This window comes from Psychrobacter sp. BI730, from assembly GCF_013414195.1.
In the GTDB taxonomy this organism is placed as follows: Bacteria; Pseudomonadota; Gammaproteobacteria; order Pseudomonadales; family Moraxellaceae; genus Psychrobacter.
Genome location: NZ_JAATTV010000018.1, coordinates 1 through 57,671, shown reverse-complemented (window position 1 = coordinate 57,671; position 57,671 = coordinate 1). Strand labels below are relative to the sequence as shown.

The 57,671-nt window shown below is 43.6% G+C and carries 45 protein-coding genes, 1 tRNA gene and 1 pseudogene (1 of these 47 running past the window's edge); 21 read left to right on the top strand and 26 right to left on the bottom strand.

The genetic code is table 11. From position 1 onward, the window contains the following. The 3 genes from trpA to HCZ91_RS12580 all read right to left on the bottom strand — a co-directional run. Positions 1-562 carry the 5' portion of a tryptophan synthase subunit alpha gene (gene trpA, locus HCZ91_RS12590; protein ID WP_102091139.1) on the bottom strand. The gene continues 263 nt to the left of window position 1, outside the view, so only the first 562 of its 825 coding nucleotides appear in the window; its start codon is at positions 560-562; its stop codon lies beyond the left edge, outside the window. Between the two features lie 142 nt (positions 563-704). Beyond that, the gene (gene trpB / locus HCZ91_RS12585; protein ID WP_057758619.1) at positions 705-1,979 is read right to left on the bottom strand and encodes a tryptophan synthase subunit beta; all 1,275 of its coding nucleotides are present in this window, start codon (positions 1,977-1,979) and stop codon (positions 705-707) included. A gap of 160 nt (positions 1,980-2,139) precedes the next feature. Next, the gene (locus HCZ91_RS12580) at positions 2,140-2,841 is read right to left on the bottom strand and encodes a phosphoribosylanthranilate isomerase (RefSeq protein WP_346342198.1); all 702 of its coding nucleotides are present in this window, start codon (positions 2,839-2,841) and stop codon (positions 2,140-2,142) included. Positions 2,842-3,012: 171 nt separating this feature from the next. Between HCZ91_RS12580 and HCZ91_RS12575 the strand changes: the two genes are divergently transcribed. Continuing rightward, positions 3,013-4,629, top strand: coding sequence for an FAD-binding domain-containing protein (locus tag HCZ91_RS12575; RefSeq protein ID WP_179799643.1), 1,617 nt, complete (start codon positions 3,013-3,015; stop codon positions 4,627-4,629). Positions 4,630-4,650: 21 nt separating this feature from the next. On the opposite strand, the gene HCZ91_RS12570 is transcribed toward HCZ91_RS12575, so the two are convergent. Next, on the bottom strand, positions 4,651-5,391 hold the full coding sequence (locus tag HCZ91_RS12570) for a DUF4230 domain-containing protein (protein ID WP_179799642.1): 741 nt from the start codon (positions 5,389-5,391) through the stop codon (positions 4,651-4,653). A 593-nt stretch (positions 5,392-5,984) separates the two neighbouring features. On the opposite strand from HCZ91_RS12570, the gene HCZ91_RS12565 reads away from it, so the two are divergent. Further along, positions 5,985-7,703: a proline--tRNA ligase gene (locus tag HCZ91_RS12565; RefSeq protein ID WP_179799641.1), complete on the top strand. Its 1,719-nt coding sequence runs from the start codon at positions 5,985-5,987 to the stop codon at positions 7,701-7,703. Between the two features lie 123 nt (positions 7,704-7,826). On the opposite strand, the gene queF is transcribed toward HCZ91_RS12565, so the two are convergent. The 4 genes from queF to HCZ91_RS12545 all read right to left on the bottom strand — a co-directional run bounded on the left by queF (position 7,827) and on the right by HCZ91_RS12545 (position 11,519). After that, complete coding sequence (gene queF / locus HCZ91_RS12560) at positions 7,827-8,711, bottom strand: NADPH-dependent 7-cyano-7-deazaguanine reductase QueF (protein WP_179799640.1); 885 nt, start codon at positions 8,709-8,711, stop codon at positions 7,827-7,829. Between the two features lie 68 nt (positions 8,712-8,779). Then, positions 8,780-9,553: an ABC transporter permease gene (locus tag HCZ91_RS12555; RefSeq protein WP_057762348.1), complete on the bottom strand. Its 774-nt coding sequence runs from the start codon at positions 9,551-9,553 to the stop codon at positions 8,780-8,782. A gap of 29 nt (positions 9,554-9,582) precedes the next feature. Further along, positions 9,583-10,545, bottom strand: coding sequence for an ABC transporter ATP-binding protein (locus HCZ91_RS12550; protein WP_179799639.1), 963 nt, complete (start codon positions 10,543-10,545; stop codon positions 9,583-9,585). Between the two features lie 317 nt (positions 10,546-10,862). Beyond that, the gene (locus HCZ91_RS12545) at positions 10,863-11,519 is read right to left on the bottom strand and encodes a c-type cytochrome (protein WP_179799638.1); all 657 of its coding nucleotides are present in this window, start codon (positions 11,517-11,519) and stop codon (positions 10,863-10,865) included. A gap of 352 nt (positions 11,520-11,871) precedes the next feature. On the opposite strand from HCZ91_RS12545, the gene HCZ91_RS12540 reads away from it, so the two are divergent. Continuing rightward, a tRNA-Arg gene (locus HCZ91_RS12540) sits at positions 11,872-11,948 on the top strand. Positions 11,949-12,190: 242 nt separating this feature from the next. On the opposite strand, the gene HCZ91_RS12535 is transcribed toward HCZ91_RS12540, so the two are convergent. Next, a complete protein-coding gene (locus tag HCZ91_RS12535) occupies positions 12,191-12,553 on the bottom strand; it encodes a hypothetical protein (protein WP_102091131.1) in 363 nt (120 codons plus the stop codon). A gap of 35 nt (positions 12,554-12,588) precedes the next feature. Here HCZ91_RS12535 and HCZ91_RS12530 point away from each other — a divergent pair, with 35 nt between their 5' ends. Then, positions 12,589-13,389: an NAD-dependent deacylase gene (locus HCZ91_RS12530; protein ID WP_179799637.1), complete on the top strand. Its 801-nt coding sequence runs from the start codon at positions 12,589-12,591 to the stop codon at positions 13,387-13,389. 102 nt (positions 13,390-13,491) lie between these two features. On the opposite strand, the gene HCZ91_RS12525 is transcribed toward HCZ91_RS12530, so the two are convergent. The 4 genes from HCZ91_RS12525 to HCZ91_RS12510 all read right to left on the bottom strand — a co-directional run bounded on the left by HCZ91_RS12525 (position 13,492) and on the right by HCZ91_RS12510 (position 17,233). Further along, on the bottom strand, positions 13,492-14,490 hold the full coding sequence (locus HCZ91_RS12525) for an adenosine deaminase (protein WP_179799636.1): 999 nt from the start codon (positions 14,488-14,490) through the stop codon (positions 13,492-13,494). Positions 14,491-14,690: 200 nt separating this feature from the next. Beyond that, positions 14,691-15,215 carry a TPM domain-containing protein gene (locus tag HCZ91_RS12520; protein WP_101204947.1) on the bottom strand — a complete coding sequence of 175 codons (525 nt, stop codon included), beginning with the start codon at positions 15,213-15,215 and terminating at the stop codon, positions 14,691-14,693. Positions 15,216-15,286: 71 nt separating this feature from the next. Beyond that, a complete protein-coding gene (locus tag HCZ91_RS12515; RefSeq protein ID WP_179799635.1) occupies positions 15,287-16,471 on the bottom strand; it encodes a TPM domain-containing protein in 1,185 nt (394 codons plus the stop codon). A gap of 129 nt (positions 16,472-16,600) precedes the next feature. Continuing rightward, complete coding sequence (locus HCZ91_RS12510) at positions 16,601-17,233, bottom strand: LemA family protein (protein ID WP_057758539.1); 633 nt, start codon at positions 17,231-17,233, stop codon at positions 16,601-16,603. A gap of 955 nt (positions 17,234-18,188) precedes the next feature. Between HCZ91_RS12510 and HCZ91_RS12505 the strand changes: the two genes are divergently transcribed. Further along, the gene (locus HCZ91_RS12505; protein ID WP_179799634.1) at positions 18,189-19,736 is read left to right on the top strand and encodes an alanine/glycine:cation symporter family protein; all 1,548 of its coding nucleotides are present in this window, start codon (positions 18,189-18,191) and stop codon (positions 19,734-19,736) included. A 458-nt stretch (positions 19,737-20,194) separates the two neighbouring features. On the opposite strand, the gene HCZ91_RS12500 is transcribed toward HCZ91_RS12505, so the two are convergent. Beyond that, on the bottom strand, positions 20,195-20,800 hold the full coding sequence (locus HCZ91_RS12500) for a fasciclin domain-containing protein (protein ID WP_057758535.1): 606 nt from the start codon (positions 20,798-20,800) through the stop codon (positions 20,195-20,197). Between the two features lie 422 nt (positions 20,801-21,222). Further along, positions 21,223-21,777 (bottom strand): fasciclin domain-containing protein, encoded by a 555-nt coding sequence (locus tag HCZ91_RS12495; protein WP_179799633.1) that lies wholly within the window; start codon positions 21,775-21,777, stop codon positions 21,223-21,225. A gap of 572 nt (positions 21,778-22,349) precedes the next feature. Between HCZ91_RS12495 and metH the strand changes: the two genes are divergently transcribed. The 3 genes from metH (at position 22,350) to HCZ91_RS12480 (ending at position 29,421) form a co-directional block, all read left to right on the top strand. Next, positions 22,350-26,141 carry a methionine synthase gene (gene metH, locus HCZ91_RS12490; RefSeq protein ID WP_179799632.1) on the top strand — a complete coding sequence of 1,264 codons (3,792 nt, stop codon included), beginning with the start codon at positions 22,350-22,352 and terminating at the stop codon, positions 26,139-26,141. Between the two features lie 198 nt (positions 26,142-26,339). After that, complete coding sequence (locus tag HCZ91_RS12485; RefSeq protein ID WP_101204954.1) at positions 26,340-27,269, top strand: bile acid:sodium symporter family protein; 930 nt, start codon at positions 26,340-26,342, stop codon at positions 27,267-27,269. Between the two features lie 613 nt (positions 27,270-27,882). Beyond that, positions 27,883-29,421, top strand: a complete 1,539-nt coding sequence (locus tag HCZ91_RS12480) for a hypothetical protein (RefSeq protein ID WP_179799631.1) — start codon at positions 27,883-27,885, stop codon at positions 29,419-29,421. Positions 29,422-29,488: 67 nt separating this feature from the next. On the opposite strand, the gene HCZ91_RS12475 is transcribed toward HCZ91_RS12480, so the two are convergent. The 6 genes from HCZ91_RS12475 to HCZ91_RS12450 form a co-directional block, all read right to left on the bottom strand. Further along, on the bottom strand, positions 29,489-29,635 hold the full coding sequence (locus HCZ91_RS12475) for a DUF2256 domain-containing protein (RefSeq protein WP_179799630.1): 147 nt from the start codon (positions 29,633-29,635) through the stop codon (positions 29,489-29,491). 45 nt (positions 29,636-29,680) lie between these two features. Continuing rightward, positions 29,681-29,842, bottom strand: coding sequence for a DUF2256 domain-containing protein (locus HCZ91_RS12470; RefSeq protein WP_179799629.1), 162 nt, complete (start codon positions 29,840-29,842; stop codon positions 29,681-29,683). 68 nt (positions 29,843-29,910) lie between these two features. Next, positions 29,911-30,882, bottom strand: coding sequence for a PD40 domain-containing protein (locus tag HCZ91_RS12465; RefSeq protein WP_179799628.1), 972 nt, complete (start codon positions 30,880-30,882; stop codon positions 29,911-29,913). A 318-nt stretch (positions 30,883-31,200) separates the two neighbouring features. Next, positions 31,201-31,686 carry an META domain-containing protein gene (locus HCZ91_RS12460; RefSeq protein WP_179799627.1) on the bottom strand — a complete coding sequence of 162 codons (486 nt, stop codon included), beginning with the start codon at positions 31,684-31,686 and terminating at the stop codon, positions 31,201-31,203. Positions 31,687-32,076: 390 nt separating this feature from the next. Further along, the gene (locus HCZ91_RS12455; RefSeq protein WP_179799626.1) at positions 32,077-33,183 is read right to left on the bottom strand and encodes a lipase secretion chaperone; all 1,107 of its coding nucleotides are present in this window, start codon (positions 33,181-33,183) and stop codon (positions 32,077-32,079) included. 46 nt (positions 33,184-33,229) lie between these two features. Further along, positions 33,230-34,306 carry a triacylglycerol lipase gene (locus tag HCZ91_RS12450; protein ID WP_179799625.1) on the bottom strand — a complete coding sequence of 359 codons (1,077 nt, stop codon included), beginning with the start codon at positions 34,304-34,306 and terminating at the stop codon, positions 33,230-33,232. Between the two features lie 295 nt (positions 34,307-34,601). Between HCZ91_RS12450 and map the strand changes: the two genes are divergently transcribed. Both map and glnD read left to right on the top strand, forming a co-directional pair. Continuing rightward, complete coding sequence (gene map, locus HCZ91_RS12445; RefSeq protein WP_179799624.1) at positions 34,602-35,396, top strand: type I methionyl aminopeptidase; 795 nt, start codon at positions 34,602-34,604, stop codon at positions 35,394-35,396. A gap of 518 nt (positions 35,397-35,914) precedes the next feature. After that, positions 35,915-38,671 (top strand): [protein-PII] uridylyltransferase, encoded by a 2,757-nt coding sequence (gene glnD / locus HCZ91_RS12440; RefSeq protein WP_179799623.1) that lies wholly within the window; start codon positions 35,915-35,917, stop codon positions 38,669-38,671. 81 nt (positions 38,672-38,752) lie between these two features. On the opposite strand, the gene HCZ91_RS12435 is transcribed toward glnD, so the two are convergent. Beyond that, the gene (locus HCZ91_RS12435; RefSeq protein WP_179799622.1) at positions 38,753-39,424 is read right to left on the bottom strand and encodes a hypothetical protein; all 672 of its coding nucleotides are present in this window, start codon (positions 39,422-39,424) and stop codon (positions 38,753-38,755) included. 261 nt (positions 39,425-39,685) lie between these two features. On the opposite strand from HCZ91_RS12435, the gene dapC reads away from it, so the two are divergent. From dapC to HCZ91_RS12395, 8 genes are all read left to right on the top strand, one after another. Beyond that, entirely contained in the window at positions 39,686-40,915 is a 1,230-nt protein-coding gene (gene dapC / locus HCZ91_RS12430; protein ID WP_179799621.1) for a succinyldiaminopimelate transaminase, read from the top strand. A 153-nt stretch (positions 40,916-41,068) separates the two neighbouring features. Then, a complete protein-coding gene (locus HCZ91_RS12425; protein WP_179799620.1) occupies positions 41,069-43,018 on the top strand; it encodes a DUF294 nucleotidyltransferase-like domain-containing protein in 1,950 nt (649 codons plus the stop codon). Between the two features lie 82 nt (positions 43,019-43,100). After that, positions 43,101-43,706, top strand: coding sequence for a 3'-5' exonuclease (locus HCZ91_RS12420; RefSeq protein WP_179799619.1), 606 nt, complete (start codon positions 43,101-43,103; stop codon positions 43,704-43,706). A 151-nt stretch (positions 43,707-43,857) separates the two neighbouring features. After that, positions 43,858-45,900, top strand: a complete 2,043-nt coding sequence (locus tag HCZ91_RS12415; RefSeq protein ID WP_179799618.1) for a D-alanyl-D-alanine carboxypeptidase — start codon at positions 43,858-43,860, stop codon at positions 45,898-45,900. 63 nt (positions 45,901-45,963) lie between these two features. Next, positions 45,964-46,449, top strand: coding sequence for an ABZJ_00895 family protein (locus HCZ91_RS12410; protein ID WP_179799617.1), 486 nt, complete (start codon positions 45,964-45,966; stop codon positions 46,447-46,449). A gap of 185 nt (positions 46,450-46,634) precedes the next feature. Further along, entirely contained in the window at positions 46,635-47,171 is a 537-nt protein-coding gene (locus HCZ91_RS12405; protein WP_179799616.1) for a YetF domain-containing protein, read from the top strand. Positions 47,172-47,256: 85 nt separating this feature from the next. Continuing rightward, positions 47,257-47,745, top strand: coding sequence for a 23S rRNA (pseudouridine(1915)-N(3))-methyltransferase RlmH (gene rlmH / locus HCZ91_RS12400; protein ID WP_179799615.1), 489 nt, complete (start codon positions 47,257-47,259; stop codon positions 47,743-47,745). Between the two features lie 83 nt (positions 47,746-47,828). Further along, complete coding sequence (locus HCZ91_RS12395) at positions 47,829-48,719, top strand: class III extradiol ring-cleavage dioxygenase (protein WP_179799614.1); 891 nt, start codon at positions 47,829-47,831, stop codon at positions 48,717-48,719. Positions 48,720-48,750: 31 nt separating this feature from the next. Here HCZ91_RS12395 and HCZ91_RS12390 read toward each other — a convergent pair whose 3' ends face one another. Continuing rightward, on the bottom strand, positions 48,751-50,244 hold the full coding sequence (locus HCZ91_RS12390; RefSeq protein ID WP_179799613.1) for an amidase: 1,494 nt from the start codon (positions 50,242-50,244) through the stop codon (positions 48,751-48,753). Between the two features lie 340 nt (positions 50,245-50,584). Beyond that, entirely contained in the window at positions 50,585-53,917 is a 3,333-nt protein-coding gene (locus tag HCZ91_RS12385; RefSeq protein ID WP_218870188.1) for a DNA translocase FtsK, read from the bottom strand. 586 nt (positions 53,918-54,503) lie between these two features. On the opposite strand from HCZ91_RS12385, the gene trxB reads away from it, so the two are divergent. The 3 genes from trxB to HCZ91_RS12370 are packed head-to-tail and all read left to right on the top strand — an operon-like array spanning position 54,504 to position 56,798. After that, positions 54,504-55,526 (top strand): thioredoxin-disulfide reductase, encoded by a 1,023-nt coding sequence (gene trxB / locus HCZ91_RS12380; RefSeq protein WP_057758497.1) that lies wholly within the window; start codon positions 54,504-54,506, stop codon positions 55,524-55,526. Then, entirely contained in the window at positions 55,527-56,333 is an 807-nt protein-coding gene (aat, locus tag HCZ91_RS12375; RefSeq protein ID WP_179799611.1) for a leucyl/phenylalanyl-tRNA--protein transferase, read from the top strand. It begins immediately after the preceding gene. A gap of 30 nt (positions 56,334-56,363) precedes the next feature. Further along, on the top strand, positions 56,364-56,798 hold the full coding sequence (locus HCZ91_RS12370; protein WP_179799610.1) for a MerR family transcriptional regulator: 435 nt from the start codon (positions 56,364-56,366) through the stop codon (positions 56,796-56,798). An 87-nt stretch (positions 56,799-56,885) separates the two neighbouring features. Here HCZ91_RS12370 and rimI read toward each other — a convergent pair whose 3' ends face one another. After that, positions 56,886-57,380: a ribosomal protein S18-alanine N-acetyltransferase gene (rimI, locus tag HCZ91_RS12365; protein WP_179799609.1), complete on the bottom strand. Its 495-nt coding sequence runs from the start codon at positions 57,378-57,380 to the stop codon at positions 56,886-56,888. Positions 57,381-57,536: 156 nt separating this feature from the next. Further along, a pseudogene (tuf, locus tag HCZ91_RS12360) lies at positions 57,537-57,671 on the bottom strand (elongation factor Tu); the annotation flags it as partial.

Genomic DNA, 57,671 nt, shown 5'->3' with positions numbered 1-57,671 from the left:
GCGTGGCTGAACCAGTCACACCTTTTAGTGATACATAATAAATATAGCCGCCACAATGAGTCAATACTTGCTCACGACGCTCAGGCAACGTCGTTGGCGACAGTAAGAAAATCTCATTCATCGAATGATCAGTTAAATGCTGAGTGAAGCTACCTGCTTCTGCTGGTGGCAAATCTACCATCAATAGACCATCAACGCCTGACTGCTCACATAGCGCCACAAAATTATCATAGCCGATGATTTCAACAGGATTTAGATAGCCCATTAGGATAATTGGCGTTTGCGTATCTGTTTGACGGAACTCTGCGACCATTTTTAGCGCATCACGAGTACTTGTACCTGCTGCTAATGCACGCTCGCCAGCTAAGGCAACGGTTGGACCATCTGCCATTGGGTCAGAGAACGGCAGACCGACTTCGATCATATCGGCGCCGTGTTTCACTAAGTCGTGCAACAGACCTACGGTGGTGGTCGGATTAGGATCGCCTGCCATTACATAAGGAATCAAGGCTTTTTTATTTTGTGATTTTAAGGTTTCAAAGGTACTTTCAATTCTGGTCATAGTGGTCTCTTAATTGTTATAAACTGGCTTGTTCGACCCTTTATCTAATAGTGTATATTGAACAATAAAAGGTCAAACAATTTTTCTTATAAAGAAGAATCTGGTAACTTATAAATTTGATAACTTATAAAGATACTCGTTACTACAACTCAATCCCTTCTGCCTTCATCACTGAATGCAGATCCTTGTCACCGCGTCCTGACATATTAACGATAATCGTCTGATCAGGAGTCATGGTTTTAGCCAGTTTCAATGCATAAGCGACAGCATGAGCAGTTTCAAGCGCAGGGATAATGCCTTCCTTGCGAGTTGCTTCATGGAAGCCTTCCAACGCTTCTTTGTCAGTACAGCCAACATATTCAACGCGCTTCATGTCTTTTAGGAAGCTATGCTCTGGGCCGACACCAGGATAGTCAAGACCCGCTGAGATAGAATGCGTCTCTTGAATCTGACCATCATCATCTGCCATGAGGTAAGTACGGTTACCATGCAGCACGCCGATACGACCAGCAGCCAATGGTGCTGAATGACGACCTGATTCAATACCATCACCTGTTGCCTCGACACCATACATCTTCACTTCAGTATCGTTTAGGAAGTCAAAGAACAAACCAATCGCGTTTGAGCCACCACCGACACACGCAACCAATGCATCAGGCATCTTGCCTGTTTTTTCTAGATGCTGAATGCGCGCTTCTTTACCAATGATTGCTTGGAAGTCACGAACCAATAGCGGATAAGGATGCGGGCCTGCCACAGTACCGATAATGTAATAGGTGCTATCGACATTGGTCACCCAGTCACGCATAGCTTCGTTCATGGCGTCTTTGAGCGTGCGTGAGCCAGAAGTGACTGGCACAACTGTTGCGCCAAGCAAGCGCATACGATAGACGTTCATCTTTTGACGCTCGACATCGTCAGCACCCATATAGACGATACATTCTAGCCCTAAGCGTGCCGCAATGGTTGCCGTCGCTACGCCATGCTGTCCTGCACCAGTCTCAGCGATGATACGTTTTTTACCACACATTTTAGCAAGCAGTGCCTGACCAATGGTGTTATTTACTTTATGCGCGCCTGTATGGTTTAGGTCTTCACGCTTAAAGTAAATTTGCGCACCGCCGATTTCATCGCTCAAACGCTTAGCATGATACAACGGCGTTGGACGACCGACATAATTGACCAAATCGTTATGATACTCTTCCCAGAACGCTGGATCTGCTTTTACTTTGGTATAAAGCGTTTCTAACTCTTCTAGAGCAGCCATTAGCGTCTCAGAGACAAAACGCCCCCCATGTACACCGAAATGACCGCGCGCATCAGGATACTGGTTGAAGTCCTGTACATTTTCAGGATTGGTAAAAGTATTAACCGATTGTGCGGTAGCAGATAAATCTTTGTTCTCGACATGACTCATGATAATTCCTACTGTAATAAGTGGTATTTTTTGGATAACTTTAGATAAATAGAGAAAAAATAATAAAAGGGATAACAATCTAATAAGATTTAAGCAGAAAAATCGGAATAACGATCAACTAAGCAGATTATGTATAGCAAACAACTTGATACAAACACACTTAGATAACGCCAGTGACCGTAGCGTTTTGCCATCGATCGCGCTTGACTGATTTCATAAAGGCACGCATTTTGGCAGCGTCCTTTTTACCTTTATCAACTTCAATACCACCGCTCACATCGACGCCATAGATAGGCAAATCTAACGTAGCGGCAACATTATCGGCATCGAGACCACCTGCCAATATGATCGGCAGTGCACTGTCATGAGGAATGAGACTCCAGTCAAAACGCTGCCCTGTACCGCCGTATGCATCTTGATGATAGGCATCAAGTAAAATACTACTGGCACCTGCAGTCGCAAATTGAGCAATTTGGGCACGAACGCTATCGAGGGTGTCTTGCTCTGTATTGATACGCAATGCTTTGATCCAGCGCTTATTGACCATACCTGCCAGCTGCTGGCACTGCTCAGGCGTCTCGTCACCATGGAACTGGATAATATCAAAAGAGACATTGTTTGCTAATTTGCTCAGCTCATCTTCAGGCATATTGACCACCAACGCCACCACGCTGACAAAAGCAGGTACGGCATCGCTCAGAGTTTGCGCCTGCTCTATCGTGACCGCACGTGGACTTGGTGGATAAAACACCAAACCCACTGCATCTGCACCTAGCTGTGCCGCAGTCTGTATATCACTAAGCTGAGTAAACCCGCAAAACTTAACGTGCATTTTGTGACCTTGCGTTTCATGGTACTGAATATGACACCGATTATAGCGGCATCAGATAAGTTCAAGCTAAAGATAAATCGTTAGATGTGATGAGGTTTTGTTAACCTAACGGCAAAGCCATTGCATCCAAAAACTTATCCTAGCATACTTTTATCCTTAGTTTTGTTTATGATTGCGATTGATTAATATAGGGATACTTTGATGTCTAAGACTGCACAGACAGCCGCTACTGATACTGGCGACAATGCTACTAGCAAAAATCCACCGCATTACTTGATGTGGTTTCGTCGTGACCTACGTATCCATGACAATACCGCTTTAGCAGCGCTTTGTGAACGTGCAAAAGAAGACGACGCTTCAGTGTCTGCCATATTCTTTTTAACCCCTGAGCAGTGGCAAGCGCATGATACGTCCCTTGTACAAGTTGATCATATTGCTCGCACGCTACCTATTCTAGCAAAGGAGTTGCAATCGCAACTGAACATCACTTTAACAGTACAGCTCTGCCCAAGCTTTACTGACTGTATAGAGGCGCTCACGACTTTTTGCAATGACAATGAAATCAGCTGCGTCATGGCCAATCACGAGTATGAAGGAAATGAGATTGATCGTGATGAACAATTAAGCAAACAACTTGCAAAAGGCGATATCGAGTTCGTCCGCTGGCATGACCAATGCATTTTGCCACCAAAAACTATCACGACCAATGATGGCGATAGTATGTATAAGGTTTTTACGCCGTTTTATAAAAAATGGCGACATACATTGGACGTCAGCACCATTCAAATGCATGAAGCACCCGCAGTGAATAGCGATTATAAAATCAAACTACCATCATCGCAAACGTTTGCCAATACAATCGACGATATCAAAGCACTAAATGAAAAAATGCTGAGTGACTATCAGCAGACATTAGAAAAGAACGAGTCATTGCAACATATCAATATAATAGCTCAGCTTGACCAAGCAAGAGACGCTTATCCTGCAGGTGAGTCTTCCGCCTGCCAGCGTCTAGAGGCATTCGTCGATGATGATATCAATGATTATGATGTAAGCCGTGATGTCCCCCATCTGCATGCAACCAGTCAGCTATCGGCTTACCTCACCATAGGCTCTATCAGTCCTAGATTATGCTATCTACAGGCGAGCAAAGCACAAGAAAATCTACACGGTAATGACGGTGATAATGAAGACATCAATCGCTGGATAAGTGAGCTTGCGTGGCGAGACTTTTATCGCCATGTACTGGTCGAAAAACCAAATCTGATTCGTCATAAGGCTTATAAAGAAGAGACTGACACTAAGATTCATTGGTCATATGACAATGATGATTTTGAGACATGGTGTACTGGTAAGACAGGCGTGCCATTAGTCGATGCAGCGATGCGCTGTCTTAATGCTACTGGGTTTATGCACAATCGATTGCGGATGGTTACAGCGATGTTTTTGACCAAAGACTTATTGATTGATTGGCGCTTGGGTGAGCGCTACTTTATGCAACAGCTGATCGATGGGGACTTTGCGTCCAACAATGGCGGCTGGCAATGGAGCGCGTCGACAGGTACTGACTCAGCGCCCTACTTCCGTATTATGAACCCCTTTAGCCAAGCCAATACGCATGATCCTAAAGCTCTGTTTATTAAAACTTGGCTACCAGAGTTAAAGGACATTCCTAACAGTATCTTGCACAACGAAGATAAGATGCGTAAAGAGCTGGCAAAAGGTGGTAAGTTTGCCGATGTCGACTATCCTGCGCCAATGGTCGAGCATAAATCGGCACGCAAGCTAGCTATTGCTGAGTTTAAAAAAGAGGCTTAATTTTAGAAAATAACTAGCAGACTAGCCATTGGTAGTGACTGGCAATTGACACGCGCCTGCACCCTGAGTGGTAACCGTCACTACTGCTCCCGTGAGTGCAAATAGCTGCTGCAACTGCGTTTGCGCATTTTGCAGTGCCATATTCATGACATCACCTCGGCAGGCACGCTCAAGCACTTCTTTTTTTGCCATGGTCTGTGCTTGTGCCAATATCTTAGGATCGACTTGCATCATGCCAAAAGCCCCTGTCTGCCAGTCATAAATCTCGATATCATCCAGATATACTGAAAATATCTCTGTAGGCGGCAAAGTAATATTGATTTGCGGCATAGTGGCAGCTAGTGAGTTGGCATCAGCTACTTGCTCTTCGTCTGCATTAGCTTGAGCAGGTTGCACCACTTGTACCATCTCAGGTGTCAACGCACTCAGATCAACGCCTGCCTCTACGCGACCATGAGCGATAAACAAGGCCTTTTGCTCGTCTTGCCACAGTTTCATCCAGCTCCCGGGTCGCTCGCTCGTAATCACTGTATCGACACTGAATGCGACGGTATGTAAGCGATTTAACTGCTGAATTTGCGTAACCACCCCTTCGCGAGTAATAGTTTCTATTGGCGCTTCTTCTGGTTTGTTTTGCGCGCTATAAATAGCAAAGACAATCGCTACTAAGCCAATGAGTAATATCACCCACGACATTGTCGCAATAGGACGTTTCTCAGGTTTTTGAGTGGCTTTAGCGTTATTCATATCAGGATTATCCATAGAAGCTACCTTTATAATGTTGCATCGTTTGGTAAGGCTAAAAGCGTTGTAAAAACGGAACAGATGCTTATTCTATAGATGCGACTATTGTGCAGTAACTTCAAGTAATAGCTACCATTCCTCTACATAACTTTATGCATAAACCTCTACGCAATCATCTTAATAAACTGTCGCCAAAATAAGCAGTGCTTTCGCTATAAAATCATATGAATAGCTCAATTATTTATCCCTTATTGAAGCCTTTGTGTCACGTTCGGTCTGAAAAGACAAAAAGTCATTGCGTCTTAGGCGAACTTTACCTAACATAGTCAGATTGTATGAATAAAATGTCAGTCTTGAAGCATTTATCAGGGTTTTGACCTGAATATATTGCGTTTTTGGCATATTGATACATCAAATCAAATTTGCCTCTCTTTTCTGAGAGTGGTTTTTACTGATGTGCTTTGTATATAAGCAGATTGGTAACTAGGAAATACCCTAGATTATTGCTAAGTGATAAAGGTAAGCTTGCGGCGGCAATGAAACGATTAGCCATACGCTCAACATCCTACTATTTCTTATTTTTTTATCGTTGATAAGGTTACGCTTTATTTATGAAAGCCAGTCAATTTTTATTTGCCACACTAAAAGAAACCCCAAGTGATGCCGACATCGCCTCAAGCCAATTGATGGTCCGTGCTGGTCTTATCCGCAAGATTGCTTCTGGATTGTATATTTGGTTGCCTATGGGTCTGCGCGTCTTACAAAAGGTCGAACGTATTGTTCGTGAAGAGATGCAAAACGTCGGCGCACAAGAAGTGCTTATGCCAATGACTCAGCCTGCTGAACTTTGGCAAACGACCGGACGTTTTGATGATTATGGTCCTGAGTTATTGCGCTTCAAAGACCGTCATGATCGCGACTTTGTGCTTGGTCCAACGCACGAAGAAGTCATCACCAATCTAGCACAAGGCGAGCTACGTAGTTATAAACAACTACCGATTACTTTCTTTCAGATTCAAGGTAAATTCCGTGACGAGATTCGTCCACGCTTCGGTGTGATGCGCGCCCGTGAATTCACCATGAAAGATGCTTACTCTTTCCATGTGGATCAAGCCTCATTGGCCAAGACTTACCATGATATGTATGACGCTTATACACGCATCTTTACCCGCTTGGGCTTAGATTTCCGTGCGGTACAAGCAGATACAGGCTCTATCGGTGGCTTTGCTTCACATGAGTTCCATGTATTGGCAGATAGCGGTGAAGACGATATTGCGTTTTCGGACTCATCTGACTATGCAGCCAACGTTGAGCTAGCAGAATCTGTCAGCACCGCTGAGCGTCAACCGCCAAAAATGGAGCGTGAAGACGTTCTGACCGAAGGCATGACCAGCTGTAAAATGGTTGCTGAACACTTGGACATCCCGTTAGAAACGACGGTTAAAACCTTGATCGTTCATGGTCATACTGAGAATGATGAGCCACAACTGATTGCTATCGTGTTGCGAGGCGATCATCAGCTCAATACTATCAAAGCGGAGAAAATTGAAGAAGCCAACGTACCATTGACGTTAGCGTCTGACGAAGAGCTAAAAGCGGCAGGTCTGCACAAAGGCTATATCGGCGTTAATTTAGATATGCCTGTATTCGTTGATCGTTCAGCAGCTGCGTTGTCAGATTTTGTTTGCGGTGCCAATGAAGTGAATAAACATACTATCGGTATGAACTGGGCACGTGATACTCGCATTACTCGCATCGTTGATGTGCGCAATGTACAAGAAGGCGACCCGTCTCCTGATGGTAAAGGCAGCCTAAAAATCAAACGCGGTATCGAAGTCGGTCATATATTCCAGTTGGGTGATAAATACTCACAAGCGATGAACTGTACGGTTTCTGGTGAAGATGGCAAACCTGTCACCTTGATGATGGGCTGTTATGGTATTGGCGTTAGCCGTATCATTGCCGCTGCTATTGAGCAGAACAATGATGAAAACGGCATCATGTGGCCAAAAACACCAACGGTTGATGATTCAATCGCTCCTTTTGAAGTCGCCATCATCCCGATGAAATCTAAAGAAGAGACGGTCATGCAGACGGCAACCGCCCTGTATGAAGAGTTAAAATCTCAAGGCATCAACGTACTACTGGACGATCGTAACGAGCGCCCAGGCGTTAAGTTTGCTGATCTTGAGTTGATTGGTATACCGCATCGTATTGTAGTTTCAGACCGTAACTTGGCTGAAGACAAGTATGAGTACGTCAATCGTCGTGAAGCCGAAAAGCAAATGCTAAGCCGTGAAGAAGTCATGGCAAAAGTAAGCGGTAAATAGTTTTACGAGTAAAGACTATATAACAAAAAGCGCCTATCTCACATGATGAGATAGGCGCTTTTTTATGGGCTTAAAAACTATTTAACATTGTATTTTTATTAACATTGTATTTTTAGCGAGAACTTACTGACGGATTAAACGGCTTGGCTTAGGCAATAGACTGATATCACTAACACGACAAGGATTGATATCGATACCACCGCGGCGCGTATACCATGCCCGTACCATTAGCACGCTTGGCTGATAGTATTGGCTCAAATCAGCAAATATCTGCTCAACACACTGCTCATGAAAACCATTGTGCTGACGGAAGCTCAATATATAGCGCAGCATATTTGCATTATTAAAAGGCTTATCAGTCGTAATCGATACGGCCAACGTGCCCCAATCTGGTTGATTGGTCACTGGGCAATTACTACGCAGTAGATTGGAATAAAAGGTATACGGCTGCGTACCATCACTTGCCACACTTTCGTCGCTCGTCTCTATTTCGTTTTGACTCAGCAATGACGCATCAGGATGTTCCGTTAACGCAACTTTATCCGTGCTATCTGCTAATGCCTCATCAATACAAACACCCTCAGGCTGAGCGATCAATAACGCTGTTTCGTTACCATTTAAATCATCATTCAAGCCAAATAATGCTACCTGTACGTCTGTTTGCAAACAAGCTGACAAGTCTTTCGCAATCAACGCTTGTACGTCATTCCAACTGGCAAACTCGGTAAAGTTAATACTATTCAAATATAACTTAAGCGATTTTGATTCTACGATAAACGGTGAGCTAGCAGGGATACTAAAGCGTGCAATCGCTACTTGCGAGATACCTTGCGAGTTTAACCAAGAGATCTCAAAAGCCTGCCACCAATCGACACCAACAGCTAGCTTGTCGTCTTGCCAACCAATCGCATCACGTCCCATGCTACGCGCAATCGGATATAGCGTCTCTGGGCTATACTCAGTTAGATAGTCTGTAGTTTGCTCACCCAAGATACCGTGAATACTCATCTGTCTTCCTAATATTAAACCGTTTAAAATTTGCTCTAAATAATAATATGCTTAGCGAATCATATACACTATAAACGCACGCGCGATCCGTTACTTAGCAAGCGATAAGCGATGGTATAAAATATCGCACAGAACACAAAAATAGCCGCCATTGAATACCAAACATTGACATCAGAGTAGCCAAGAATACCGTAACGGAATGAGTTGACCATATAGACGATAGGGTTCAGTAGTGAGATATTCTGCCAAAATGGCGATAAATTCTCCATCGAATAAAACACACCGCCAAGATAGGTCAATGGCGTCAATACAAAGCTTGGGATGATAGAGATATCATCAAATGAGCGTGCAAATACCGCATTGATAAAGCCGCCTAATGAAAACAAGATAGACGTGCCAAGTACCGTAAATACAGTCACAAATAAATGCTCGATACCAAGATCGGTAAAGAACAGCGCCACTATCGAGACAATCACACCGATAGCCAGTCCACGGAAGATACCACCACTGATATAACCCATCAAAATAGCATGCTTAGATACGGGTGAGACCAAAAGCTCTTCGATACTAGACGTAAATTTGGCACTAAAAAAGCTTGAGACCACGTTAGAGTAACTGTTGGTGATGATCGACATCATGATCAAACCAGGCACGATAAACTGCATATAAGGTACGCCGCCCATCTCACCCACGCGCGAGCCAATCATTTTACCGAAGATGACAAAATACAGACTCATTGTGATAACTGGTGGTAGTAATGTCTGCGGCCAGATACGTAAAATACGGCGCACTTCTTTGAACCAAATAGTACGAAACGCAATCCACTTCTTACTTAATGACATTGTTTTATTATGATCGATTAGTTCCTGACTCATAATCCCGCCTCCTTCATGCTATCTGCACTCTGAATATTTTTGTCTACTAAGCGCATAAACAACTCTTCTAGTCGGTTAGCTTTATTGCGCATACTCGCCACACTGATACCTTTATTAGACAACTGATCAAAGACACCGTTTAGTGACTCACCTTCTGTCAAGGTAACTTCTAGCGTTTGCTCATCTGGCTGCGAGACCCCTGTCACTCCCGTCAAAGCCAACTGCTCAGTGAGCGGCGTATCCAAATCAAATACAAACGTCTCTACCGACAACTGCGCCAGTAGCTCCTTCATTTCTGTATTGATTCGAATCTCACCATGATCCAAGATCGCAATGCGTTTACATAATTGTTCAGCTTCTTCGAGATAATGAGTCGTCAGAATAATAGTGGTGTTTTCTTCGATATTAATCTGCTGCATAAACTCCCACATCGAGCGGCGAAGCTCGATATCGACACCCGCCGTTGGCTCATCTAGAATCAATAGTTTTGGTTTGTGAATTAAGGCACGGGCAATCATCAAGCGGCGTTTCATACCACCAGATAGTTCACGTGATTTGCTATCACGCTTATCCCACAGTCCCAATGCTGTAAGTAACCTTTTTGCCCTTGGTTTGGCTTCTTTTGCCGGAATACCAAAATAACCCGCTTGTGTAATTAGGATATCTTCGACTTTTTCGAACATATTAAAGTTAAATTCTTGCGGTACAACGCCAAGGTATTGCTTGGCAATCGAAGGGTTCTCTAATAGATCTGTACCAAAAATATGGACGCTACCGGTGGTTGGCTTAAACAATGAGCTGATAATACCAATCATAGTAGATTTACCTGCGCCGTTTGGCCCAAGTAACGCAAAGAATCCACCTTGTGGTACCGTTAAATCAACCCCTTTTAATGCCGAAAACCCATTGTCGTAGGTTTTGGATAGGTTTTTTATGGAGAGTGCTGGTGCATCAGACATGAAGACCTCTTTATTTGTTATCAATTTATATAAAATGCGATTTTAGAATAATAGGCCGTGTTGAACATTCGACTATCACTATCATATAGGCAGAAGCCGTATAAGAATGTTCAACACACTCTACTCTCTAAAGGTGACAATGTACGGTAATAAACGAACTAATCTCATAAAATGAGGCTACTCATAACGAATTTCAACTGCCTTATATTCGAAGTACCATATTAATAATACTCATCATGAAAAAGCGCCTATCTCATCGCTGAAATAGGCGCTTTATAGATAACTATCGTAAAAGCTTGGAAGGTAATCAACGAAGATTAGCTTGCTTCTGCGACCATATAATCTACGGCATTTTGAACTTCTTCATCAGGAATGTCCGCGCCACCTTTGGCAGGCATCGCATTGAAACCATTGATAGCATGGGTATATAGCGTATCTTTACCTTTTGCGATACGTGGGCCCCAAGCGCCAGCATCACCAAAGATAGGAGAGCCTAGCAAGCCTGCTGTATGACAAGTATGGCATACGGCGTTATATACCGCTTTACCGTCACGAGGACCGTCGCCAGCAGCTGGGCCAGATGAGCGTGCCGTTACGTCACAAGCTTCACCATCTTCAAAACAGATATTGGCAACAGGCTGGATACGCGCAATCAGATTAGGATACAAAGCAATTAGCTTCTGTACTTGCGGCGTATCTTGTGGAATTGGCTCTTCATCAGCGGCAGGCGCTGCAGCAGCAGTTTCTTCACCTTCTGCTGGATCGGCTTCGTCAGTGGACGCAGCACCATCTGTCGTATCTGCAGCAGCTTGGGTATCGTCACCTAGCGTTTCAGGAGCAGCTTCTACGACCTCTTGGCCTTCTGCTACGTCTGACGCAGTTACAGGAGTGTCTACAACATCTTCAGCTTGGCTCACCGCGATACTAGCGATTCCTAGAATGGCAGCTGCCGATAACATAACTACTTTTCTCATTCGTCACGTTCTCTTATTACGTATACAAGGACTAGCACGGCTCGGACATTCTGTCTGTCCTCCTTTGACGACCTCTAAGTCTTCAATAGCAGACAGCCATCCCGCGTGCCAGCGCACTTGCAATCGGTGATTATAAATATGAATTCTCCCCAACATTATAAGGGAAAAGGCAGGTAAATTGCCATGCTTGTTTAATGACTTGGCTGTTTTTTCTTAAAAAACCTCAATCGCGACTGTCATTTATTGGCTTTATGCTTTTTATTTGTTAGACTAAGCGGTCTTTATTTCTAGACACCTTATGCTAATTATCATGCGCATCTAAGCGTGACAGTCAGACATATCGTTATCGTATGCGCTCGTAGCTCAGTTGGATAGAGTATCGGTCTCCGAAGCCGAGGGTCGTGGGTTCGATTCCCGCCGAGCGCACCAATCATATTGTTTATAACCTCGCTCTACCCTTCCCTTAGTACTATCTTAAACTACCTATAATAATTAAACCTACATATCAAAATGTTTGCGGTTTTTCTGTGCTTGTATACTTCTAATGCTCTCACCTATAGTCGATTCAGCATAATCTGGATACAAGGAAGCCGAGTGAAAGTACTACAAGTAGTAGACTGAGCAAGACTGACACCGTAGCCAATTTATAGAGGATTGACTATATAGCAAAATTACTCTGCATCTTGCAAATTGGCAGTCAATTGAGCACGGCTAGGTATACGGTGATAATTAATCACTGGCACATCACCCAAACGGCGCTGACCCTCAGCAATCTTTTTATCAATCGTAATCATCGCAATTTTTTTATCTTGTTTGCTAACGAGCAAATGATTTGCCTTACGTGTGACTCGATAATCAGCAAAATGCTGTTTTAATATCGCTGATGTTTTTTGCAGCGCATCATTCGGTGTTGCATTTTTTGATTTTGCGCCGCTATGCTTTTCGCCTGCTTTTGCACCGCGCGATTTTGCCACAAACCATAAAACTGCGATGACAGCGAACAATATGACAAGCCACCAAATTCCGTCTATCATAAGTAAAAATATCCATTATTAGCAAGGGTTGGCTCATGTTAGCAGAATTATCACCAGCGTTAATAGCAGAAGTAAAACTTGCAGCACAACTACTGGCATCGAAACAGCGTATTTGTATTTTGACTGGGGCTGGTATTTCAGCAGAAAGCGGCATCCCAACGTTTCGAGATAAGCAAACAGGACTGTGGGAAAACTACGGAGTCGAAGACTTAGCCACCCCTGAAGCGTTCACACGTGATCCAAGGCTAGTGTGGTCATGGTATCAATGGCGTCGGCAAATGGTCGCAGACAAAGCGCCAAATCCAGCCCATCATGCGTTGGCTCAGTGGCAGTATCATGCGCAAACCTCCGATCAGCAGGTGACACTTATCACCCAAAATGTCGATGATTTGCACGAGCAAGCTGGTAGCGCGGTGACTCACCTGCATGGTCATCTGTGGCGTAACCGCTGTGGTCAGTGTGAGATACCCTATCAAGATCAATCGAGAGCATCGTACGATAATCAAGGCACTATGAGCTTTGATGAATCACTGCTTAACTGTCCGCATTGCGACGGTTATATTAGACCAGATATTGTTTGGTTTGGCGAAGCTCTACCTGTACAGGCATGGCAGACTGCCGAAGAAGCTGCAGCTAATTGCGAGGTGTTTATCAGTATCGGTACCTCAAGCTTGGTTTATCCTGCTGCTGGATTGGCACAATCAGCCAAACAGAATGGCGCGCAAGTTATTGAGATAAACCCTGATCCAACACCAAATACCATCGTCGATATCACATTAGCAGAAAAGGCTGGAGTAATACTACCACTGCTTATAGCAGAGATTACTACTTTATAAACGCTACTACTTATAAACATTGCTGCATGACAGACAATAAAAAAGGCTTAACGATTTATATAAACCGTTAGGCCTTTGCTATTAAAAACAAGCTCGTTAAAGTTATTTCAATGCAAGATCAACTCTCGCTAAGTAAGCTTCTTTTAACTCATCACTGATAAATGCCGATTTAAACGAGTTTTTTACCAAAGTAATAACATCGTCTTCCGTAATCGGTAAATTTTCATATAGATTGATAAAGTTTTGATTCACGTAGCCTTTGAAATACGCTGGATCATCTGAGTTAACGCTGATATTTAGACCATAGTCTAAAAGCTCTTTAATATTGTGCTCTTTATAAGTCTCAAAGACTTTTAGCTCGATATTTGAGTTCGGGCAAACCGTCAGTGGCATCTGCTCATCTTTAAGTCTTTGCATCAACTCTGGGCTTTTTATAGACTGCACACCATGATCGATTCTATTGATATTCAATAGGTCTAATGCTTCGTAGATATATGAAAAGTCTGCTTCTTCGCCTGCATGAGCGACCAACTTAAAGCCTTCTTCTTTGGCTTTTTGGAAGACTTCTTTGAATTTCGATGGTGGGTTACCCAATTCTGATGAATCAAGACCAACACCGATGATGTCATCTTTATAATCCAGTGCTTGATCTAATGTCTCAAACGCTTCTTCTTGCGATAGATGACGCAAGAAACACATGATGATGCATGATGTAATACCGTATTTTGCTTTGGCATCGGCGAGTGCTTCTTTGATACCTGTGATGACCGCTTCAAAAGGTACGCCGCGTTCGGTATGCGTCTGCGGATCAAAGAATATTTCTGTGTGGATGACATTGTCTTCAACACATCTAAGAATATATTCCCACGTCAAATCATAGAAATCATCCTTTGTAAGCAGGACGTTGGCACCCGTATAGTAAATATCTAAAAAGGTCTGTAGATTGGTGAAGTTATAAGCACTGCGTACATCTTCGATATCTTTATAAGGTATCTCTACGTTGTTCTTTTTGGCCAGTCTAAACATCAGCTCAGGCTCTAACGAACCTTCAATGTGTAGATGAAGTTCAGCTTTCGGTAGTTTTTTTATTAATTCAATCATAGTATTCCAATAATGATGGTATCGAGACGAGCCCTAGTAGATATTGCACAGTAGGATAATCAAACTGTATATAAGGCATTATCTGTCCCAGAAGAGTTATTTTAACACTAAAAGCATATCGCCTAAAACAAACCCCTTTGACCGTATAGATAAGCTACTTATAAAAGCAACCTTCTTAATACAACCATATAAGGCGCAAACTACTTTAAAAATACCACTGTATCGGACAGCTCATTGCCTTCTGGATCATGCTCTAGATGATAGTATTGACGTAACACCTGCCCCACTTCGTCTAGCAGTTCAGCCAAGCTCTCTTCTGTCTTTTGAGTAGCAATACCAGATACTGCCTTTTCGCACATTGCATTCCATACTGTTGGACTCACATGAGCGCTGATACCTCGGTCTGCGACAATCTCTAGTTTACGCTCGCATACATTGACATAGATCAAGACGCCCGTATTTTCTTCCGTGTCCCAGACGCGATATTCGCTAAACAAATCAATCGCACGCTCACGGCAGTTCATGCGATAAGCTTCTTGGATAGGCAGATGGTTTTCTACAATTAAGAACACCTCACCACGATGCCCACGTTCGGCTCGTGTCACAGCATCTGTTAAACGCGCCTTAGATTCTGTTGTTAGCCACTTACTATGTAATAAAGGGACGAACAAAACTTGACGCCACCAGCGGGCAAAACTGGGGTTTGAAGCGTTGTCTTCTACCATTATATTATTTCCTCAAGTACGCCGTTTTCGATGGTTATGTAGAGTTTATTTTGTTTGCGTGTGTGGAATACTTACCACGAGCCACCTGCGCCGCCGCCGCCGAAACCACCGCCGCCGCCGCCAAAGCCCCCGCCTCCGAAACCACCACCGCCAAAGCCGCCTCCACTGCCGCCGCCCATACCGGGCAAGAAAATCATGCCGCCTCTGCGCCCACCTTTACCGCCGCCGCCTTTTCCACCGCCACCGCCGCGTGAGATCAAAAACATCCAGATAAAGATTGCCATAATCAGCGTCATGAAGAAGCCGCCGCCTAAGGCTATCGAACCTGCAAAAAACCCGCCAGCGGTAATGATAGAACCAAATACTCGGCCCAATATATTCGTAATAAAGCTACCAAAAATCATCGCCATGATAAATAAGAAAATAGGTGACGGCAGCTCGTCTGAGCTTTGCTGAGCAGTACGTTCTGCGGCTTGTGCATCAGCACGGGCTAAGACTTCAGGATCAGCAGTTAGGCGTGTTTTGAGCGCTTCAACGCCAGCGATTATCCCCGCACCATAGTTATTTTGCTTAAATAACGGTGTGATATCTTCGCGAATGACACGATTGACTGCCGCATCGGGCAAGACGCCTTCTAGTCCATAACCCGTTAGAATATACATATCACGGTCATTGACAGCAACGACAATCAGCAGGCCATCATCGATAGCTTCATCACCCAGTTCCCACTTCTCAGCAACTTGCAAGGCATAATCAAATATTGGTACGCCATTGGTAGTTGGTACGATAACCACCGCTGCTTGTGCTAACCCCTGCTGATAAATACTTCTAAGCTGCGCCTCTAGACGTAGCTTTTCTTGAGGATTTAAAATATTGGCTTGATCAACGACTGGTTCATTGAGTATCAACTTATCAGCGTCAATACCCTCGGCACTGGAGCGTACAGGTGGCTGAGCGGTTGTTTGAGCATTGGTTGTATCATTTGCTGTGCTTTGGTTATCTGCGTTTTGATTGATAGCGTCGTTGCCGAGCACCGCTTCATTGATGGCATCATTATTTAATACAGCATCATTGATTGCTTCGTTAGACTCTCCTGCTTTAGCAACGGCCACCAACTCTTCGACACTACGGTTTTGCAGATTCGAGGTGCTATCTGTCGCCACCGCTGTATCATTGGGTGCAGCGTGCAATGCAGGCACGCTGACGACACCTAACGTAAACAGTAATGCTGATAAGATTGCTTTTGAATTATTCATCTAATCTATACCACCTCAGATAACATCTTTACCAATTGATAGACTCTAACTAATCATCATTGAACCATTAGCTAAATAAACAGAGCTGCCTATGCCGCTCTATTGCTATTGTCACATTAATTCTAAATTTTATTCAGCAGACTTTTCTGTAGAGTCGCCAAAATCAACACTTGGTGCGGTTGAAATCGCTTCCTCATTAGCCACACTAAAGTTGGGCTTAGTATCCATCCCAAATACTTTTGCAGTGATGTTGGTTGGGAACTGACGCACCGTTGTATTGTATCCCTGCACTTCTTGTATATAACGGTTACGAGCCACAGCAATACGGTTCTCAGTACCTTCTAACTGCGCTTGCAGGTCCTGAAACAGTGCATCTGATTTTAGATCTGGATAACGCTCAGACACTGCCATCAAACGTGACAATGCCCCTGTCATCTGCTCTTGCGCTGCTGCATAACGCTCCATCGCTTCTGGATCATTGAGTACTTCTGGCGTTACCGTGATACCGCCCGCACGTGAGCGAGCTTCTGCCACTTGGGTGAAGACCTCTTGCTCTTGCTCAGCATACTGCTGTACGACTTTGACTAAGTTTGGCACCAAATCAGAACGACGCTGATACTGGTTGACCACTTCTGACCATGAAGCAGTGACCTGCTCATCTTGTGCTTGCAGGTTGTTATAGCCACAGCCACTTAGACCGACTGTAGAGGTTGTCAATAAAGCGGCTAGCAACATCGGCTTCATAATAGATTTACGCGTCATTGTTGATTCTCCTAATAATGATAAATAACAAATATCCAGTACCACGTTTTTAATATTTTTAAGTTTCTTAGTATTCATACGGCAGTCATGCGCTCTATATATTGTATATCTGCGCATCACTCTATCAGCATGATATCAAAAGAAGTTGTCCTAATGATGGCGTTATATACGGCTTTTTACAATTGACCGTTACCAAAACACAACCGCATAGCGTCAACGATAACGCGTTTTTATCATGATAGATATAGAGCAAAAATCTAGCAGTCTAGAGTAATCAGACTAAATGTTATGAAAGTACAAACAATTATTTATATATTATGCAAATCTTGCTAATGTATCAGCCAAATAAAATACGAATATATCTACCGTCTACAAAGAAATTTCTAGTAATTAGTACAAAAATATGGCAAATTGCAGTTACGTAGCCGTACGGTTTGAATACATTTGGTAGTGGACTTATAGTTTGATTAGTATTAGCGAGTTGTTAATTTCTTAATAAAAACATCAATTAACTGTCAAATTATCGCTAAATACTGTCAATTCGCCATACCAGTCATGTATTTATTCAAGACAGCTCATAGTAAGTTGAATGCCATCATGGTGATGGATATTTAATTATATAACCGCCTGTTTTATCCGCCGGTCAACTTATGACTCATCTGATGTATAACATGATGATAGAAGACCGCAGTAGTTGAGGTTGTAGAATAATAGTAAACGCAGCTGATATTTATATTGTCAGTGATAAGCGCTATGCAAATAGTCCGTATTACTGATGAGATACGCGGGTAAATACAGACAACTACAGTCCATCCTTGGTGGCCAAGCACATGAGACTTAGACAACAAATAAGTCGATGCAGAGACTTTAACTGCTTAACTTAAATAAGTAAGTTAACCAGTTAGTTTACTCCTAGCAAACAGTGCCACCTTGAGACAGTACTAGGAACATAAATATGGAAGGTTTAGTTAACTTAGTAAATGGAATTATTTGGAGCCCAGCGCTGATTTATCTCTGCTTGGGTGCCGGTCTGTTCTATTCCATTATGACGCGCTTTGTACAAGTACGTCTATTCGGTGAGATGATCAAACTCCTATTCACTGGTAAATCTAGTGCACAGGGTATCTCATCATTTCAGGCACTTGCCGTCTCACTCGCCGGTCGTGTGGGTATGGGTAACATCGCTGGGGTAGCTGCTGCTATCGGCTTCGGTGGCCCAGGTGCCGTTTTCTGGATGTGGATCGTAGCCTTCCTAGGCGCATCTACAGCCTATGTCGAATCTACTCTTGCTCAGATTTACAAAGAAAAAGATGTGGTAACTGGCGAATATCGCGGTGGCCCAGCTTATTACTTTGAACGTGCCCTTGGTCAAAAATGGTACGGTATCCTCTTCGCAATCGCTTCTATTTTATCATGTGGTATGTTCTTACCTGGTGTACAGGCGAACGGTGTTATCAGTGCATTTGCACAGGTAATGGGCGAAGGTACGATCATGAACGTTGCAGGCCTAGAAGTTGGCTCTATGCGTTTGGTCGGCTTGGCTATCATCTTAGTCGTGCTAGGTATCATCATTTTCGGTGGTATTAAGCGTATTGCAACCTTTACTGAGTTTGCAGTACCTTTCATGGCATTAGGTTATATTGCCCTAGCGCTAATCATCATGTTCAGCAACTTCAGCTTGATTCCAGATGTGTTTGGTATGATCGTTGGTGATGCATTCACTGCACAAGCAGGTTTTGGTGCTGCTATCGGTTGGGGTGTGAAACGTGGTATCTACTCCAACGAAGCTGGTCAGGGTACAGGTCCTCACGCTGCTGCTGCTGCTGAAGTTGAGCATCCATCACAGCAGGGTCTCGTTCAGGCATTCTCAGTATATGTTGATACATTACTAGTATGTTCTGCTACTGCATTCATGATCTTGTCTACTGGTATGTATAACATTCAAGGTACGCTACCAGATGGTCAGTTCATCGTACAGAACGTCGCCGCTGCTACTGAAATCAATGCTCCTGCTTTCACGCAAATGGCAATGGAATCTGTATACGGTACGTTTGGTAATGTCTTTATCGCAATCGCTGTATTCTTCTTTGCCTTTACAACAATTCTGGCTTACTACTACATCGCTGAAGTCAACGTCGCTTACTTAACACGCTTCCTTGGTCGTAGTGCGAACAGAACTGGTCTATTCCTAGTGAAAATTCTTATCATGGCGATGGTTGCTTATGGTGGTCTAAACTCAGCTGGTTATATCTGGGCAATCGGTGATATCGGTGTTGGTCTTATGGCTTGGCTTAACATTGTTGGTATTCTTGTCATCTTCATCGTGGCTCGTCCAACACTTACTATGCTTAAAGACTATGAAGCTCAGCGTAAAGCTGGCGTCACTCGCTATAGTTTTGATCCTGCTAAATTCGGTATCAAAAACGCACCGTATTGGGAAGAGCGTCATCTAGCACAGCAAAAAAGCATGAACGCTGATCCATTACGTAAAGATAAAGTGTAAGTCGATTTAGTAAGGTTACTATTTAATCTTATTGAATAAATAAAAAGCCCGAGACTATAGTCTCGGGCTTTTTTGTTTGGATAGTTTTCCACACCACTACAGAATAGCTTACCGAAAAAACATCAAAGCCCACGTTCATAAGAACTGATTTAATACCTTAAAACTGCCCTTTTATCTTCTAAAGTTAAGCTGTATTTTAAGTAACGTATAACTGTTATTTTATCTTTTGCTTGTCTTCTTTATAGAGCTCGCTTTAGCATTTTATAACCTTATTTTAATTAGGTAGCCGCACACGTATAGTTAACCCATAGCTTATCTCATCGCTTAAACTTCTGCGCCTTAACTTCCCTATTCTTGATTTCTGCGTCCTTAATTCATAGACGTAAGAAAGCCTAGCACGATGGCTAGGCTTTCTTTAACTAACTTATAGATTATAAATCTACGCGTTAATAAATAGCTTATTCAGGCATTAATACTGCATCGATAGTATGAACCACACCATTGGTTGCCATGATATCTGTACCAGTGATATTTGCTGTGTTACCAGTAGCATCAGTAATTACATTGTCTTCACTGATAGTAATGGTTTTACCATTCGCCGTTTCAATCTCAGTACCGTATGGGATATCAGCCGCTTTAACTTCCATTGCTAGCACATGGTAAGGAAGGACAGTTTTTAGCAAGTCTGTATTGGCCAATAACTCTTCTTTAGTCACACCTAGTTTTTCTAATACTGGCGCAAACGCATCATCAGTTGGGGCAAATACAGTATGCTTAGTTTCTTCCATTAGCATAGTATCAAGACCAGCAGCCTGTAGCGCAGCGGTTAAAATAGTTAGGTTTTCGTTTTCTGCTGCGATTTCAGCGATAGTTTGAGTCGCTTCCATATCCATTTCGGCCATTGGTTCTGCTTCAACAGCTTCTGTCTCAGCAACTGGCTCAACTGCCATTTCTTCAGTGGCTTCTGGTTCAGTTGGCTCTGCAACAGTTTCAGTATCGTTACACGCTGCTAGTGACATGGCTGCGGTTACAACTGCGATAGATAACAAGTTCTTCTTTAACATAGGTAATTCCTTTTTGGATAAATAATTGATTAAGGGGTTTATTTAAATTAATAACTTTCGATAAATATAATGATGACCAATGATTGATAAATGTATCAATTACTTAGTCATACTATTTAGTCCGTTATATTGATAGTTCTCAGTCTAACTGTTTAATTTTCAAATGGTATTTACTTAGGTAGCAACACTGTATCAATCACGTATATAGCATTGTTTGCTTGTATATCAGTTATTGCGATATTTGAGACAAAATGCTGTTGATTAACTACTTTTAGATGTCTGTTTTAAAATTCAAACCTAAACAGAAACTTATATAGATCAAACCCTAAATTCTAAAACAGCCATTGTCTGATAATGAAATCATCACAAACAATGGCTGTTTAGTCTTGCAATAAATACAGTTGATATGCCTCAGCTAATACTTATTTAGGCAACAACACTCTATCGATTACATGGACAACACCATTGTTGGCAGCGATATCAGTCTTCACGATATTCGTTGTGCGACCGTTTTCATCCATTAATTTGCCTTCTTTGGTTACCATCAACGTGTCTTTACTAGCGGTCATCACGTTGCCAGGCTTCACATCTTTGGCATACATAGCCATATCACCCGCGATTACGTGATAACCCAATACTTTGGTCAATAATGGCTTATTGGCAAATAACTGTGCTTTGGTCATACCTGTTTCTTGTAATGCTTGCATAAAGGCAGCATTGGTCGGTGCAAATACCGTATAGTGAGCATTAGGATCAGACAACATATCAACTAGACCTGCTGCTTGTACCGCTTCTACCAATACTGAAAAATCAGGATTGCTTTGCGCAATTTGTACAACATTCATCTTAGCCATACTCTGACTGTGCATTGGTGCTTTCATATCACCTGTCTTCGCTGGCATCATATTATTACAAGCACTTAGACCTGCGATTGAGATAGCCAATGTACCGATGGTGGCAATTTTAGTAAGTTTCATAACATTTTCCTTAATGATTTGAATTTCTTTGACGTTGGTATTGTTTCAACTATGATATTACTGTCCTACAGATCGTCTTGCCTGCTAATGCCATTTGCTCACCATACCGTACTACTAACACTGATACTCTTGGTGCCAGTTACTGCTAATAAATGAGCCTATATTTATAAGTAGGACTTACTAGAACCTTGTATTTCTGAAATTAAATTAACATGTAAGCCATCTTTATCAACCTGACTTTGCGCAATTTTTTGTGGTATGGGTGTAAATTCTGTCTGACTTCTGAGCATTCCCGTTGGCTTTCATTTGCAAAAGAAAAGCTTTATGTAAGCCCTTAGCGAAATGATATTCATTTGTGCGTATCTGCTTTATGAAATAGACTCTATTATCTTGCTTTGTTACTTGGCTCTCCTCTTATTTATCTATTGCCAAAGAGGAATATGCAGTATCCCTATGTAGCAAACTTTTCATGCTAAAATAATGCAAATTTGCGGTCCTCTTCGTGAGACTCTGCACGCTACTGGTTTGTTATTCCTTCTTTTTTTAATAATTACGATATAAGCAGCACACCTATGATTCCAACGACGACCTCACCAACCGATTCCGCCTCTAACTCCTCATCCGCTAATGACTTTATATTAACGCCGCCTGCTGTATTTCCTTTTAAAGAGCAGCAGCTAACCGCACGTGCACGTATCACTGAGCAAATGGCATCACGCATTTTGATGTTAGACGGTGCGATGGGTACGCAGATTCAGACTTATAAACTAGAAGAAGCGGATTATCGTGGTGAGCGTTTTGCCGATATCGACCAAGATGTACGCGGCAACAACGACCTGCTGGTACTGACTCAGCCGCACATGATTAAAGACATTCATCACGATCATCTGCTAGCGGGCGCTGATATCATCGAGACCAATACCTTTAATGGTACGCGTCTGTCGATGGCTGACTATGATATGCAGTATCTAGTGCCAGAACTAAATAGGACAGCGGCCAAGATTGCTCGAGAAGCGGCTGATGAATTTACCGCAAAAACGCCTGAGAAACCGCGCTTCGTTGCGGGTGTTGTGGGTCCGACGTCACGTACGTGCTCGCTATCGCCTGATGTCAATGATCCTGCGTTTCGTAATATTACCTTTGATGAGTTGGTACTCAACTACCGTGAAGCGACCTTGTGTCTGATAGAAGGCGGCGTCGATATCATTTTGATTGAGACGATCTTTGATACGCTAAATGCCAAAGCCGCGATATTTGCGATCACTGGTGTGTTCGATGATATTGGCTTTGAGCTACCAATCATGATTTCGGGTACGATTACCGACGCGTCAGGTCGTACGCTATCGGGTCAAACGGCCGAGGCGTTTTATAACTCTATCCGCCATGCCAAGCCATTATCGGTTGGCTTTAACTGTGCGCTAGGTGCTGATGCGCTGCGCCCACATATTCAGACATTGTCAAACATCGCTGATACCTTTGTCTCTGCGCATCCAAACGCTGGTCTGCCCAATGAGTTTGGTGAGTATGACGAAACCGCTGAAGAAACAGCTGCCCTACTCGAAGGGTTTGCCAAAGCGGGTATCTTAAATATCGTCGGCGGCTGCTGTGGTACGACACCTGAGCATATCCGTCAAATCGCTAAAGTCGTGGCGAACTATCCACCGCGTGTTATTCCTGAGATAGCCCCTGCCTGCCGCTTGTCTGGTCTAGAGCCATTTACCATCAATTCTGATAGCTTGTTTGTCAATGTCGGTGAGCGTACCAACGTTACAGGCTCTAAAAAATTCCTACGTTTGATTAAAACCGAGGCCTATACCGAAGCACTCGATGTCGCGCGTGATCAGGTCGAGGGCGGCGCGCAAATCGTCGACATCAATATGGACGAAGGCATGCTTGACTCCAAGCAGGCGATGATTCACTTCGTCAACTTGGTTTCAGGCGAACCAGATATCAGCCGTGTACCACTGATGATTGACTCATCTAAATGGGACATTATCGAAGAAGGCCTAAAGCGTACGCAGGGTAAATCTGTCGTCAACTCTATCTCGCTAAAAGAAGGCCATGCTGAATTCGTTGAGCGTGCCAAATTATGCATGCGTTATGGTGCTGCGATTATCGTTATGGCATTCGATGAAGACGGACAGGCTGACACTTACGAGCGCAAGATTGAGATATCTAAGCGCAGCTATGATGTACTGGTCAATGAAGTGGGCTTCCCATCAGAAGACATTATCTTCGACCCCAATATCTTTGCCGTTGCCACGGGTATCACCGAACATAATAACTACGGTGCTGACTTTATCAATGCCACGCGCTGGATTACGGAGAACCTACCGAACGCGATGGTCTCAGGCGGCGTATCCAACGTCTCGTTTAGTTTCCGTGGTAACCCAATCCGTGAAGCGATCAACTCCGTATTCTTATACCACGCGATCAAAAACGGCCTGACCATGGGTATCGTCAACCCAGCCATGCTTGAGCTGTACGATGATATTCCAAAAGAAGCCCGTGACGCTATCGAAGACGTCATGCTCAATCGCAATCAAGGTGAAACTGGTCAAGATGCGACTGAGCGCCTGATGACGGTCGCTGAAAACTACCAAGATGGCGGCAAGAAAAAAGACAGTACTGTCGATATGAGCTGGCGCGAAGGCACGGTAGAAGAACGTATCGCCCACGCACTGGTCAAAGGCGTGACGACCTTTATCGAAGCGGATACCAAAGAAGCATGGGAGAAGTACCCTAAACCGCTAGAAGTCATCGAAGGGCCGCTCATGGACGGTATGAATATCGTCGGTGACCTATTCGGTGCTGGTAAAATGTTCCTACCGCAAGTCGTAAAATCTGCCCGTGTAATGAAGCAATCTGTTGCATGGCTAAACCCATATATCGAAGCGGAAAAAGTCGAAGGCGAAGTCAAAGGTAAAATCCTGATGGCAACCGTCAAGGGCGATGTGCATGATATCGGTAAAAACATCGTCGGCGTAGTGCTGGGCTGTAACGGCTACGACATCGTCGATCTCGGTGTCATGGTGCCATGTGAAAAAATCCTCGATACTGCCATCGCAGAAAAAGTTGATATCATCGGTCTGTCTGGTCTGATTACCCCAAGTCTCGATGAGATGGTCTATGTCGCCAAGCAAATGCAAGAGCGCGGCATGACACTACCATTGATGATCGGCGGTGCAACGACGTCGAAAGCGCATACTGCCGTCAAGGTCGAGCCGCAATATCAAAACGATGGCGTCATCTATGTATCGGATGCTTCGCGCTCAGTCGGTGTGGTGACCAAATTACTATCAAAAGAACACCGTCAAGCGCTCATCGATGAGACACGCGAAGAGTATGTCAAAGTGCGTGAGCGTCTGGCTAAGCGTCAACCAAAAGCTGCCAAAGTCACCTATGCCGAATCAGTCAAGATTGGCTTTCAGTATGATTGGGAAACCTATGTGCCACCAGTGCCAAACAAGTTAGGACAAGTGATATTGGATGACTATCCAATCGCGAATCTGCTGCCTTATATTGACTGGACACCATTCTTCATCTCTTGGGGTCTGACCGGTAAATACCCGAAAATATTGCAAGATGATGTGGTTGGTGAAGCGGCTCGCGATTTGTTTGAAAATGCAGAAGAGCTACTACACAAAATGATTGAGGAGAAATCAATCGTAGCGAAAGGTGTGTTTAAACTGATGCCAGCGCGCCGTACTGGCGCAGATACCGTCACTGTATATAACAATGACCCACAAAATGGTGGTAAACCGACCTACCAGTTTGAGCACTTACGTCAGCAAAGCGACAAGGCAAGCGGCAAGCCTAACTTTAGCTTGGCAGACTTCATCTCACCATCAGACACCCACACTGATCACTTGGGCGGCTTTACCGTCTCAATCGTCGGTACAGAAGCACTCGCTGAGCAATACAAAACAGCAGGCGATGACTATAATGCCATTATGGTACAGGCGCTGTCTGACCGCTTAGCTGAAGCCTTTGCCGAGCATCTACATGAGCTCATCCGTAAAGAGTACTGGGGCTATCAGCCGACCGAGTCACTCACCAATGATGAGATGATTAAAGAAAAATACGTTGGTATCCGCCCTGCACCTGGCTACCCTGCCTGTCCTGAGCATACCGAAAAAGGCAAGTTGTTTGACTGGCTTGGTACAGTAGATGCGATCGGTACGACTTTGACTGAAAGCTATGCAATGTGGCCTGCGTCATCGGTCAGCGGATTCTACTATTCACATCCTGACAGTGAATACTTCAACGTCGGAAAAATCAGCCGTGATCAGTTAGAGAGTTATGCTGAGCGTAAAGGCTGGGATATGAAAACAGCTGAGAAGTGGTTAAATCCAAATTTATAGTCGATTGGCTAATAAAGTTATAGAAACCTGATAGTTATTTTTTGGCTTACTTATTTAATATGGGTAAGCCATTTTTTATGGCGCATCCTTTATTTGTTATCAGCAAACTTATCGCTACGTTCATAGCAAAATACTTTTATCATTTACTGACAAGAACCATGCTAGATTATTGTCTACTTTATTATTTTGAGACAGGCTATGAATCAGATTGCATTACTTTCTAGTTGGATTGGCAAAACTTTTGCAATTTGGGCATTGGTCAGTGCTGTTTTGGGATTTATTTTTCCTGAATTTTTTGCCTCGTTGGCTTTTTTAATCGTTCCCATACTTGGCATCATTATGTTTGGGATGGGCATGACACTCAAAACGGAAGATTTCCTAGAAATTGTCAAACGACCAAAGCCTGTACTGGTAGGGCTATTAGCACAGTTCACGCTCATGCCTTTGATCGCTTACCTATTAACGGTCATCTTCAACCTTGATCCTTTAATCGCAGTCGGTGTTATCTTGGTAGGTTGTTGCCCGGGTGGTACTTCTAGTAATGTGATTACGTTCTTAGCCAAAGGTGATGTGGCATTGAGTGTGGCGATTACCTCTATCTCTACCCTGCTTGCGCCTTTTCTGACCCCGATTCTATTAAATGTGTTTGCTGGTCAGCTGATCGACATCGACCTAGCCAGTATGATGATGACCATTACGAAAATCGTTATCTTGCCCATATTACTGGGTGTTATCTTTCATAAGTTTCTGGGTAAAAAGATCGAGTTCGTCACCGAGGTATTACCGATGGTGTCGGTATTGGGTATCTCTATTATTATAGCGGCAGTGGTGGCAGTATCTAAAGCGACTATCTTAGACAGTGGTGCAATCGTCTTTATCGTGGTTGCCTTACATAATATGATGGGTTATACCTTAGGATATGTAATCGCTCGTTTGTCCGGCTTTACGGAGAAACAACGCCGCGCCATTATGGTAGAGGTAGGCATGCAAAACTCTGGTCTGGGCGCTGCCCTTGCGGCAACTTATTTCAATCCTGTCGCGGCCTTACCTAGTGCGATATTTAGTGTCTGGCATAACTTTAGTGGCGCGTTGGTTGCGAATATTTTTGCTAAAAGAGATGCTAAGTAAGCCATAGTTTCTCTTATTTGCATTCAAAGAGTAAACATTTCAATGTCGGTAAGACAAGCTGCGATCAGTTAGAGAATTATATGTCGCGTAAAGACTGGGACATGAAAACGGCTGAGAAGCGGTTAAATTCGAATCTATAAAACTAGATGATTTATTATGCAATGATTTTCTGAAAAATACATGTAGCTATAGAATTTAAATATACCATCTCCTCTATCTATTTCATGCCATAAAAAATGTAGTAGAAAAAGTGATGGTATTTTATTGTGTATATTTTATACCTTCTAAATATATATTATTACCACTCACTATCTCACACCTATGAATATCCAAAACAGAAAGCTCTCTCAATCAGTCCTACTTGTAGGATTTCGCTAACCAATTTAGTTTTAATAATTCCCTTTTTCTTTCGTGTCCCACTCCTTTGATAACCAACTTTCCTATTTTACTCATTTAAAAAATACTTTTTGGATTGGATTAACCAAAAAATGTTTGATATATTCGTAAATAACAATTTATATATTCTTTATTTAAAATATAATAATAAGGGGGTGTGGGGCACTGATATTTGAGCTAAGTAAGATTTTATCTTTTAAATCAAGGAGCGATAAAAATGAAATCATTTAAACTAGCACTATTAGCCATAACAACTGCACTCATTTTACAAGGATGTGGTGAAGACTCTGATTCTGATGAATCACCAACATCGCCGCCTGATCAACCAGATATCACACAACCTGATCAGCCGGATATCGATACCGAAATCGTTGGAATGTGGAGTAGCGACGATGCTGGTAACGACTTATCAGTGATTGTCTTTACAGATGACGGTAATTATGTACAGACTCAAGTCAATGCCAGTCGCTCAAAGAGTGACCCTGAAAATGGTATGGAGTCAGGAACGTATAGCATTGATAGTAAAACAGGTAAACTCACCGCTACACCTATTTTTGACAAGAACGGTAACGCTGGATTATCAGACGCTCCCAATCCCTCTGCTAAAGTAGTGAATGGCAAGCTTATCCTCGAAGTCGATGAAAACGACAATGGTATCATTGATAGTAATGAAATCTACAGATTCTCAGAGGTCAAACCTGAAGGCATCTTAGGATCTTGGAGCTTTGATAATGCCGATGAAGATGAACTAGTCGGAGTGGCTTTCTTAGAAAACAATACTTATATCTATGTGCAAGTGGATGACACTGGTTTAACCAGCAATCCCGAAAATGGCATGGAATGGGGTACTTATGCTATCAACACTACGACTAAAGCGTTAACAACCACACAGTTTTATGACGACAATGATGGAGTTGGATTATCAGAATCGCGTACCCGTTACGCGCGTGTGACTGGTGACACCGATCTTACCATTGAGGTTGATAACAATCAAAACGGGGTAATAGACGATAACGAGAAGTTTATGTTCTCAAGAAACGGGTCTAGTACCGTTGTAGACTCCAAAATGCTCTCAGGGCTGTGGCAAATGAAGCAGGGTAACGAAGAGCTAGTAAGCTTATCCTTTTTAGACGATGGCACTTATGTACAAACCCAAGTGACTGGCCCTACTTCATCAAGAAATGAAGACAATGGTATTGAGTGGGGTAAATACTCTTTAAAAGCCAATGATGAATTGGTCATTGATAAAATTATTTATGACGCTAACGACGATTCTGGTTTGTCAGATGATGTGCTAAGAACGGTGCAAGTCTCTGGTGATACACTGACGTTAGGTGTAGACGATAACGATAATAAGGTCATAGACGATGATGAGTCCTTTACGTTTGTTAAGGCCAAGTCTGAAAACGAGTTAGGCATTTGGAAGGCACAAGCAGGTCAGTTAGATGACGAGCTTGTACTGGTCGGATTCTTAGACAATCAGACCTTTTTTCACATAGAAGTAGATGAAGATCCACCTTTTGAAGATGGTACTGTACCACTCTCTGGTATGGACTGGAATCTCTATACTCTAGGTAACAATGGTCTATTTACCCTTGGACAGTCACTGTATACTAGTACTGGTGGTGATGATTTATCATTTTTTTATCAGATGAATGTTAAAGTCGCAGGTGACACACTCACCTTCAACGGCTATGAAGATCAGATGGAAGTACAAAATGACGATGGTGAAACGGTAATTTTTGATCGCCAGTAACTGTCAAAAATAAAAGTGCAAAAATAAAGTTCAGCTTATCAATGGATAGTCTGAACTTTATGTTGATCTAGTCATTTTTTGATTTACTCCGCCGACACCGCTCAGAACAATAAATCACCTGCTCCCAATCTTTCTCCCACTTCTTACGCCACGTAAAGGGGCGCTGGCAGACGGGGCAAGTTTTTTGCGGTAGGTTTATTTTTTTATGTGCCATTATTTGCTCCCATCTACTTCTAACTATTTGTGTTGTGGTGACATCTTACTTTTGATGATCTAGCCCTTCATACTTTTTAACACGGCGGCATTGGTCGGAGCAATAGACCATGCTATCCCAGTTCTTATCCAATTTTTTAGTCCAGCTAAACTCGCGCTCGCAGACAGGGCAGAGTTTTTTGCGAACGTTCTTTTTTTTGTGCGCCATACTTTTTTATCCTCAGATTTGTCTTATTTTTGAATTAAATATTAGAATTTCGATATGCGTTTAATACACTAACGACCCCATATCGGTGAGCGTACGACTCCACCATTTTGACCGCTAATGGCATAGCTGATATTACCTGACAGCGAATGGATAACTAGACTACCACCATTTTGGCTTGCTACTTGCCCGCCCACATTCAAACGGCGAGTTGGATAGACGGCATAATTGCCAGAGGGAGATAGACGTGCGGGTTCATCAAGCCCTGTTTCTGCCAAGTTGACCACTTGCCCAGTCATCAAGGTCATGACAGCCGCCTTGCGACCATTTAGATAAGCCATACGCTGACCATCTAAGCTAAGCTGAGGACTGGCCACATACCCATTTGTTGATACAGTTGTCGCATTGCCCGTAGCGAAGTCATAACGATAAATTCGCGGTCGTCCAGCACGGACTTTATCACTGGTATAGACAAAGCTCTTGCCATCGGCAGCATAACTGGGCTGTACCTCTGTACTCGGCAGAGTCGTTAACTGCTGGGTCTTACCATCACTCAGACGCATTTTATAGATATCAGCATTACCACCGACAGTAGAGCTATAGAGCAAATCTTGACCATCGGGTGAAAATGACGCTGACATATTGCTGCCTTCAGCATTTACCACTAGGTTGCGCGTATTGCTACTACGATCATAAATATAAATTTTGGGATGCTCACGCGGGGCTTGTTTGCTATAGGCAAGCAGTTGTCCGTCTGCCGACCATGCTGGCGCATAGATATAGCCATTAAGCTGATCGATTAACTGACGATCGCTACCGTCAGGACGGATACTATAAAGTGTCGATACTTTCGCTGTACCTGCGCCCTGCTCTTCTATATAGGCAATATATCCTTGGCGATCAATCACTGGCATACGTGCAGTCAGCGGACTGGTCTCAACTGTACTGGTTGGCTTTTTTACTGAGGTATTAGGTAATGTCTGACAGCCAGTGAGGACGGTAACTATAGCTATCGTAGTAATGACTTTTACGGTTTCAAACATAGCGTGGTATCCAATAGATCCTAATGATAAGAGTATTGTGAATAATTAAAAAATTATCGTCACTGTTGCCGACTCAACGCCATAGCTAATATCTTACGATATCAAAGGTATTATAGGGTTATTGCTCTAGTGTAGCCTAAACTGAGTCAAACTTTGGATAAAAAAATGCCCCACTTGATAGCGAGGCATTTTGCGTTACAAGAAGAGTAGCTTTAAATGAGCAACTTTAAATGAGCAACTTTAAATGAGTAACTTCAGACAAGTAACTCTAATTGCTTAAGCTCACGAACCAGTCAAACTGTTTACTCGATCATTAAGCTACTTTGCAACGGCTTTAAAATAAGCGACTTGATCATTATTTTTAATAGTCAAAATAGGCACATTGTTGGCATTCTTACTAAGGCTATATTTACCTTTTACAGTGGCTAATGCAGTAGTGTCAAAGCTAGCTTGCGGTTCAGGACATGCCATCATAGTACTGATGCCGTTTTTAATCTCGACTTCACCATTTGCAACGCTATATCCAGCGCCCATGTTATTACAGGTATTCATAAATGCCACGTAACCTCTACCGTTATCATTCATAAAATTTAACGTTAATGGCTTGGCTGGGTCAAAAAATAGCTGCGTTACTTTATCGCCATTGCTGCGTTTAGCATCAACTAGCTGCCAGTTATGCGCTTGCAAGACATCTGCAGTGATTGGTTGGTTAACTGGCGCAGGCAAATTCGTCGTCTGACAACCTGCGGCAAGTGTGCCAATTGCCAATGTCGCGGCCATCATTACTTTAGTCATATTCTTCATTTCAACTCCTCGCTTTATTGCATCTGATACTTTTACTAAACACACTATCTGCTTGAGCCCTCAGCGCTAATAGACAGGCGGTAAGCTCTAATAAACATAGTAAAAGCTCGGACTTATTATGATTCATTTATTGTTTTATTTAATGCTCTAAACAATGACAATATTGTTCATGACTCATAGGGAGGTGTCATCATAAACTGGGTAGTTATTCGGAATGTATTTTGTACTACTTTGCAAATATCTAGCTACTTGCCCTTGCCAGTACCTAAATGAGCTGCTAACTATAATCTTGCTCACTCTATCCATCCGTATCAATGATGATTATTGATGGTTATTGATGGTTATTGATGGTTATTGACGGTAGCTAGTGACAGTAATTATTGACGGTAATTAGGGATTATTCATAGCTTGCTGTCGTTGTAATGCCCCATAACCGTCTAAACGCTTACGCTCAGTGTCATTAAATAGTTGCTGTTCAAGCTGATTGATTTGAATTTGCGCTTGGGCTGCATCGACACCTTGGCTTAATAAGCGATTTTTTTGAGTTTCATACTGGGTGAAACGTTGGTCAAAATTAGCGTCTTCTTGATCTACTTGTGCCAGCCTTTCTGCTGCTGGTGCGCCTACTAGCTCTCGGCGCATATTATATAATTCCTCGGGCGTTGCACCGCGAGCTTTCATCTGTTCAGTGCGAGTCATCAACTCGCTAATATTGGCTTGTTGCATGATATTGCTTTTAGTAGCATTCTCTGGCAATCGACTGATATAGTCCTGACGGGCAGCTTGTTTCTGTGCATCAGACATTTGCTTATTTTGGTCAATTCTGACCATCTCTATACTATAATTATCGTAGTCATCCTCTGCGCCAAAAAATGCTGTGATAGTTGGCTTATCAAAGTACTGCTGTCGTAGATTAGCAATGTCTTGTTTTTGCTGGCCAACTGCATTCAAATCCAGCTCACCACTTTTGGTCGCCTGTAATTGCAAATTACCATAGCGCTTTTCTATCTCAGGAAGTGCTTTAAGATAAGCAACATATTGATTAAAAATAGTGACTGCTTGGCTAGCGGCAGGCTCTGGTGTGTGATGGCGAATATAACTCTCCACACGGGCAAATATAATAGCTTCTTCTTCCTCACCTAGGGCTGATAAAAAATAATCAAACAAACGCCGCAGACCTTCAGTGACGACCAACTGTTTATTTTCATCGATGATAATTTCACCATCAATCTGAGTACCCTTTAATGAGCGTGGTAAATTTTCTAATCCTGTAACAAATTGAGACTGGCTGGGTGGCGTTGTCGATTTCACAACTTGTCCCGCAGCCAGCTCAGTGGTCACTGACTCGCTACTCTCATTATTAGAGACGGAGGATTTGATTGAAGCTGAATTTACATCGTTACTAGGCTTGAACCACAAAATAACCGCCGCTGTGGCAATGATAACCACGGCGATGATAGCAATTGTTGCATAGGCTGGACGGCGGTTATTTGACATAAACGATATTTCTCAATCAATGAGCATTATTATTTTACAGTTCAGCTTATAGGTTGGCGTTTTTCAGACGGTTTACCTGAGTACGATAGATAGATTTTGGCTCAGACTCTCCCCATGCCGTCAGACCCAAGACTTGATCGGCGGAATCCAAATGGTTCATTCTATAATTATCACGAATCACATAGCCAAGACGACTTGAGCAAGCAGATACCAATCCATCGTTAGACTCACCTGCAAACGGTACGCCCGTTGCGGCTAATAGGTAATCGCTAGGGTCAAGTGCACTCGTTATTTGCCCAACACCGCTAAATGAATAGTACTTGATGCCATTGACCGCAGTACTAGTCGGCTGACCACAATAGTTTTTGGGCATTGCTGCAGGAAATTTGGCATTGAACTTAGCAGCACCATCGGTCGATAGAGCTACGAGCGCTTGCCAGCCATCTTGTTGTTGAATTTTATTGAAACTGATACCTGACCCAATATCTGTAAAGCCACCGATCAGATTAAACACACCTGATACTAGTTGAGTGGTGACATTAGATGGCTGTCCAGAAATATTATTTGGCTCAAGAACATTTTTAACAAAATCAGCGGTTTTTGATCCTTGCTCTGGGCTTGATACTGCGGTTACTGAGGCCACGTACTTTGGCGCGACGCCAGCGACATAACGGATATCTATACCACCTTGACTGTGTCCAAATAAGTTGACTTTAGACTCACCTGAAATGGCGGCAATGGTCTTGACCTGTTGTAGCAGTTGCTCACCTCGAACTTCGCTGTTATTGACTGCTGATGTTTTGGTGGTATATACCTCTGAGCCACCTTTCATCAAGTCTTCAGGAATCCCGTTAAAATAGTCAATGACTCCAAATAGCGTTGTGAAACCGCCAAGCCCGTGTGCTAAGACGACCGGATATTGAGTTTTAGTGTAACTAGAAGTGAAATATTTACTGTCCACCAACTTGCAACCGTTAGCATTGGCACAATTATAGTATTGTCCTGCAGCTTGAGCAGAAGTGGTTTGCATGGTCATTAGAAGCACACCAGCACTGATTGAACCCAGTATTGGTAAAAATGTCTTTGGTGTGAGAGCTGCACGAATGTACAAAGAAAGCGTCATAACAACATCCTTGTTATCATTAATTTGGTTATTTTCACTGCACAAATACAGTGAAAATTGCTGCTCATTCCGTTAGCAGGCAAATTTACATTACTTATATATTCTGCAACATTCAACTAATTTGTCAAAATATGAATATATTAGTCTGACTAATGAGTCATATAACCTTTAGCTACGCTGTAAAGCAATTATTATCAATGATAATGATAGGTTCACTATCACTTAACGTAAACGTGTCACTAGTACGTTTATGGTATAATCTACCCACAATGAACCCATAATTATAAGATATACGATGATGACTAAAAAATCTCTTATCCAGTCCCCAGAAGCCATAGAGAAAATGCGTGTGGCCGGCAAACTCGCTAGTGATGTGCTTGTGATGCTCGACGAGCATGTCAAAGTGGGTGTCAGTACCGAAGCGCTCAATCAGATCGCCCATGACTATATTGTTAATGTACAGCAGGCTATCCCTGCCCCACTTAACTATAATGGTTTTCCAAAATCTATCTGTACCTCAGTCAACCATGTTGTCTGTCACGGTATCCCAACTGAAAGCAAGCTGCTGAAAGATGGTGATATTATCAACATCGACGTGACTGTTATTAAAGACGGTTACTATGGCGATACCTCAAAAATGTGGATCGTCGGTAACGGCTCTATCATGGCCCAGCGTATTTGCAAAGTGGCACAAGATGCCCTTTATGCGGGTATGAGCGTTGTCAAAAACGGTGCTCGCCTAGGTGATGTCGGCGCTGCTATTCAGGCCGTTGTCGAACCTGAGCGCTTTAGTATCGTTCGCGAGTTCTGTGGTCATGGTATCAGTGATGAATTCCACCACGAGCCACAAGTCATGCACTATGGCAAAAAAGGCACTGGCTTTGAGCTAAAAACAGGTATGACGTTTACCATCGAACCTATGATTAACCAAGGCACGTGGCAAACTAAGATCTTGCCTGATGAGTGGACGGCGATTACTAAAGACCGCAAATTGTCTGCCCAATGGGAGCACACCATGGTCGTAACAGAGAATGGTTGTGAGGTATTTACTACTCGCCCCGAAGAAGATTTAAGTTTTTTGACGCAGTAGTACAATCAAAGATCGCTTAGGCGGTCTTTTTTTTGGTCTTTAATTAGGGCGTGTTTGATATTCACAAATAGGCACTGCTGATTGCTAAAACTGTTCTAGACAAGGCGTAAAACGACGGTAATGCTTGTGCCTTAACTAGGTTTACAACGCAGTATGGGGCAGTTTTAGCCTCAGCTCCAATATTAATAGAAGGAGACAGGACTATTTTTTGCCATTTCATTGTTAAAAATAGACGGTTAGAATGACTAAACTTACTATTTTTAACGTCGAACTGTCTAAAAAATAGTCTCTGTCAGTGCCATGGTTGAATATCAAACACGCCCTAGTCCATATTGAGTATTGTGCTTATAGGCGCTTTGTCTTTATACTCAGATGACCTGATAACTTCTATTGATATATTTATCAGCACCTTTATTGATAATTGCTATTCGTGACTTTTATTAGCCATTAGCACATTAGTTGCCCAATAGCGCTCAGCTTAAACGTTCTATTTCTAAACTCTTAACTGGATAACACTCATGTTTAATTGTGATATCGCCTCTGTTGATTTGACGCCTTTACCGATACTACCAAGTGAGGTGGCGACAGACTCATCCCCACTGTCAGCCAAAAATGTGACAGACAAGAACCTACTTGGCATTCCTGAATGGTTGGCCCAGATCAACGACGATATCAGCCGCTCACTAGAACGCGGCACCAATATTCGCCAACTGGTTGCAGCACGCGCTTGCGCTATCGACAGCCTATTGATTGCGTTGTTTAAATGGTTTGAGTTAGATAAGACTGATTTGGCATTTTTTGCGACTGGTGGCTACGGGCGCGGTGAACTATCACTCTACTCAGACATCGATATTTTGCTCCTGGCTCCTGGTGAAATAGGTACTGATGCCAGTAGTAAAATCGACAAACTGGTCGCTCTACTATGGGATATAGGACTAGAGCCTGCGCTCTCTGTACGTAGTGTCAATGATGCGCTAGAGGCTGCGCTTGATCATACGATTGCCAGTGCTCAGCTGGAGGCTCGACTCCTAATCGGCAACGAAGCATTGCAAGACATGCCTGCTCAAATCGTCAACAAACAGTGGTCTCCGCGCGCCTTTTTTGATGTAAAAATGGAAGAATCCAAAGCGCGTTATTTGCAGCACAATGCCACCGAGTACAACCTTGAACCCAATATCAAAACAGCACCGGGCGGGCTACGTGATATCCATATCATCGGCTGGGTCACTAAGCGTTATTTTCGCGTGAGCAAGCTATATGATTTAGTGCAACAGAACTTTTTGACCGAAAAAGAATTTGATGAGTTGAGCTTTGCCGAAGGGTATTTATGGCAAATTCGTCATTACTTACATGTACTGACGGGCCGTAATGAAAACAAGTTGTTATTTGATTATCAGCGCGAGATTGCTCAGTTAATGGGCTACGAGACCCAGCCTGACGACCAGCCTAACGCTGCGGTCGAACGGTTTATGCGCGACTACTATCGCTGTGCGATGCAGATATCAACACTGTCTGAGATGCTGACCAATCATTATTATGAAACGATCATAGAACCGCAGCTGCCGGACGATGAACGGCCAAAAAAACAGCCTATAAATGCGCGATTCAACCGTATTGGTAACCAAATTGCTATCGCACATCATCGAGTTTTTGCACAGCACCCTGAGTCTATCTTAGAGATGTTTTTATTGATGGGTCAGCATGGTATCGATAAAGTTCGTACCCATACTTTGCGCGCACTCAAAATTGCCGCGCGAGGCATCGATCAGATATATAGAGACAATCCTACTCACAAAGCATTGTTTTTATCGAACCTAAAAGAACAGAACTACTTATTTCATCGTCTACGTACCATGAATCGCTATGGAGTATTGGGTAACTATATTCCTGCGTTTGCGCAAGTTACTGGCCTTATGCAATATGACTTGTTCCATCGATATACGGTAGACGCGCATACCTTGTTTTTGATTAGAATTTTGCATCGATTTACAGATCCGACATTTCACGAAGAGTTCCCTCTAGTCAGCTCTATCTTTCAGCGTATCGAACGTAAAGAGATTTTGGTACTAGCAGCAATGTTCCATGATATTGCTAAGGGCCGTGGCGGCGATCATAGTGAACTTGGTCAAACCGAATCGATTGAGTTTTGCTTATCGCATGGTATGAGCTTGGCTGATGCGAATTTAGTCGGTTGGCTCACGCGCTATCACCTTCTCATGTCGATTACTGCACAGAAAAAAGATATCTCAGACCCTGAAGTGGTGACTATTTTCTCTGATCTCATCGGTAACGTGACTCATCTAAACCATCTGTATGTACTGACGGTGGCTGATATGAATGCGACTAACCCACAGCTATGGAACAGCTGGCGGGCGACCCTCATGAAACAGCTATACTCACAAACTCGGCGCATCTTGCGCGCTGATATCGATGCGCCCACCAATCGTCAAGATATGATTAGCGCCACACGCAAGCAAGCTTTGACGATGCTAGATAATGTCAATAACCAACATATGAACCGCGATGAAGTATTGCGTCTGTGGGATGACTTGGGCGATGAGTATTTCTTGCGAGAGATTGCAGAAGATATCTTATGGCATACCGAAGCTATTTTGAATCACCCACCGATTGGATTGGCCTCTAATGCTGACAGTCCACCGTTGGTCGTTTTGCGTGAACATCGCGAATTGGCACTTGATGCGGTACAGGTCTTTGTCTACACCCAAGATCAGATGAATTTGTTTGCCGTTACTATGGCAGTATTTGATCAGATGAATCTTGATGTTTTAGATGCACGCATTATCACAGCGACCCGTGACTTTGCTTTGGATTCTTATGTATTGCTAGATCCTAGTGGCACATTGCTGGTCGATGAGGAGAGCCAACAAGAGCTAAAACAACGCTTAATTGACTCGTTCAAAGACCCTACCGTACTTAAACTGACGAACAAGCGTATGCCGCGTCAATTAAGACACTTTGAAGTGAAAACGGTGATTAACTTTGAGTTCAATGAAGCATCAGGCCAGCACATCATGAGCTTAGAAACGCTTGATCAGCCAGGGCTATTGGCGCGAGTTGGGCAAGTTTTCTTGCAAGAGCAAATCGAAGTACATGCTGCGCGTATTACTACTCTAGGTGAGCGTGCTGAGGATATGTTTTCTATCAGTGATCAAAACGATAAGCCACTCTCACCTGATAGACTGGAAGCATTAAAGGAAGCGCTATTAGCCAGTCTTACCGTTCAGAAAGAGCATAATAGCGTAATATATTTTTGATACGGCTAGATAGTTTTGGTTAGCCATTATTTTGAATATTAACTAGCAAAAGTAGTCTGATAGTCATCATAGAAGTACGTTTTATAACGTACTTCTATAAGTTATCTCGCTAGCATGTTCGTTCAATTCATCGTCAGCAAGATCTGGCGGCAAAACACCTACTTCAGGTGGCTGCTGCTCCATGATTAATCGTCCAGCATCGACTTCTTTTTGTAGCAGACATTGCAAGCTTGCTAGGTGAAACTGTCCGTCTAGATAATCGTCTAATGCTTCTAAAGAGATAGGCGACTTGGCATGTACATCAGGGTACAGGCTATCCTCTGCCAAAATAATCATCTCGTTGAGCGCCTCTTCGCGCATCAGCTCATCGTTGTCTATTTTGCGCTGGAGTTTGTTTTCCAACTGGCCTTTAGCAGCAAGTGCGCTGACAAAAAATATGGTCTGTATCACAAACAAAGAGATGTATTGCCATAGCGGTAATGAAATACCAAATATATTATTGAGCAGCATCAAGGCCATTGCCACTACCACGTAGCCGACCAATTGCCATAACAGCCACATAATGAGGCTGTTTTCACCATACCAAAACATTTTCTTTTCTTGACGTTCGATCAGTTGTTGGCGCGCTTGCCACCAGCTCTGTTCACGCTCTTTTAGCAGCTTATACAGGTTAGAACGCTGCACACTGTTATCAAGTTTTTCATTATTGATATCTTTAGCGATGAGATCATCATTATTTAGCACACTAGACATATCAAACTATCCTTAAAACGATCTACCACTTTTGTGATGTAGTCATTTTTTATATTGTTATAGATTATAAATTATGAAAGGTTCAAAAGACTTTTGAGCGACTACCTATTTGGTAGTCATACAATGAATAGCTTACGTTTGGTAAATGCCTATTCACGATATAAGAAGAAAAGGACAAAAAATTAGAGAAGTGCTACACTGCTCTAATGTAAATTTTCTTTATAACTTTATTATTAATTGTCTATTATAGTTATCACACTTATGAATCACAACTTAAAGCATCTCCATCCTTATCCATTCGCAAAGATGGCAACCTTGCTTGCCGATAGCAAGCCTGCCAACGGTTACAGTGAAATAAAGCTCGGTATTGGTGAGCCGAAACATGAGCCCCCTGCATTTGTGCTGGACGTCCTACGCGAAAACTTGGACAAAATAAGTCGTTATCCAACTACAAACGGTATGTTTGAGCTACGCCAAACCATCGCCCACTGGTTAGAGAAGCGGTTTTTTCTTAATCACGTCGATGCCAATACTCAAGTATTACCAGTAATGGGCACACGAGAAGCGATTTTTAGCTTTGTACAAGCGGTCGTTGATCATGATGTAGCTGACAAAGAGAGCAATTCTTTAGCGTCTAATGCATCGCCTACGGTTGTCATGCCCAACCCGTTTTATCAGATATACGAAGGCGCTACGATATTGGCACAGGCAACACCTTACTTTGTCCCTTGTACATCAGATAATGACTACAAAGGTGACTATCGCGCGGTACCAAAAGACGTTTGGATGCGCACACAGCTCTTGTTTGTCTGTAGCCCAAACAATCCAACAGGCGCGGTCATGACAATGGATGATTGGGAATACCTTATTCGTCTGTCAGATCAGTACGGTTTCATCATCGCCAGTGACGAGTGTTATAGCGAGCTGTATTTTGGTACAGCACCGATTGGATTGCTCCAAGCTTGTGCGGCTCTTGGTCGCCGTGATTTCAAAAACTGTATCGTGTTCCACTCTCTATCCAAACGTTCAAACTTACCGGGTTTACGCTCTGGATTTGTGGCTGGTGATGCCAAAATTTTGCAGGCTTATTTGCAATATCGTACGTACCAAGGTTGTGCGATGCCAATACCTCATCAGCTCGCCTCTATCACTGCGTGGCAAGACGAAAAACACGTCGCTCATAATCGCGCGCTATACCAAGAGAAGTTTGCCCTATGGATGTCTGAGCTTGGGGAATTGCTAGAGTTACGTATGCCTGATGCTGGGTTTTACTTTTGGGTCAAAGTGCCTGAGCAGTTCGATGGTGACGATGAAATCTTTGTCAAAGCGCTGTATGAGCAAGCCAATATTCATGCATTGGCAGGACGCTATTTGTCACGTGAAGTTGATGGTCATAATCCTGGACAAGGTTATGTGCGTATCGCTCTGGTCGCCAGTGTCGATGAGAGCCGAGAAGCAATCAGTCGTATCCGCAAATTATTAGGTGCTTAAAGCTAATTAAAAAAGTTTAATGTAGCTGAGATAAATGTCGCAGTAGCAAAAAGCCTCCAATAACCCTATTTATATTGTGGTTATTGGAGGCTTTTTGTTTTATTAATGCTATAGTAAAGTATCTGCCGAAAATATGCCATCAAGGATGATGCCATGCCCCATCTTGATTTTAGTCAACCGCCCTTTGATGTATTGAGCTTAGCCGAACGTCAAAGCATTAGAAAAAACACCCAGATACGCTATCTTGCCAAAAACGAGAGCTTGCCTGCAGAAGAACTGCAATGTCTGTATGTGGTCATCAAAGGGCAAATCGAGCAATCATTAGATGGTGAGTTTGTCGCGTCCTATTTAGGTAGCAATCACGCTGACGGTCTGAATAATAATGATTGGTTTGATAGTCGCCGCCTACCTGAGTCACTTACCAAGGATAATCAGCTAGAGCCTGAAAGTACGCCTATACAGCCTTATCAATTCCGAGCCAGTGAAGAGACGTTACTGCTCCAAGTCGCTGGCACTGCTATCGATAAAATCAGCGCGCAAAATCATCTGGTACGCCAAATGCTATCAGACAAGTTGCCTGAACGATTAAAAGCATTGCGCCAACGACGTCATAACAAAACGCTAGATCCTGCCAGCTATACCAACCAACAAGAAGTACAGCAAATCATGCTGCAACCAGTGATAGATGTTCATCTATTACCAGTGCATATCGTCGATGCCAATGACAGCTTGTACGAAGCGGCTCGCATCATGACCAAAGCTGGATTAAAACATGTGCTGGTCCGACCGTTACATAGCTTAAGTGGCTCACAAACAGCGCAACATGAGACAAGATTACTTTTAGGGATTTTGACCGATACTGATATCTGCCGCGCGGTGAGTGACAGACAAGATCCAGCTATTACTCCTTGCCAGCGCTATGCAAATTTTAATCTACGTACGATCAAAGCCAGTGATGAGATTGGCGATGCGCTGCTGACCATGACTCGCTACCGGATTCATAGACTGCCAGTCATTGATAAGAGTGGCGATGTCGTCGGTGTGCTTGGGCAAAGCGATATGCTCGCTCACATAGGCCATCATTCACAGCTCATTAGTATTCAAATCGAACAGGCGCAGGACTTATCGAGCCTAGATACCGCTGTTGAGCTGATCGGTCGCTATATTCGAGCACAGCATCACAATGGTGTCAAAATCGGCAATATCAGTCGTATGGTACAGACGCTAAATGCGCAGGTATTTACCAAACTATGGCAGCTAATCGTACCTGATGAAGTGATGGCCAATACTTGCCTAATCGTTATGGGTTCAGAAGGGCGCGGTGAGCAAATCATGCGTACCGATCAAGACAATGCGCTCATCATTCGTGATGGCTATACGCATCCTGACCTAGCACAGTTCGCTGATACTTTTAATAGCCATTTAGCAACGCTTGGCTACCCACTGTGTGATGGTAATATCATGATGACCAATCCTATGTGGCGACAACCGCTCAAGCAATTCACTGCGCAAATTGGCCTATGGTTTAGGAACTCTGACCCGATGCATGGTATTTACTTGTCTGCGATACTAGATGGTGAATACGTCTGCGGCGATGAGTCACTGCTCACACAAGTACGTCAGCACTTAGAACTTGCTCATCAACAAGCAGATCCTATGTTTGTCAGGCAGTTTGCGCGGGCAGCGCTACAGTTTGGCGATGTTAATCAATGGTGGCAAAAGTTTGTCCCTTTACTAGGCGGCAAATCAGCATCGTCCGACATTGACCTAAAAAAAGCCGGTATCTTTCCATTGGTTCATGGCATACGTACCTTAGCATTAGAAAACAATGTGCTCAATGTGCCTAGTACCAAGGCGCGTTTAAAGGGCTTGGTACAGGTTGATGCTATGACCCAAGAACGCGCTGATACTCTACTAGAAGCGCTAGAGTTTTTTATGGCGCAGCGCTTATCTGTGGCGCTCTCAACCGACGATAAGCATGCACGGCAAGTAGATCCAACGACTTTGACTGCACTTGAACGTGACCTACTCAAAGAGTGTCTGGCCGTGGTCAAAAGTTTTAAGAATCAATTGCGTCAACACTATCAACTAGAAATCGCATAAATGTGGCAGTCTTAGTACAGAGACTTAATAAATACAAAAAGGTCTCAAGTAAGAAAACAACATAGATGGATGAACGACTAATATGAGCTGGTTACAGCAGTTATCTTGCGCTTGGCAAAAGACGCAATTACAGCGTCCAGAGCTGGCCTCAATGTTTACGACATCTTCGGCTGAGCAGTGGGTGGCGATTGATTGCGAGATGACAGGGCTGAACCCCAAGAAGCATCACCTGCTGTCTGTGGCAGTGATACATATTAATGGCAATACCATCGACACAGGTAATGGCATGCATTTGGTTTGCAGACCTCCTGTGATGCCAGACCGCGACACTATTGTCATTCATGGCTTGCGTACCGCCGATGTTGAACATGGCATGAGTTACGATGACATGTTGGCACTACTACTACCATTCATAGGTAATCGACCAATCGTTGGATTCTGCACACAGCTAGACATGGCTTTTTTAAATCCATTGGTCAAACGCTATATGGGAACCTCGCTACCAAACGAAGTCATAGATTTGCGTCATCTGTACAGTCGGCGTATCAGTGGTCACACACAAGGGCTTTCTGGACAAGCCCAACATCTAAATCGCATATTAGCCCATTACAATATTCCTGAACTGGGCGCGCATGATGCTTATAACGATGCTGTCATGACGGCGATGGCTTTTTTGCATGTGCGTTAGCAGCAAGTCATGCTCTCAGTTCAATCGATAGTTAGAGTTAGTTATCTAAATAAGGGCGTTGTTATTGCTAAAATTGTACTGCTGACATCGTGTGCGAAAACAGCAACTCATGTTACCATAGGCTGTTTTTGCCACCTGATGAAAGATGCTCATGCGATACCCTTCTAAACGCCGTCATTACTCTACTGCTGCAACCAAAATCACCACGCTTTGTCGTTATTTACGACCGCTTAACCAACCTAATAAACGTCTACCTAGGTTAGCGTTATTGGCAGCAGTTATAGTCACACCGATACATGCACAAGCCGTGTTGCCAGCAGCTATTCAAAAAGCCTTGACGCGTGCCGACTTGACAGAAGCGGATATCAGTATCGTGATTACACCTGTGGGTGACAAAACTGCCAGCCGTCTGCCTACCCCTATTCAAATCATTGATAGTGATGAACCTGACAGCCAATCTGCAGCTACTATAATATCTGAACACCCAGTTACGAACGTCTCTACGGCTACAATTAGCAGCGACCCGAGCCATCAGAGCGCATTAATGACCATAGAGCAGCGCACTATTGAGAAACACGAGCAAAAAATACATGCTTATACCGATGACCCTTATACTTATCAGAGCGTAGAGAGCATTCCAACGGTTATCCCTGATGAATCTCGGCATACGCTTGATCAGAATGCCAAAGCTCAAGATACTGAGAGCAATAGTAAAGCCTCTATAAAGATTTCATTTTCGCCTTTGCTAGATCACCAGTCTGACATCCCTCGTACGCCTGCCAGCACCATGAAACTCGTGCCTAGCTTTATCGCTTTGGACACTTTAGGGGCCGATTTTGTGTGGCATACACGGGTTTATCACACAGGTATTGTCATCGGCAACCGTCTACATGGTGACTTGATTATTCAAGGTAGTGGCGACCCGAAAATGACCCACGAGCGCTTAAAGCAGTTACTGTATAAAGTACAAGCATCCGGTATTCGTCACATCGATGGTGACATCATCATCGACAGCGCTGTTTTTAATAATGTTAGTAAAGATCCTGCCGCCTTTGATAACTCACCGCTACGCCCCTATAACGCTAGCCCTGATGGGTTTCTGGTTAACTTTAGCACCATTGGTATCAAAACTTACCCTCAAAATAATGGTCAAGCAAGTGTGACCTACAAGCCGCGGTTAGCCAACTATCAGCTGCCTGCTACAATCAATACCCGTGCAGCCAGTTGTGGGCAAGCAAGCTATAGCCTAGCGCCGCAGTGGCAAAACACGCAGCTTGTGTTAAACGCCAGTCTCCCAGAGAGCTGCGGCGAGCATATCTTTTATGTAGCATATCCCAATGCCAAAGAATTTGCCGCACACGTCATCGCTGCCAAATGGCAAGCGTTGGGGAATACTTTGAGTGGACAAGTAATTTCGCAAGAAACCCCTTACGATATGAGCAAGGCGACAAAACGAGCGCACGGGCTTACGGCTATCGCGATGTCTCCTCTACCTATGGTCAGCTATCCGTCGTTGAATTTAACCGAGCAGATCCATGACATTAACCACTTCTCAAACAATGTCATGGCTGAGCAAGTCGCGCTATCTATAGGCGCTTATGATAAAGAAAGGCTGACTCAATCAATACCGTCTAACACAACTGCGACTAGTCCAAGCAGTCATGAAGCCAGCACTAATAATGAGATGGATAGTAAAGTAGTAGCCGATAAATCTAATGGTAAAAAGGCTGATAGCTTATATCAATTTGGCAAACCTGCTACGACAGACTATCCAGCAGCCTTACAAACCATCAATCAATGGTGGCAAACCAACCTCAGTACGCCGCCGCCACATTTGACCAATGGCTCAGGACTTTGCCGTGAATGTACAATCACTGCCGCCAACCTAAGCGAGCTACTGACTTATGCTTACAGTCGACCAAATTTTGAAGCCTATGTCGACTCGTTAGGGGTCGCTGGGGTTAGTGGCACTATTGCCGCCCATAGCGATCGCTTACCTGAATCGACAGCCACTGGCCGCGCATGGATAAAGACTGGCACGTTAAATAACGTCACTTCAATGGCAGGTTACGTCAAAGGGCTGTCAGGACAGGATTACGTTGTCGTCGGTATAATTAATACTGATCAAGCATTAAATCCTTATGCAGCAAGGCCTGTATTAGATGCTATGCTCGACTGGACGGCACAGCGCTAATTTTAACGCTTTAAGACGTTGTATTATCAATACTCTATTTTTTACCTTCACAAAGGTTAGCTTATGTCACGCCAGACAACCAGTCTTAACAAACCTCAGACGCTTGTACAAGTGCAGCCCAAACTGGCTCGATATGTCGGTTTTTTTGCGATTGGATACACGCTCGCCAGTACCATATTTATGATGATACAGACCAAACTTGCGCTCAATCCACAATTGGTCATGGTGGTTTCTATTATCGTGGGTGCTTATATCGCTGCCAGTAAATTTATCAAACATCAGAAGCGAGCATTAGCGCGAGATGAGATTAATAAGTTGATGTTAGGTGGGGTTATGATTGTTTGGATGCTGACGGTCATTTATTTTTCAGCCATCTGGTTTTGGCTGTTTGATACGATAAGCCGTGAGGTACTGTTTGAGATGGCGATGCAGCGTCCACTGCCCCTGCTTTCATCATTAATGCTGATGCTGGTTCTCACTCTAGTCAGTGCGCGAATCAGTCTATGGTCTATCAATCGATTATTAGACCCTATACGCAAATCAACGTAAGTACAAACCATCATCTACAAGGTGCTACAAAGTTTTCCCCTGCTAATGCGTAAAATCCGTTAGGCTAAGTTTAAGGCGTGTCATTATTTTAAAAATAGTACTAAAAATGAGACAAAGTAAGACGCGCCCTAGTAAGTAGTATTTTAGCGATGACTTGTTTTACCTTTATAATAGGAGCGAACATTATGGACATGATCTTTTTTGACAACATAGATAAGCTTGGTCGTATTGTTTTGACGACTGTTATGGTTTACGTGTTGATCGTGACAGTCACCAAAATCTCTGGCAAACGCTCAACATCGCAGCTAAACAACTTCGATTGGATCGTGACGGTCATGATCGGCTCGTTGGGTGCCAGTACGATTTTGCTCAAAGACATCCCCTTTGTTGAAGGGGTTTCGTCTATTTTAGTATTATACCTATTGCAATTTGCGGTGACCAAATATGCGGCTATTTCACCGCAATTTAGTAACTTTATTTTATCAGAGCCGCGTATCGTTTTTTATCAAGGGCAGTTTTTGCCAGACGCCATGCGTGATGAGCGCTTGACGCGTCAAGAAATCGAATGTGCCATGCGTTCTGAAGGGATTAATAGTTTTGATGATGTCGAAGCCATTGTTTTTGAGTCTGATGCAAAATTGACTGTCATTCCAAAGCCAAGCCAAGCGGACGATCAAAGCGCAAGTAGCAACGTATCAGAGACGATTAACCCTCTGATGTAAATTGCAGACAATAAACAACGAACGATACAACTATCAAGAACACTCCCTAGTAAGCTTGAATTCAATTATCGAGATGGTAAGCATTATGAAAGTAAGGATTTTGACCGTTGGCAATAAAATGCCTAGTTGGGTACAGACGGGTTTTGACGAATATTACAAACGCATTCAACCGATGCTAAGCACAGAAATTGTCGAAATTACGGCAGCCAAGCGGGCAAAAAATCCTTCAGATGCTAATTTGGCACAGTACCGTGAGCAAGAAGGTCAAGCCATATTAGCCGCTCATAATGCATCAAGCCGCGAGCAATTATGGGTGCTAGATGTCAAAGGCAAGATGATTTCGACCGAAGGACTGGCTGATAAGCTCGCTGATGGCATGCTACAAGGCGATGATATTGCCTTGGTCATCGGCGGTGCAGACGGCGTCTCGCCAGAAGTATTGGCAAAGGCCGATGCAAAATTATCACTATCAGCACTGACATTGCCGCATCCGCTAGTTCGCGTCGTACTTATGGAGCAATTGTATCGCGCGATGAGTATCAACAATAACCACCCTTATCACCGTGGTAATTAAATAAAATACTAATCTATTTTTTGATTTGAAACATCAACCCTAAAATAGATTGAAAAATTGGCGCACGCCCTAATAAATGCAACATGAAATATCCAAAACGTGCGACACCCAACGCCTCTAAGCACTCTCATCAACGTGATGACCATCATAATGTGCAGACGCCTATCACAGCGGCTGCCGCATGGGAAAATACGTCTGATGTAGCGACAAACACATCTAAGCTACCAGCGCTCTTTATATCGCATGGCGCGCCTACGCTTGCAATTGAGCAGTCTGCGACGACCAGTGCACTGGCTCGTATCGGTCAAAACTTACCTAAGCCACGTGCCATCGTTATTATGTCAGCGCATTGGCAGTCAGCAAAGCTAGAGATTAGCAGTAATCCACAGCCAAAGACGTGGCATGATTTTTCAGGATTTTCGCCCGAACTTTACGACATTCAGTATCCTGCTACAGGCCAGCCTGCACTGGCTGAGGCACTTGCTCAGCAGCTGACCGCACGTGGTATTACTTGTAGTGTTAATCCAGTGCGTGCCTGTGATCATGGTGTATGGGCGCCGCTCAGACACCTGTACCCAGAAGCTGATGTGCCTATTGTACAGATATCACTGCCGCAGCATTATGACAGTATTGCCTGCTATCAGTTAGGCGCGCAGTTAGCACATTTACGTGATGAGCAAATCCTCGTCATCGGTTCAGGTAACATTACGCATAATTTGCAAGCATTGCGCTGGGAAGCTGACAGCATCGATCAAGCAGCCAAAACGTTTAAGCAGTGGTTGTTGCAGCAGCTCAAAATAGACATTCCCACGGCGCTCGACTGGCAGCAGTACCCAGATTACAAGGACATTCATCCAAGTGATGAGCACTTGCTACCGCTGTTTTTTGCGTTAGGTACTGGTCAACGCGTCTCTGTCGTTCATCAAAGTATGGCTCATCATAGTTTGGGTATGGACATTTATCGCTTTGATTGAGCGCTAACAATCCAAACCATAGAATTCAATCCTACTTTTCAAAAGCGTGTTTGGTAAATAAACCTGCGCGCTCCATCTCGCCCGCCACACTGAATAATGTTGCTTCATCATTCATGCGTCCGATTAATTGCATGCCAATCGGTAGGCCTTTTTTGCTCATACCGACGGATACTGACATCGCGGGTAACCCCGTAACATTACCCAATAGTGTAAAGCCCATCTTACCTAATACAGGTGCACTGAGCTTTTCAATCATACCTGAGCTAAAGGCATATCTACCCATATTAAAGCCCTTGTTAAGCACCTCGGCGCTACGCATCATCATCTCATCCATACGACTAGGCGGCAGTACACCATGCTTTACCGCAGGCGTGGGCACAGTCGGGCACAGTATCATGTCATAGTCTTCTAGTAATAAACCCGTCTGATACTGGCTATGATGCCAGCCATGTTTGGCATGTGCCAAATCAATCGCTGACAATGAGCGCCCAAGCAGTGCCATATTATAGGTTTGTGGCTCTAGGTTTTTAATATGATCAGCACCAAACTCACGCTCGATGTTATCAATTGTAAATGCCGTATGCGCGCAGACCACGACGATAAAGTCATGCCAAAACTGCTCAATATTGATATTTGGCTCAGCGGGTATCACTTGATGCCCCATCGATTCTAGCTGCTTAGCGGTTTGCTTCAGTACAGCAAGTACTTCTTTGTCCACTACGGTATTGGCAATCAGTGGCTGCTGCTGCAAAGCGATTTTCAATGGCCTTGGCGCGCGCATCGCCGCCTGCAAAAACGTGCCGTCTGGTGGCGCAATGACATAAGGGGCGCCAATCTCTGCTCCGCTAGTGGCATCTAGCATCGCTGCACTATCGCGCACTGAGCGCGTAATCACATGGTCAGCCACGGCCCCCTCCCAACCTTCACCAAGATTAGGGCCCATTGGATTACGTCCGCGGCTTGGCTTTAACCCAAACGTACCGCACCAAGCAGATGGAAAACGTATCGAGCCGCCACCGTCACCACCGCCTGCCATCGGGACAATACCGCTCGCCACTGCCGCGGCACTACCACCCGACGAGCCACCAGAGCTATAGCCTTTTTTAAAAGGATTATGCGTAGCGCCATGGGCTTTTGGCTCAGTGGTGATAATCAAGCCAAACTCAGGGGTGTTAGTCTTGCCAAAGGTATTAACACCTGTCGCTTTCATGCGTTTGACGATTTCGCTGTCTTTTTCTGAGAGGATATTGACGCTGCGGCTGCCCATTGTAATGGGTTCATCTGCGAAGCTAAATGATAAATCTTTTAGTAAATAAGGCACGCCAGTAAATACACCTGAAGGCAAACCTGCCTGCGCAGCATTGTAAGCGCGCTCATCAAAACGATGCACGATAGCATTTAGCTTAGGGTTGATTTGATTGGCTTGATGGACAGCAGCGTCTAGCAATTCCTTTGCGCTGACCTCACCTGAATTGACCAATGCCGCTAAGGCGAGACCATCATACTGAGTATATTCTTTAAACATAACTAACCTTCCTTGGAGAGTAATTTTATTAAGACTATGTAGCACGCATACTTTCTAAAACTAATGACTATTTTTTCATAAACTCCTGTCAGTTTAGTATAAAAAACCGTGCCTGATATTTGATAAACGGACTCGTTAGTCATCTGGTCAATTTCGCTAGTTGTGGATTTCGCTAGTTAATGAGCTAATATGAGAATCTACTCTTCGCGCCCTAGAACGTATTTAATAATAAATACTTACTTCTAAACCTACAATTTATGAAAGTATTATTAAGTTTCTTCCATAAAAAAACGAGCCATTTTCATGACTCGCTTTTTCGTTATCAACTTAAGGACTAATGCTACATCAATAGTTCACGCTTGCCACTTTTGCCCATCGAGCTGACCAATCCAGCTTCTTCCATAGAGTCGACAATACGCGCAGCACGGTTATAGCCGATGCTAAATTTACGCTGAATGCTTGAGGCAGACACCTTACGTGTTTCCATGATAAAGGCCACAGCATCATTATATAAATCATCATCTTCACCAGAGGCATTGGCTGTACTACCACCGCCTGGGCTAGACAATTCAAAGTTGCCTGCCATATTGTCAATATAATCAGGAGCGCCGCGCTCACGCCAAGCGTCACAGACACGGTTAACTTCTTCGTCACTGACATAAGCCCCATGTACACGATCTGGCTCGATTTGCCCTGGCCCCAAGAACAACATATCACCGTTACCCAGCATGTCCTCAGCACCGCCACTATCTAGAATCGTACGTGAATCGACTTTTGAGTTTACTCGTAGTGCCGCACGCACTGGGATGTTGGCCTTAATCAAACCTGTAATAACATCGACTGATGGACGCTGAGTCGCTAGCATTAAATGAATACCCGCAGCACGCGATTTTTGTGCCAAACGTGTAATGAGCTCTTCGGCCTGTTTACCGACCTGCATAATCATATCGGCAAACTCATCCGCGACAATAACAATCATAGGTAGTGTTTTTAGCTTGGGTGCTTGACTAATACTTACGCTGTCATTCGGACGCCATAGAGGATCAAGCATTGGCTTGCCTGATTTTTCCGCCGCGATGACTTTCTTATTAAACTCATTGAGCTTACGAACCTTTAGCAAACTCATCAGCTGATAGCGACGTTCCATCTCGGCCACACACCATGACAAGCTACTGGCCGCTTCCGTCATATCGGTGACCACTGGCGTTAACAAATGCGGAATATCATTGTAATTGGCAAGCTCAAGCTGCTTTGGATCAATCAAGATAAGACGCAGCTCATTGGGTGTATATTTGAGTAGCATCGATAGTAGCATCGAGTTGACCAATACTGATTTACCAGAGCCCGTGGTACCAGCCACCAGCATATGCGGCGCACGAGCAAGGTCGGTAATGATTGGGTTACCACCGATGTCTTTACCCATTGCCATGCTAATCTGCGCTTTAGGATCTTTAAACGTTTCGGTATTTAGCAGTTCAATCAAACGTACCATTTCACGTTTCTTGTTAGGCACTTCGATACCGATGTACGGTTTGCCCGGAATCACTTCGACCACACGCAAAGAAGCCATCGATAGTGAACGCGCTAAATCACGCGAGATACCTGTGACTTTACTAGCTTTCACACCAGCAGCCAGCTCCACTTCAAAACGGGTGACAACAGGGCCAGGGATAGCATTAACCACAGAAGCCTTTACATTAAATTCTTGTAGCTTAATTTCTAGCAACTCAGACAGTTTTTCAAGTTCAGCCACAGTGTAGCTAGGCTTGCGGTCAGGATCCGGCTTATCCAATATAGAGACTTCTGGAATAGGCGTCAGGCTGCTGCGATAAGCTGCCGTTTGCATCGAACGCGACTTTTGACTAAAAGCTGCGTCATCACTAATATGCGGCATGACCGGTACATTGGTGTCGTCATCACTGTCGTCCTCTGGCATCATATCAGTGATATGGTTGCTGCTATCGCCCTCTGGGACAGCAAAACTAACAGATGGTTGCGCGGGCGTTTTAGGCTCAGGCTGTATATTGAAGACTGGGCTGGTCACTTCCACCGTTGGCGCTGCTTTTGGATTGGCAGGAGGCGTATTGGTTGGTGTCATGTCTGACACATCTGGCACATCTGGCAATGCAGGCTCAGTCTCTACTGTTACCGGAGCAACTTCAGGCTCAGAGACTACTGCTGTCTTTTCGGTATGTGGCAAATCTACAGGCGTATCAAACGGCTGATTGGCTGAATCCTGTGCAAAGCTAATAGGCTCTTCTACGATAGGTTCTGGCGTCTTCTCTGGTACGATTGGCTCAGCTACGACAGTTTCCTGAACAGGCTTAGAGTCTTCAGACGTTTCTACGATAGACTCTGTAGGTTCTGATATATCAGCATGCTCTGCCAACCATGCTTCTGCTAATTTATCTACTTCTGCAGTCTCATGTGTCGTAGAGACTTTAGGCTCAGCAGATTCAATGACTGGCTGACTGGCTAAATTACTGTGCACTGACTCATCAACTGATGACTGAGCTAATGATTCTTTATCATGTATATCTGGTTGAGCAACCGCTTCCGTCGTGGTAGTTACTGCAGTAGCAGGTACTGCTTTCTCTAACGATGCTGTGGTACTAGTACCCGTTTGGGAATAGTTAGGTACAGGCATAGCCGAGCTGTCCATGCCACTAGCACTGTAAGCCATTTGCTCACTTGCAAGTAAGTCATCGACCGTATTGGCATCATTCCATGCAAAGCTTGGCTCAACTTTGCGAGCAACAGGTGCAGTCGAGTTTAATGATATTGGCTGGACTGTATGGTTGGCTGTATTATCAGTAGAGTTATTAAGCGAGACTGTATCGGTATCTACCTGCTCACCTTTTGAGCTATTAGGTGTCGCCGCTGCTTTTGCTGCGATGACAGAGGCTTTGACACTATCTGCCAATCCTGATGTTGCCAAAAAGTCTGACAATACACTACCGAAACGTCCACTACTGCTGACGTCTTGAGTACCGTTAGTATTTTCCGCAGACTGTAACTCAAGTGGCAGCTGCTCATGCTCTACTTTTTTATCTACCGACTCATCTAATTTCTGGCTATCATCTTGTGATGCAATGCTCGGTTCAGTAGCGTCGATAGCATCCTGACTTTTTACACCTGAACCAAGCCACGACAGCGCACGAACCTTTTGATATATCGTCATCCAATGGATGTTAAAGGCAAACGTAGCGGTAATCACAACGAATACTGCTAAGAAAACCACACTCCCCCACTGCGATAGCAGCTGTGCCAAACGCGCCTGTAACTCTAGCCCGATGATACCACCAGCGACACCTTCGAGACCGATGGCGTCAGGGTTCGTGACTTGCTGAACTAAAGAGACCAATTGTGCAAATAATGCGCTAGCACTTAATAGTAAAAACACATAAGCGACCAATCGCATGAGCCAAAACGTTGGCTTGTTTTCCCACCAAATTAGGATAGATTCGTAAACCACAAATGCCAAAAACCACCAAGCACCAAACCCAAAAAAGCTATAAAGCAAATCGGACAACCATGCGCCTGCCTCGCCGCCCATATTATTAATTGTGGTCATATCACTACTGATGTGCGACCAGCTAGGATCGTTGCCTGTATAAGTCATCAAAATGACAAACAGATAAACGGCCAGTATTAACCCAAGGAGGGTAAACATTCCCTTTTTTAAATACTCAATAAGCGGTGCTGATATCACGTAAGATCTGCCTTGTTATTAATACTAAATGGTCGCCAATGCATGACTAAGCCTAATCATGCTGACATAAAGTGTTGACATAAATGTACCGAGCGAAGTGTTTGTTTGGCATGTGCCGATCATAGAGCCTTGAAACAACCGTTATCGCTTGGCTCCTACTACACTTGGCATAACTTCTTATAATAACAAATACATAGGTGCAGTGGCGACAGTCTTCTCAAGAAAGCGTGTAAGAAAGTAAATCAGTAGACACTTTGCGTAAGAAAACAGCTGGTTAGCGAAACACGAGTGGCAAAATATGGCTAACTGTATTGCCTAAATTCTATAAAATAGTCTCTGTTTTTGCACTTATGTTCCAAAGTTATTTATTCTTTGATTCTAATGATACCTGTGTTTGTTTTAGCAAACTTGCACTTTGTGCGCTGTGCCCTTATGTTATTATCACACAGCAATTAGAAGAAGCATATTCGTAGTCATTTTTGATATTCGTCTTTTATTATATTTATAACTTACATTTTTAATTCGTATATTTAGCAAGGAACAACTCATGGCAACTGACACTACTGCTCCACGTCACGAAAAGCTCATTATTTTAGGCTCAGGCCCTGCTGGCTACTCTGCCGCAGTCTATGCAGCACGCGCTAACCTTAAGCCAGTTATGGTTACTGGCATGGAAGTCGGTGGACAATTAACCACCACTACTGAAGTAGACAACTGGCCTGGCGATGCGCATGATTTGACAGGTCCTGCATTGATGGAACGTATGAAAGCACATGCTGAGCGCTTCGGTACTGAACTGGTCTACGATCATATCAACGAAGTAAACCTAAATGAGCGTCCTTTTCAATTGACAGGTAACAACGGTAGCTATACTTGTGACGCGCTCATTATCTCAACTGGTGCCTCTGCACAGTACTTGGGACTAGAATCAGAGACCAAATTTAGAGGGCTTGGTGTATCAGCCTGCGCCACTTGTGATGGTTTCTTTTATAAAAACCAAAAAGTTGCGGTAATTGGTGGTGGTAATACAGCGGTTGAAGAAGCTTTGTACTTATCTAATATTGCGTCTGAAGTGACCTTAGTGCATCGCCGTGACAGCCTACGCTCTGAAAAAATCTTGCAAGACAAGCTATTTGAAAAAGCCAAAAATGGTAATGTCAAAATCGAATGGAACCACCAAGTGAAAGAAGTGGTCGGTGATGACATGGGCGTCAATGGCGTCGTCATCGAATCAATGATTGATGGTAGCACCAAACAACTAGATACAATGGGTATGTTTGTCGCTATTGGTCATAAGCCAAACACTGACTTGTTCAAAGGTCAATTAGACATGAAAGATGGCTACCTGATCGTTAATAGCGGCCTGAATGGTAATGCCACTCAGACCAGTATTGAAGGTGTGTTTGCCGCAGGTGACGTAGCAGATCACGTCTACCGTCAAGCCATCACTTCTGCTGGTACAGGCTGTATGGCTGCGCTGGATGCTGAAAAGTACTTGGATGCACTGGGCGAAACCGTCGCTCGTGATCACACTTACGATTCAACACTAACTGCAGATAAAGAAGCCTAAATGGGCAACTTTACTCAACAGCACGATAAATACATTACGCCTGAGACTTTAAAAAGTCTTGGGCGTTATGACTTTCCTGATCCTATTTCTATCGATCCTGAGGGCATTGGCATCATCGCTATGGGTGGTGACCTAGCACCTGAAACGCTGATATCAGCCTACGCTCAGGGGCTATTTCCTTGGTTTAATGAAGATGAGCCTATTGCTTGGTGGTGTCCTGAGCCGCGTTGCGTGATTGTCCCATCTGCCTATCAACCGAGTAAGTCTCTACGTAAGCAAGCAAATCGCGAACGTTGGCAAGTGACGCTTAATCAAGCTTTTAATGATGTCATACATGCCTGTAGCTTACCGCGCAGTGACGGCCTTAATGACAATCAGCCTGAAGGTGAGCATACTTGGATTCATGATGAAATGATCGAAGCTTATACCAAAATGCATGCGCAAGGCTTTGCTCATAGCATTGAAGTTTGGGACGAAGCAGGTCAACTGATGGGCGGATTATACGGGTTAAAAATAAACGGCATCTATTTTGGTGAATCAATGTTTCATCGAGCATCTAATGCGTCAAAGCTAGCGTTTTGGGGCTTGATGCGGTTGTGTGAGCAAAGTGATGTCGCACTCGTTGACTGTCAGCTACCGAACGATCATTTGATGAGTTTAGGTGCGACTACCTTACCGCGTGCTGATTTCCTAGCTCAGTTAGACAACCTGATTGGCAGCCAGTCTGTACCATGGCAAAAGCACTCTCATAAACCGTTAGCCGTATCGCTACTGGATAGCGAGTCGCCGTGGCAACTAGAGTTATGATTATCATAGCGAAAAAAATAAGAGGTTATTATGGCACTTGATACATCGTTTCTATTGATTGGAGAGCTAGCAGCAAAGGCCAATACGACCAAAGATACGGTTCGCCATTACGAGCAATTAGGCCTGCTAAAATCTCGCAAGCGTCAGGCAGGCTCACGTTTATATACCGAATTTCATCCAGAGTGTATCGAACGCATAGAGCTGATCAAAAGCGCGCAAGCTATTGGCTTCACCCTTACCGAAATCAAAAACAGCTTAAATGATTATTATGATGGTCATTTGGATATTGATTCACAGCTTTTACTCACTCAGCAAAAGCTAGAACAAGTCGAAAAACAACAAGCCAATATCAGCATAATGGTTGAGCTGCTCAGCGAACGCTTGGATATTTTAGGTCGAATGAAAGCAGATAGCGATTATCAGCTTGATGTGGAAGTCTGTAAAAAGAAAATTCATTTGCAATAAAGCTTAGTTAATTCTGCTTTTATATCATAGCTGTTATAGCTACTTTTATCATAATCGCTTATTTTTTATTAAGCTTTATTTTCTTTATTAAATATAAGTATGCTGCATGATTAATGCATCGACTGCTGGTTTATGTGGCACTTTATAATAGTCTTTGCGTCTATGAATGACGCTAAACGCTTGTTGCTCGTATAACGCTATCGCCGCTTTATTATCTGCACGTACTTCTAACAAAAGACTCTCTACTTGATTGAGCTGTAACAATTCATGCAGCCTATTCAATACTTGCGAAGCGATACCTTGGCGTTGGTACTTTGGATCAGTTCCGATACGTAACACCTCTGCTTGCTCAAAAGTTGTTTGATATAAGCAATAGCCAACTATCTCACGGTAAGAAGTACTATCTTCTTTGGCTTGATCGTAAGCAATCAGCAGACGAATACTGTCTTGTTCAAGCAATTCAGCCAATGTTTTCTGGTTCCAAGCATCATCCGGCTGCACCATCGTTTCTATATCGGCAACAGTTTGAATGACGTTTTCGTGTTCTACTGCATTCGTTGGTAATGCTTCTATCACAAACATGACGTTCCTTTCATTTAATTAGTCTCATCATTTGGTTGTACTTAAATTATATGAGTAAGTAACTACATTATTTATTTTTTATCAAAAAAAAGGCCACCCTAGATAGGGTGGCCTTTTTTATGACTAATTCATAAGCTCATTACTGAGACTTAATGATTAGTTCAATACGTTAGCAACAACACCAGCGCCTACAGTACGGCCGCCTTCACGAATTGCGAAGCGAAGACCTTTGTCCATAGCGATTGGGTGGATAAGCTCTACGCCCATCTCAACGTTATCACCAGGCATTAC

Bases quoted from the DNA above. Each gene is read 5' to 3' on its own strand.
- trpB (WP_057758619.1), bottom strand. From the start codon at position 1,979: ATGAGTCATGTCGAGAACAAAGATTTATCTGCTACCGCACAATCGGTT.
- HCZ91_RS12575 (WP_179799643.1), top strand. From the start codon at position 3,013: ATGTCTAAGACTGCACAGACAGCCGCTACTGATACTGGCGACAATGCT.
- HCZ91_RS12570 (WP_179799642.1), bottom strand. From the start codon at position 5,391: ATGGATAATCCTGATATGAATAACGCTAAAGCCACTCAAAAACCTGAG.
- HCZ91_RS12565 (WP_179799641.1), top strand. From the start codon at position 5,985: ATGAAAGCCAGTCAATTTTTATTTGCCACACTAAAAGAAACCCCAAGT.
- queF (WP_179799640.1), bottom strand. From the start codon at position 8,711: ATGAGTATTCACGGTATCTTGGGTGAGCAAACTACAGACTATCTAACT.
- HCZ91_RS12555 (WP_057762348.1), bottom strand. From the start codon at position 9,553: ATGTCATTAAGTAAGAAGTGGATTGCGTTTCGTACTATTTGGTTCAAA.
- HCZ91_RS12550 (WP_179799639.1), bottom strand. From the start codon at position 10,545: ATGTCTGATGCACCAGCACTCTCCATAAAAAACCTATCCAAAACCTAC.
- HCZ91_RS12545 (WP_179799638.1), bottom strand. From the start codon at position 11,519: ATGAGAAAAGTAGTTATGTTATCGGCAGCTGCCATTCTAGGAATCGCT.
- HCZ91_RS12535 (WP_102091131.1), bottom strand. From the start codon at position 12,553: ATGATAGACGGAATTTGGTGGCTTGTCATATTGTTCGCTGTCATCGCA.
- HCZ91_RS12530 (WP_179799637.1), top strand. From the start codon at position 12,589: ATGTTAGCAGAATTATCACCAGCGTTAATAGCAGAAGTAAAACTTGCA.
- HCZ91_RS12525 (WP_179799636.1), bottom strand. From the start codon at position 14,490: ATGATTGAATTAATAAAAAAACTACCGAAAGCTGAACTTCATCTACAC.
- HCZ91_RS12520 (WP_101204947.1), bottom strand. From the start codon at position 15,215: ATGGTAGAAGACAACGCTTCAAACCCCAGTTTTGCCCGCTGGTGGCGT.
- HCZ91_RS12515 (WP_179799635.1), bottom strand. From the start codon at position 16,471: ATGAATAATTCAAAAGCAATCTTATCAGCATTACTGTTTACGTTAGGT.
- HCZ91_RS12510 (WP_057758539.1), bottom strand. From the start codon at position 17,233: ATGACGCGTAAATCTATTATGAAGCCGATGTTGCTAGCCGCTTTATTG.
- HCZ91_RS12505 (WP_179799634.1), top strand. From the start codon at position 18,189: ATGGAAGGTTTAGTTAACTTAGTAAATGGAATTATTTGGAGCCCAGCG.
- HCZ91_RS12500 (WP_057758535.1), bottom strand. From the start codon at position 20,800: ATGTTAAAGAAGAACTTGTTATCTATCGCAGTTGTAACCGCAGCCATG.
- HCZ91_RS12495 (WP_179799633.1), bottom strand. From the start codon at position 21,777: ATGAAACTTACTAAAATTGCCACCATCGGTACATTGGCTATCTCAATC.
- metH (WP_179799632.1), top strand. From the start codon at position 22,350: ATGATTCCAACGACGACCTCACCAACCGATTCCGCCTCTAACTCCTCA.
- HCZ91_RS12485 (WP_101204954.1), top strand. From the start codon at position 26,340: ATGAATCAGATTGCATTACTTTCTAGTTGGATTGGCAAAACTTTTGCA.
- HCZ91_RS12480 (WP_179799631.1), top strand. From the start codon at position 27,883: ATGAAATCATTTAAACTAGCACTATTAGCCATAACAACTGCACTCATT.
- HCZ91_RS12475 (WP_179799630.1), bottom strand. From the start codon at position 29,635: ATGGCACATAAAAAAATAAACCTACCGCAAAAAACTTGCCCCGTCTGC.
- HCZ91_RS12470 (WP_179799629.1), bottom strand. From the start codon at position 29,842: ATGGCGCACAAAAAAAAGAACGTTCGCAAAAAACTCTGCCCTGTCTGC.
- HCZ91_RS12465 (WP_179799628.1), bottom strand. From the start codon at position 30,882: ATGTTTGAAACCGTAAAAGTCATTACTACGATAGCTATAGTTACCGTC.
- HCZ91_RS12460 (WP_179799627.1), bottom strand. From the start codon at position 31,686: ATGAAGAATATGACTAAAGTAATGATGGCCGCGACATTGGCAATTGGC.
- HCZ91_RS12455 (WP_179799626.1), bottom strand. From the start codon at position 33,183: ATGTCAAATAACCGCCGTCCAGCCTATGCAACAATTGCTATCATCGCC.
- HCZ91_RS12450 (WP_179799625.1), bottom strand. From the start codon at position 34,306: ATGACGCTTTCTTTGTACATTCGTGCAGCTCTCACACCAAAGACATTT.
- map (WP_179799624.1), top strand. From the start codon at position 34,602: ATGATGACTAAAAAATCTCTTATCCAGTCCCCAGAAGCCATAGAGAAA.
- glnD (WP_179799623.1), top strand. From the start codon at position 35,915: ATGTTTAATTGTGATATCGCCTCTGTTGATTTGACGCCTTTACCGATA.
- HCZ91_RS12435 (WP_179799622.1), bottom strand. From the start codon at position 39,424: ATGTCTAGTGTGCTAAATAATGATGATCTCATCGCTAAAGATATCAAT.
- dapC (WP_179799621.1), top strand. From the start codon at position 39,686: ATGAATCACAACTTAAAGCATCTCCATCCTTATCCATTCGCAAAGATG.
- HCZ91_RS12425 (WP_179799620.1), top strand. From the start codon at position 41,069: ATGCCCCATCTTGATTTTAGTCAACCGCCCTTTGATGTATTGAGCTTA.
- HCZ91_RS12420 (WP_179799619.1), top strand. From the start codon at position 43,101: ATGAGCTGGTTACAGCAGTTATCTTGCGCTTGGCAAAAGACGCAATTA.
- HCZ91_RS12415 (WP_179799618.1), top strand. From the start codon at position 43,858: ATGCGATACCCTTCTAAACGCCGTCATTACTCTACTGCTGCAACCAAA.
- HCZ91_RS12410 (WP_179799617.1), top strand. From the start codon at position 45,964: ATGTCACGCCAGACAACCAGTCTTAACAAACCTCAGACGCTTGTACAA.
- HCZ91_RS12405 (WP_179799616.1), top strand. From the start codon at position 46,635: ATGGACATGATCTTTTTTGACAACATAGATAAGCTTGGTCGTATTGTT.
- rlmH (WP_179799615.1), top strand. From the start codon at position 47,257: ATGAAAGTAAGGATTTTGACCGTTGGCAATAAAATGCCTAGTTGGGTA.
- HCZ91_RS12395 (WP_179799614.1), top strand. From the start codon at position 47,829: ATGAAATATCCAAAACGTGCGACACCCAACGCCTCTAAGCACTCTCAT.
- HCZ91_RS12390 (WP_179799613.1), bottom strand. From the start codon at position 50,244: ATGTTTAAAGAATATACTCAGTATGATGGTCTCGCCTTAGCGGCATTG.
- HCZ91_RS12385 (WP_218870188.1), bottom strand. From the start codon at position 53,917: ATGTTTACCCTCCTTGGGTTAATACTGGCCGTTTATCTGTTTGTCATT.
- trxB (WP_057758497.1), top strand. From the start codon at position 54,504: ATGGCAACTGACACTACTGCTCCACGTCACGAAAAGCTCATTATTTTA.
- aat (WP_179799611.1), top strand. From the start codon at position 55,527: ATGGGCAACTTTACTCAACAGCACGATAAATACATTACGCCTGAGACT.
- HCZ91_RS12370 (WP_179799610.1), top strand. From the start codon at position 56,364: ATGGCACTTGATACATCGTTTCTATTGATTGGAGAGCTAGCAGCAAAG.
- rimI (WP_179799609.1), bottom strand. From the start codon at position 57,380: ATGTTTGTGATAGAAGCATTACCAACGAATGCAGTAGAACACGAAAAC.